Source organism: uncultured Pseudacidovorax sp. (assembly GCF_913773995.1).
Classification (GTDB): domain Bacteria; phylum Pseudomonadota; class Gammaproteobacteria; order Burkholderiales; family Burkholderiaceae_C; genus Xenophilus.
In genome coordinates, this window is sequence record NZ_CAJYES010000250.1 from 1 (window position 1) to 56,511 (window position 56,511).

At 67.6% G+C, this 56,511-nt stretch carries 52 protein-coding genes, 1 tRNA gene and 1 riboswitch (1 of these 54 only partly in view); of the genes, 24 read left to right on the forward strand and 29 right to left on the reverse strand.

The window, feature by feature from the left end; all coding sequences use genetic code 11:
• The 12 genes from QZ772_RS24235 to QZ772_RS24290 form a co-directional block, all read right to left on the reverse strand.
• Positions 1-527 (reverse strand): undecaprenyl-diphosphate phosphatase (locus QZ772_RS24235; RefSeq protein WP_295532245.1); only part of this gene is annotated, 527 nt, incomplete at its 3' end.
• Between the two features lie 115 nt (positions 528-642).
• Positions 643-719, reverse strand: a tRNA-Pro gene (locus QZ772_RS24240).
• 63 nt (positions 720-782) lie between these two features.
• Complete coding sequence (locus QZ772_RS24245; RefSeq protein ID WP_295532247.1) at positions 783-1,310, reverse strand: MerR family transcriptional regulator; 528 nt, start codon at positions 1,308-1,310, stop codon at positions 783-785.
• Between the two features lie 111 nt (positions 1,311-1,421).
• Positions 1,422-1,802, reverse strand: a complete 381-nt coding sequence (locus QZ772_RS24250; protein WP_295532249.1) for an integration host factor subunit alpha — start codon at positions 1,800-1,802, stop codon at positions 1,422-1,424.
• Positions 1,803-1,818: 16 nt separating this feature from the next.
• A complete protein-coding gene (gene pheT / locus QZ772_RS24255) occupies positions 1,819-4,248 on the reverse strand; it encodes a phenylalanine--tRNA ligase subunit beta (protein ID WP_295532251.1) in 2,430 nt (809 codons plus the stop codon).
• Positions 4,249-4,263: 15 nt separating this feature from the next.
• Positions 4,264-5,307 carry a phenylalanine--tRNA ligase subunit alpha gene (pheS, locus tag QZ772_RS24260; protein ID WP_295532253.1) on the reverse strand — a complete coding sequence of 348 codons (1,044 nt, stop codon included), beginning with the start codon at positions 5,305-5,307 and terminating at the stop codon, positions 4,264-4,266.
• 176 nt (positions 5,308-5,483) lie between these two features.
• Positions 5,484-5,843 (reverse strand): 50S ribosomal protein L20, encoded by a 360-nt coding sequence (rplT, locus tag QZ772_RS24265; RefSeq protein WP_295532255.1) that lies wholly within the window; start codon positions 5,841-5,843, stop codon positions 5,484-5,486.
• A gap of 28 nt (positions 5,844-5,871) precedes the next feature.
• On the reverse strand, positions 5,872-6,075 hold the full coding sequence (rpmI, locus tag QZ772_RS24270; RefSeq protein ID WP_058642377.1) for a 50S ribosomal protein L35: 204 nt from the start codon (positions 6,073-6,075) through the stop codon (positions 5,872-5,874).
• Positions 6,076-6,217: 142 nt separating this feature from the next.
• A complete protein-coding gene (gene infC, locus QZ772_RS24275) occupies positions 6,218-6,814 on the reverse strand; it encodes a translation initiation factor IF-3 (RefSeq protein WP_081682094.1) in 597 nt (198 codons plus the stop codon).
• 106 nt (positions 6,815-6,920) lie between these two features.
• A complete protein-coding gene (thrS, locus tag QZ772_RS24280) occupies positions 6,921-8,828 on the reverse strand; it encodes a threonine--tRNA ligase (RefSeq protein WP_295532258.1) in 1,908 nt (635 codons plus the stop codon).
• Positions 8,829-9,226: 398 nt separating this feature from the next.
• Entirely contained in the window at positions 9,227-10,558 is a 1,332-nt protein-coding gene (gene aceA / locus QZ772_RS24285; protein ID WP_043113209.1) for an isocitrate lyase, read from the reverse strand.
• A gap of 343 nt (positions 10,559-10,901) precedes the next feature.
• On the reverse strand, positions 10,902-11,339 hold the full coding sequence (locus QZ772_RS24290) for a gamma-glutamylcyclotransferase (RefSeq protein WP_295532260.1): 438 nt from the start codon (positions 11,337-11,339) through the stop codon (positions 10,902-10,904).
• A gap of 44 nt (positions 11,340-11,383) precedes the next feature.
• Here QZ772_RS24290 and QZ772_RS24295 point away from each other — a divergent pair, with 44 nt between their 5' ends.
• Both QZ772_RS24295 and QZ772_RS24300 read left to right on the forward strand, forming a co-directional pair.
• Complete coding sequence (locus QZ772_RS24295) at positions 11,384-12,361, forward strand: DMT family transporter (RefSeq protein WP_295532262.1); 978 nt, start codon at positions 11,384-11,386, stop codon at positions 12,359-12,361.
• A 161-nt stretch (positions 12,362-12,522) separates the two neighbouring features.
• Complete coding sequence (locus QZ772_RS24300; RefSeq protein ID WP_295532264.1) at positions 12,523-12,909, forward strand: SWIB/MDM2 domain-containing protein; 387 nt, start codon at positions 12,523-12,525, stop codon at positions 12,907-12,909.
• A gap of 109 nt (positions 12,910-13,018) precedes the next feature.
• On the opposite strand, the gene QZ772_RS24305 is transcribed toward QZ772_RS24300, so the two are convergent.
• Positions 13,019-14,725 carry a thiamine pyrophosphate-binding protein gene (locus tag QZ772_RS24305; RefSeq protein WP_295532266.1) on the reverse strand — a complete coding sequence of 569 codons (1,707 nt, stop codon included), beginning with the start codon at positions 14,723-14,725 and terminating at the stop codon, positions 13,019-13,021.
• Between the two features lie 102 nt (positions 14,726-14,827).
• Here QZ772_RS24305 and QZ772_RS24310 point away from each other — a divergent pair, with 102 nt between their 5' ends.
• From QZ772_RS24310 to QZ772_RS24360, 11 genes are all read left to right on the forward strand, one after another.
• Positions 14,828-15,472: a TetR/AcrR family transcriptional regulator gene (locus tag QZ772_RS24310; RefSeq protein WP_295532268.1), complete on the forward strand. Its 645-nt coding sequence runs from the start codon at positions 14,828-14,830 to the stop codon at positions 15,470-15,472.
• A 100-nt stretch (positions 15,473-15,572) separates the two neighbouring features.
• Positions 15,573-16,550: a tripartite tricarboxylate transporter substrate binding protein gene (locus QZ772_RS24315; RefSeq protein ID WP_295532270.1), complete on the forward strand. Its 978-nt coding sequence runs from the start codon at positions 15,573-15,575 to the stop codon at positions 16,548-16,550.
• 62 nt (positions 16,551-16,612) lie between these two features.
• Complete coding sequence (locus tag QZ772_RS24320) at positions 16,613-17,401, forward strand: ABC transporter permease (protein ID WP_295532355.1); 789 nt, start codon at positions 16,613-16,615, stop codon at positions 17,399-17,401.
• A gap of 100 nt (positions 17,402-17,501) precedes the next feature.
• On the forward strand, positions 17,502-18,500 hold the full coding sequence (locus QZ772_RS24325; protein WP_295532272.1) for an ABC transporter substrate-binding protein: 999 nt from the start codon (positions 17,502-17,504) through the stop codon (positions 18,498-18,500).
• Positions 18,501-18,531: 31 nt separating this feature from the next.
• Complete coding sequence (locus tag QZ772_RS24330) at positions 18,532-19,359, forward strand: ABC transporter ATP-binding protein (RefSeq protein ID WP_295532274.1); 828 nt, start codon at positions 18,532-18,534, stop codon at positions 19,357-19,359.
• Positions 19,349-20,806, forward strand: coding sequence for a hypothetical protein (locus QZ772_RS24335; protein ID WP_295532276.1), 1,458 nt, complete (start codon positions 19,349-19,351; stop codon positions 20,804-20,806). Before QZ772_RS24330 ends, QZ772_RS24335 begins: the two co-directional genes overlap by 11 nt.
• A gap of 40 nt (positions 20,807-20,846) precedes the next feature.
• A complete protein-coding gene (locus tag QZ772_RS24340; RefSeq protein ID WP_295532278.1) occupies positions 20,847-22,022 on the forward strand; it encodes a Gfo/Idh/MocA family oxidoreductase in 1,176 nt (391 codons plus the stop codon).
• Between the two features lie 25 nt (positions 22,023-22,047).
• Positions 22,048-23,235 carry a dihydrodipicolinate synthase family protein gene (locus tag QZ772_RS24345; protein WP_295532280.1) on the forward strand — a complete coding sequence of 396 codons (1,188 nt, stop codon included), beginning with the start codon at positions 22,048-22,050 and terminating at the stop codon, positions 23,233-23,235.
• Positions 23,235-24,113 (forward strand): sugar phosphate isomerase/epimerase, encoded by an 879-nt coding sequence (locus tag QZ772_RS24350; protein ID WP_295532282.1) that lies wholly within the window; start codon positions 23,235-23,237, stop codon positions 24,111-24,113. The genes QZ772_RS24345 and QZ772_RS24350 overlap by 1 nt, the downstream gene beginning before the upstream one ends.
• Positions 24,114-24,278: 165 nt before the next feature.
• The gene (locus tag QZ772_RS24355; RefSeq protein WP_295532284.1) at positions 24,279-25,193 is read left to right on the forward strand and encodes a DMT family transporter; all 915 of its coding nucleotides are present in this window, start codon (positions 24,279-24,281) and stop codon (positions 25,191-25,193) included.
• Positions 25,194-25,257: 64 nt separating this feature from the next.
• Positions 25,258-25,431, forward strand: a riboswitch (FMN riboswitch).
• 124 nt (positions 25,432-25,555) lie between these two features.
• Positions 25,556-26,059 (forward strand): 6,7-dimethyl-8-ribityllumazine synthase, encoded by a 504-nt coding sequence (locus tag QZ772_RS24360; protein WP_043112514.1) that lies wholly within the window; start codon positions 25,556-25,558, stop codon positions 26,057-26,059.
• 51 nt (positions 26,060-26,110) lie between these two features.
• On the opposite strand, the gene QZ772_RS24365 is transcribed toward QZ772_RS24360, so the two are convergent.
• The 3 genes from QZ772_RS24365 to QZ772_RS24375 form a co-directional block, all read right to left on the reverse strand.
• Entirely contained in the window at positions 26,111-26,587 is a 477-nt protein-coding gene (locus QZ772_RS24365; RefSeq protein WP_295532286.1) for an EVE domain-containing protein, read from the reverse strand.
• Between the two features lie 80 nt (positions 26,588-26,667).
• On the reverse strand, positions 26,668-27,471 hold the full coding sequence (locus QZ772_RS24370) for a cyclopropane-fatty-acyl-phospholipid synthase family protein (RefSeq protein ID WP_295532288.1): 804 nt from the start codon (positions 27,469-27,471) through the stop codon (positions 26,668-26,670).
• A gap of 232 nt (positions 27,472-27,703) precedes the next feature.
• The gene (locus QZ772_RS24375) at positions 27,704-28,951 is read right to left on the reverse strand and encodes an MFS transporter (protein ID WP_295532290.1); all 1,248 of its coding nucleotides are present in this window, start codon (positions 28,949-28,951) and stop codon (positions 27,704-27,706) included.
• Between the two features lie 155 nt (positions 28,952-29,106).
• Between QZ772_RS24375 and QZ772_RS24380 the strand changes: the two genes are divergently transcribed.
• On the forward strand, positions 29,107-30,015 hold the full coding sequence (locus QZ772_RS24380) for a helix-turn-helix transcriptional regulator (RefSeq protein WP_295532292.1): 909 nt from the start codon (positions 29,107-29,109) through the stop codon (positions 30,013-30,015).
• Here QZ772_RS24380 and QZ772_RS24385 read toward each other — a convergent pair.
• Positions 29,963-30,907 (reverse strand): LysR substrate-binding domain-containing protein, encoded by a 945-nt coding sequence (locus QZ772_RS24385; RefSeq protein WP_295532294.1) that lies wholly within the window; start codon positions 30,905-30,907, stop codon positions 29,963-29,965. The two genes, QZ772_RS24380 and QZ772_RS24385, sit on opposite strands and share 53 nt — an antisense overlap.
• A gap of 195 nt (positions 30,908-31,102) precedes the next feature.
• Here QZ772_RS24385 and QZ772_RS24390 point away from each other — a divergent pair, with 195 nt between their 5' ends.
• The 4 genes from QZ772_RS24390 (at position 31,103) to QZ772_RS24405 (ending at position 37,571) form a co-directional block, all read left to right on the forward strand.
• Positions 31,103-32,203: a tartrate dehydrogenase gene (locus QZ772_RS24390; protein WP_295532296.1), complete on the forward strand. Its 1,101-nt coding sequence runs from the start codon at positions 31,103-31,105 to the stop codon at positions 32,201-32,203.
• A gap of 112 nt (positions 32,204-32,315) precedes the next feature.
• Entirely contained in the window at positions 32,316-33,407 is a 1,092-nt protein-coding gene (locus tag QZ772_RS24395) for a patatin-like phospholipase family protein (protein ID WP_295532297.1), read from the forward strand.
• A gap of 107 nt (positions 33,408-33,514) precedes the next feature.
• The gene (locus tag QZ772_RS24400; protein WP_295532300.1) at positions 33,515-35,242 is read left to right on the forward strand and encodes a SulP family inorganic anion transporter; all 1,728 of its coding nucleotides are present in this window, start codon (positions 33,515-33,517) and stop codon (positions 35,240-35,242) included.
• A gap of 124 nt (positions 35,243-35,366) precedes the next feature.
• Entirely contained in the window at positions 35,367-37,571 is a 2,205-nt protein-coding gene (locus tag QZ772_RS24405) for a histidine-type phosphatase (protein ID WP_295532301.1), read from the forward strand.
• Positions 37,572-37,628: 57 nt separating this feature from the next.
• Here QZ772_RS24405 and QZ772_RS24410 read toward each other — a convergent pair whose 3' ends face one another.
• Positions 37,629-38,561, reverse strand: a complete 933-nt coding sequence (locus tag QZ772_RS24410; RefSeq protein WP_295532303.1) for an SDR family oxidoreductase — start codon at positions 38,559-38,561, stop codon at positions 37,629-37,631.
• 83 nt (positions 38,562-38,644) lie between these two features.
• On the opposite strand from QZ772_RS24410, the gene QZ772_RS24415 reads away from it, so the two are divergent.
• Together QZ772_RS24415 and QZ772_RS24420 are read left to right on the forward strand one after the other, a co-directional pair.
• Positions 38,645-39,694, forward strand: coding sequence for a CDP-6-deoxy-delta-3,4-glucoseen reductase (locus QZ772_RS24415; RefSeq protein ID WP_295532306.1), 1,050 nt, complete (start codon positions 38,645-38,647; stop codon positions 39,692-39,694).
• Positions 39,695-39,820: 126 nt separating this feature from the next.
• Positions 39,821-40,801 carry a tripartite tricarboxylate transporter substrate binding protein gene (locus QZ772_RS24420; protein ID WP_295532309.1) on the forward strand — a complete coding sequence of 327 codons (981 nt, stop codon included), beginning with the start codon at positions 39,821-39,823 and terminating at the stop codon, positions 40,799-40,801.
• 146 nt (positions 40,802-40,947) lie between these two features.
• Here the strand turns inward: QZ772_RS24420 and QZ772_RS24425 are convergent, their stop codons facing one another.
• From QZ772_RS24425 to QZ772_RS24460, 8 genes are all read right to left on the reverse strand, one after another.
• Positions 40,948-41,664, reverse strand: a complete 717-nt coding sequence (locus QZ772_RS24425) for an ABC transporter ATP-binding protein (protein ID WP_017757259.1) — start codon at positions 41,662-41,664, stop codon at positions 40,948-40,950.
• A gap of 10 nt (positions 41,665-41,674) precedes the next feature.
• On the reverse strand, positions 41,675-42,445 hold the full coding sequence (locus QZ772_RS24430; RefSeq protein WP_017757258.1) for an ABC transporter ATP-binding protein: 771 nt from the start codon (positions 42,443-42,445) through the stop codon (positions 41,675-41,677).
• Positions 42,446-42,466: 21 nt separating this feature from the next.
• A complete protein-coding gene (locus QZ772_RS24435) occupies positions 42,467-43,657 on the reverse strand; it encodes an ABC transporter ATP-binding protein (protein WP_295532311.1) in 1,191 nt (396 codons plus the stop codon).
• Between the two features lie 16 nt (positions 43,658-43,673).
• Positions 43,674-44,603 (reverse strand): branched-chain amino acid ABC transporter permease, encoded by a 930-nt coding sequence (locus tag QZ772_RS24440; protein WP_295532313.1) that lies wholly within the window; start codon positions 44,601-44,603, stop codon positions 43,674-43,676.
• Between the two features lie 226 nt (positions 44,604-44,829).
• The gene (locus QZ772_RS24445) at positions 44,830-46,137 is read right to left on the reverse strand and encodes a replication-associated recombination protein A (RefSeq protein ID WP_295532315.1); all 1,308 of its coding nucleotides are present in this window, start codon (positions 46,135-46,137) and stop codon (positions 44,830-44,832) included.
• Between the two features lie 29 nt (positions 46,138-46,166).
• Positions 46,167-46,799, reverse strand: coding sequence for an outer membrane lipoprotein chaperone LolA (gene lolA, locus QZ772_RS24450; RefSeq protein WP_295532317.1), 633 nt, complete (start codon positions 46,797-46,799; stop codon positions 46,167-46,169).
• A 10-nt stretch (positions 46,800-46,809) separates the two neighbouring features.
• The gene (locus tag QZ772_RS24455) at positions 46,810-49,200 is read right to left on the reverse strand and encodes a DNA translocase FtsK (RefSeq protein WP_295532319.1); all 2,391 of its coding nucleotides are present in this window, start codon (positions 49,198-49,200) and stop codon (positions 46,810-46,812) included.
• A gap of 128 nt (positions 49,201-49,328) precedes the next feature.
• Complete coding sequence (locus QZ772_RS24460; RefSeq protein WP_295532321.1) at positions 49,329-50,003, reverse strand: Crp/Fnr family transcriptional regulator; 675 nt, start codon at positions 50,001-50,003, stop codon at positions 49,329-49,331.
• A gap of 166 nt (positions 50,004-50,169) precedes the next feature.
• Here QZ772_RS24460 and trxB point away from each other — a divergent pair, with 166 nt between their 5' ends.
• The 3 genes from trxB to rpmG all read left to right on the forward strand — a co-directional run bounded on the left by trxB (position 50,170) and on the right by rpmG (position 51,858).
• A complete protein-coding gene (trxB, locus tag QZ772_RS24465; protein ID WP_295532323.1) occupies positions 50,170-51,132 on the forward strand; it encodes a thioredoxin-disulfide reductase in 963 nt (320 codons plus the stop codon).
• Between the two features lie 301 nt (positions 51,133-51,433).
• On the forward strand, positions 51,434-51,667 hold the full coding sequence (rpmB, locus tag QZ772_RS24470) for a 50S ribosomal protein L28 (RefSeq protein ID WP_043118471.1): 234 nt from the start codon (positions 51,434-51,436) through the stop codon (positions 51,665-51,667).
• Between the two features lie 17 nt (positions 51,668-51,684).
• A complete protein-coding gene (gene rpmG / locus QZ772_RS24475; RefSeq protein ID WP_017757249.1) occupies positions 51,685-51,858 on the forward strand; it encodes a 50S ribosomal protein L33 in 174 nt (57 codons plus the stop codon).
• 215 nt (positions 51,859-52,073) lie between these two features.
• Here rpmG and QZ772_RS24480 read toward each other — a convergent pair whose 3' ends face one another.
• The 3 genes from QZ772_RS24480 to purN form a co-directional block, all read right to left on the reverse strand.
• Complete coding sequence (locus tag QZ772_RS24480) at positions 52,074-53,288, reverse strand: fatty acid desaturase (protein WP_295532325.1); 1,215 nt, start codon at positions 53,286-53,288, stop codon at positions 52,074-52,076.
• A gap of 130 nt (positions 53,289-53,418) precedes the next feature.
• Positions 53,419-54,693 (reverse strand): RsmB/NOP family class I SAM-dependent RNA methyltransferase, encoded by a 1,275-nt coding sequence (locus tag QZ772_RS24485; RefSeq protein ID WP_295532327.1) that lies wholly within the window; start codon positions 54,691-54,693, stop codon positions 53,419-53,421.
• A 36-nt stretch (positions 54,694-54,729) separates the two neighbouring features.
• The gene (gene purN, locus QZ772_RS24490; protein WP_295532357.1) at positions 54,730-55,311 is read right to left on the reverse strand and encodes a phosphoribosylglycinamide formyltransferase; all 582 of its coding nucleotides are present in this window, start codon (positions 55,309-55,311) and stop codon (positions 54,730-54,732) included.
• A gap of 204 nt (positions 55,312-55,515) precedes the next feature.
• Between purN and QZ772_RS24495 the strand changes: the two genes are divergently transcribed.
• Positions 55,516-56,511 carry the 5' portion of an acyl-CoA dehydrogenase family protein gene (locus QZ772_RS24495; RefSeq protein WP_295532329.1) on the forward strand. The gene runs 186 nt beyond the window's last position, so 996 of the gene's 1,182 nt are visible here — the first part of the coding sequence; the start codon lies at positions 55,516-55,518; its stop codon lies off the right edge, out of view.

Below are 56,511 nucleotides of genomic sequence, written 5' to 3' on the forward strand. Positions count from 1 at the left end.
ATGCCGCCGATGATGGTGGAGCCGCTGCGGCTCGTGCCCGGGATCATGGCGAAGCATTGCACCAGACCCACCTTGAGCGCGTCCCACGGCGTCATGTCGTCCACATGCTCCACGCGCACCGCCCCCGGCGGCCGCTTCTCGGCCCAGAGAATGATGAAGCCGCCGATGATGAAGGTGCTGGCCACCACGGTCGGGATGAACAGATGGGCCTTGATGGCCTTGCCGAACAACAGGCCCAGCACCACGGCCGGCAGGAATCCGATCAGCACGTTGAGCGCTAGACGCTGCGCCTTGCGCTGACGTGGCAAGGCCACGACGGTGGACTTGATCTTCTGCCAGTACACAAGGATCACGGCGAAGATGGCGCCTGTCTGGATGGCAATGTCGAATACCTTGGCCTTGCTGTCGTCGAAACCCAGCAGCGAGCCGGCCAGGATGAGGTGGCCGGTCGAGGAAATCGGCAGGAACTCGGTGAGCCCTTCCACGATTCCCATGATGGCGGCCTTGATCAGCAGAACGACGTCCAAGCGACACTCCTTGTTCGATAAATCGGGCCGTTCAGCCCAGGGGACAACGACAGCACAGACAACAAAAAGCCGCTGCGGATTTGACCCCACAGCGGCTTTCAGCTTCTTTAATAAGTGGTCGGTGTGAAAGGATTCGAACCTTCGACCCCTTGCACCCCATGCAAGTGCGCTACCAGGCTGCGCCACACACCGAAGCCATAAAGTATATACCGAAAACAAGCACTCCTGCGAACACCTCGCAGCGAAATTCTGCTTTCAGTAGAAGCTGAGCAGTTCCCGGATCTCCAGGAGCTCGCGGCGCAGCAATGCGACCGGGTAAGCGTCCGAGACGACGGGCAGCGGCGAGCCAACGACCAGTTCCGCATCGACGGCGACGCGATGCGCAGAGTGCCGTGCCCCGTCGGCCATCAGCGCAGGGGCCTCCTCGAGCAAGGGATCGTCGTCGAAGGGCTGTTCGGCAAAGGTGCCGGCAGATTCGGCCTCGTCGACAGACAAGTCCCCACGGCGGCGGCGTTCGCGCTCGGCCTGGGCCAACTCCTGCAGCCGGTTGCGTGCACCACTGATGGTGAAGCCCTGCTCGTAGAGCAGATCCCGGATGCGGCGGATCATCAGCACCTCGTGGTGCTGGTAGTAGCGACGATTGCCCCGCCGCTTCATGGGCCGCAGCTGCGTGAATTCCTGCTCCCAGTAGCGCAGCACATGCGGCTTGACCCCGCACAGCTCGGCCACCTCACCGATGGTGAAGTAGCGCTTGACGGGAATCGGAGGGAGGCTGTTCTCCATCGAAATCAACACGGTGCGAGGCAAACCTGCGAGGTTACTCCAGCCCCGCAAGGCAGAACAGCCACCGAAGGTTCAAAGTGCACAAAGATGTGACGGCGACACGCGCCAGGGTCAATCGACTTCGGCGCTTCGTGCGTCGACGGGAGCCACCAGAGCCGGCGCTTCGCTATCGGCGGCCACAGCTTCATGCAGTTGCTCCTTGAGCTTGGCGCTCGCATGGAAGACGGCCACACGCCGCGGGCCGATCGGGATCGACTCGCCTGTGCGCGGATTGCGCCCCGGCCGCGCGGCCTTGGTGCGGATCTGGAAGTTGCCGAAGCCGGAGATCTTGACTTCGTCCCCCTCGATCAGGCGCTGGGCAATGACCTCGAAGAAGGCCTCGACCATGTCCTTGGCTTCACGCTTGTTGAGGCCGATCTGCTCGAACAGAAGCTCCGACAGCTGCGCCTTGGTGAGCGCGGGCGTCTCGATGGCGTCGATCTTGAATTCCATGTCGTCGTCCTCGGGGTCAGCCGCGCAGGCGGGCGCCCACCTGTTGCTGGGCCTTGGCGATGATGGCCCCGACGGCGGTATCGACCTGCTCGTCGGTCAGCGTGGACTCGGCCAGGAAAGCCAGGCGCACGGCCATGCTCTTCTCGCCCGCAGCGAGCGCGCCGGGGGTTGCGGCCGTGGCATCGGGCGCCGGCCGGTAGATGTCGAACAGCGCCGCATCGCGCAGCAGGCCGCCGGTGTCGGCGGCGCGCACGGCATCCAGCAGTGCATCGTGGCTCACCGATTCGGCCACCACCACGGCAATGTCGCGCTCCACGGCCTGGTGACGCGGCACCGGCCGCAGGGCCGGCATGGCGCGCGCCGTCACGGCATCGAGCGACAGCTCGAACAGCATGGGCGCGAAGGGCAGTTCCCATTGCTGGCGCCAGCGCGGGTGCAGCTCGCCGACGAAACCCACCGGCTGGCCATCCACCAGCACAGCGGCGCAGCGGCCGGGGTGCAGCGCCGGATGCTCGGCCTTCTCGAAACGCACGGCGCGCGGTGCGAGCAGCGCCTCGACATCGCCCTTGGCGTCGTAGAAGTCCACGCGCTGCGGCTTGCCGTCCCAACGCGAGGCCTCGTCGTCGCCCCAGGCCAGGCCTGCCACATGCACCGGCTGGCGCACGCCCTTGACGCTGGTGTCGCTCGTCGCGACGGCATCGTCGCGCGCGAATACGCGGCCCACCTCGAACACGCGCACGCGCGGCGCCTTGCGGTCCAGGTTGAACTTGAGCACGGCCAGCAGCGAGCCCATCAGCGAAGAGCGCATCACGCTCATCTGGCTGGCGATAGGGTTGAGCAGTTGCACCGGATTGGCGTTACCGGCCAGATCGCGCTCCCACGCGGCTTCGACGAAGCTGAAGTTGATCGTCTCCTGGTAGCCCAGATCGGCCAGCCGGTGGCGCACGGCGAAGCGGCTGCGCTGCGACTCAGACAGCACGCGGGCGCGAATGGGCGCGAGCGGCGGCGTCGACGGCAGGTTGTTGTAGCCGATGAGGCGCGCGACTTCCTCGATCAGGTCTTCCTCGATGGCGATGTCGAAGCGGTGCGGCGGCGGCGTGACGGTGAGCGTGTCCTCGCCTTCGGTGAAGTCGAGGTGCAGCTTGCGCAGCACGTCGGCGCACTGGGCCTGGGTGATCGGCATGCCGATCACGCGCTCGGCACGCGCCACGCGCAGCGTGACGGGCGTGGCCTCGGGCAGCTTGAGGACCTGGTCGTCGATGGGGCCAGCCTGGCCGCCGCAGATCTCCTGCACCAGGCGGGTGATGCGCTCGATCATGGCGACGGTGCGGCTTGGGTCCACGCCGCGCTCGAAGCGGTGACCGGCGTCGGTCGAGAAGTTGAAGCGGCGCGAACGGCCCTGGATGGCCGCGGGCCACCAGAAGGCCGCCTCTATGTAGATGCTGCGCGTGTCGTCGGACACGGCCGTGGCGTCGCCGCCCATGATGCCGGCCAGGGACTCGACCTCACGCTCGTCGACGATCACCCCCACCTGCTCATCGACCGTGACGGTGTTGCCGTTGAGCAGCTTGAGCTGCTCGCCCGCGCGTCCCCAGCGCACCGTCAGGCCGCCGTGGATCTTGTCCAGGTCGAAGATGTGCGAGGGCGAGCCGTACTCGAACATCACGTAATTGGAGATGTCCACCAGCGGCGAGACGCTGCGCTGGCCGCAGCGCGCCAGGCGGTCGACCATCCAGGCCGGCGTGGCGGCGCGCGTGTTCACCCCGCGCACGATGCGGCCAGAGAAGCGACCGCACAAGTCGGCGGCTTCGACGCGCACCGGCAGCTTATCGTCCAGCTGCGGCTGCACTGCCTCAATGGCCGGCGTCTGCAGCGGCGCACCGGTGAGCGCCGACAGCTCGCGTGCGATGCCGTAGACCGACAGGCCGTGCGCCAGGTTGGGCGTGAGCTTGATGGTGATCAGCACGTCGTCGAGCTGCAGCAGATCGCGCACGTCGACACCCACGGGCGCGTCGCCGGCCAGCTCCAGCAGGCCGCCGTGGTCCTCGCTCAGGCCCAGCTCGCGGGCAGAGCACAGCATGCCCTGGCTTTCCACGCCGCGCAGCTTGCCCAGCTTGATCTTGAAGGGCTTGCCGTCCTCGCCCGGAGGCAGCTCGGCACCGACGAGCGCGCAAGGCACCTTGATGCCGACGCGGGCGTTCGGTGCACCGCAGACGATGTTAAGCAGCCCACCCTGGCCAGCGTCCACCTGGCACACGCGCAGGCGGTCGGCATTCGGATGCTGCACGGCCTCCTTGATCTCGCCGACGACGATCTTGGTGAAGGGTGGCGCGGCGGGGCGGCGCTCCTCGACTTCGAAGCCGCCCATGGTCAGCGTGTCGGCCAGGGCTTCGGAGGACAGGGGCGGATTGCAGAAGGCGCGCAGCCAGGATTCGGGGAATTGCATCGAGTCGCCCTCGTCTTATTGGAATTGGTTCAGGAAACGCAGGTCGCCGTCGAAGAAGAGGCGCAGGTCGCTCACGCCGTAGCGCAGCATGGCCAAGCGGTCGATGCCTGAACCGAAGGCGAAGCCGATGTACTTCTCCGGGTCCAGGCCCATGTTGCGCACCACCTGCGGATGCACTTGGCCGGAGCCCGACACTTCCAGCCAGCGTCCGGCCAGCGGACCCTTCTCGAACATGATGTCGATTTCGGCGCTGGGCTCGGTGAAGGGGAAGTAGCTGGGCCGGAAGCGCAGCTTGAGCGCACTTGTCTCGAAGAAGGCCTGGATGAAGTCCAGGTACATCACCTTCAAGTCCTTGAAGCTGACGTTCTGGCCGATCCACAGGCCTTCGACCTGGTGGAACATGGGTGAGTGCGTGGCGTCGCTGTCCACGCGGTAGGTACGGCCCGGCGCGATCACGCGGATGTCGGGCATGCTCTCCTCGCCCGCATACCTGCGCGCATGAGCCTGCGCATAGCGCACCTGCATCGGCGAGGTGTGGGGCCGCAGGTTGAACAGCTGGCCGTCGTCGTCCTTCATGTCGACGTAGAAGGTGTCCTGCATCGAGCGCGCCGGATGGTTGGGCGGGTTGTTCAGCGAGGTGAAGCTGAACCAGTCGGTCTCGACCTCGGGGCCGTCGGCCACGTCGAAGCCCATGCTGGCGAAGATGGCCTCGATGCGTTCCTGCGCGCGGGCCACCGGGTGCAGGCCGCCCCCGACACGACGACGGCCGGGCAGCGTGACGTCCAGCGCCTCAGCCTGCAGCTGGGCGTTGAGTTCGGCATCGGCCAGCGCCTGGCGGCGGGCATTGAGCGCGGCCTCGATCGCCTGCTTGGCCATGTTGATGGCCGCCCCGCGGGTCTTCTTCTCGTCGACGGGGAGCTGGGCCATGCCCTTCATCAGTTCCGTGACGCGGCCGGACTTGCCGAGGAACTGCGCCTTCGCGTTCTCTAGCTCAGCGGGCGCCCGGGCGCCAGCGAAGGCGGCACGGGCTTGGTCGACCAGGGTGTCCAGTTCGTTCATGGAATGCGTGCGATACGAAAGAATGGAGAGGGCCGTTGCCGCGGAACGTGAGGAACCGACCGGGAGTCGATGCGCGCGCGGTAGGCCCATGAAAAAGGGCCGGAGCTTTTTCAAGCGCCAGCCCTGGAATCGTGGGCGTGCGCGGGTCCGCCGGAGCGGTCGCGCACTGTGCAGAATCAAGCAGCCAGCTTGGCCTTGACCCGCTCCACGATGCCGGCAAAAGCCGCCTTGTCGTGCACGGCGATGTCGGCAAGGACCTTGCGGTCGATCTCGATGCCAGCCTTGCGGATGCCGTTGGCGAACTGGCTGTAGGTCAGGCCCAGGTCACGGGAGGCGGCGTTGATACGCGCAATCCACAGCTGGCGGAAGACGCGCTTCTTGGTGCGGCGATCGCGGTAGGCGTACTGGCCTGCCTTCATCACCGCCTGCTTGGCGATGCGGAAGACATTGCCGCGACGGCCGCGGAAGCCCTTGGCAAGGGCGAGAACCTTCTTATGGCGGGCGCGAGCGGTTACACCACGTTTGACGCGAGGCATATTGAATCCTTCCTAGTTCGTCGGTTGATCAAATGCCTTGGCCGGGCAGCATGGCGGCCATCGAAACCATGTTGGTTTCGTGAACCGACACCGCACCGCGCAGGTGGCGCTTGTTCTTGGTGGTCTTCTTGGTCAGGATGTGACGCTTGAAGGCTTGACCGCGCTTGACGGTGCCACCGGGACGAACGCGAAAACGCTTCTTCGCGCTGCTCTTGGTCTTCATCTTGGGCATGTGAATGCTCCTTTTACTTGTGCTCGCAAGGCGCCGGAAATCCTTCCCGAACTTGTTGGCCTCCGAGGCACTTCTTCATCCCGCCACCCGCGCCTTGCAGTGCCAGTGGCGAAATCCTTCGCAGGCAGCCGAAGCTCGCGCTTCAGGCCTGGCCGGACGTTGCCGGCTCGGCAGCCTTGGGAGCCGCCCCCCCCTTCTTGCGGCCCGGCGCGATCATCATGATCATCTGCCGGCCTTCCAGCTTGGGGAACTGCTCGACCACGATGGCGTCGCCCAGTTCGTCCCGGATACGCTGCAACAGGGCCAGGCCCAGCTCCTGGTGCGTGATCTCGCGACCGCGGAAGCGCAGCGTGATCTTGCACTTGTCGCCGTCGTCCAAAAAACGACGGATGTTGCGCATCTTGATGTTGTAGTCGCCATCGTCGGTACCGGGCCGGAACTTGACTTCCTTGACCTCGATGACCTTCTGCTTCGACTTCGCCTCGGCGGCCTTCTTCTGTTCGAGGAACTTGAACTTGCCGTACTCGATCAACCGGCAGACCGGCGGATTGGCGGCAGCAACCACCTCGACCAGGTCCACGTCGTGCTCGCCGGCCAGACGCAATGCCTCGGAAAGGCTCACAACGCCCAGGGCCTCGTTTTCGGGTCCGAACAGGCGAACTTCCGGGGCCATGATTTCCCGGTTCAGGCGGTGTTGGCGTTCCTCGCGTTGGCGACGGTCGCGAAATGCAGTAGCGATGGCTTCAGTCCTTCATCAGATGCTACAGAGTTTGTAGCTAAAACCGCTTTGGCGCACGTCCAAGCGAAGCGCAGGACCGGACGGTGAAGCCCGATCCTGAGGGTTGTCAACGCTTGTTGGAGATGTCTTCGGCGATCTTTTGGGAGAACGCCTCTACCGACATGACCCCGAGATCGACATTGCCTCGGGCGCGCACCGCGACGGCACCAGCTTCCTTTTCCTTGTCGCCGACGACAAGGATGTAAGGAAGCTTTTGCAGCGAATGCTTTCGTATTTTATACGTGATCTTCTCGTTCTGCAGATCCAGCTGCACTCTAAACCCTTGATGCCGCAGCGTTTTCGCAACTTCGGCGGCGTAGTCGGCCTGAGCGTCCGTGATATTGAGCACCGAAATCTGCACCGGCGCGAGCCAAACGGGCATGGCGCCGGCGTGGTGCTCGATCAGCATCCCGATGAAACGCTCGAGGCTGCCCACGATGGCGCGGTGCAGCATGACTGGGTGCGCCCGCCCGCTCGACTCAGTCACGTACTCGGCGCCGAGGCGCTCGGCCATGTTGAAGTCGACCTGCATCGTGCCGCATTGCCACTGCCGGCCGATGGCGTCCCGCAGCGTGTACTCGATCTTGGGCCCATAGAACGCGCCATCGCCTGGGGCAATGACGAAGTCGACGCCGGAGCGGCGAAGCGCCTCCATCAGCGCGCCCTCGGCCTTGTCCCAGAGTTCGTCCGAACCGATGCGGTGCTCGGGCCGCGTGGCGACCTTGTAGAGGATGTCCGTAAAGCCGAAGTCCGCATACACCTTGAGCAGCTGCGACGTGTAGGCCACGCATTCCTCGAGGATGTGGTCTTCCGTGCAGAAGATGTGCCCGTCGTCCTGCGTGAAGCCGCGCACGCGCATGATGCCGTGCAGGCCGCCGGAGGGTTCGTTGCGGTGGCACTGGCCGAACTCGCCGTAGCGCAGCGGCAGCTCGCGGTAGCTGCGCAGGTCGCTCTTGAAGATGAGCACGTGGCCCGGGCAGTTCATCGGCTTGAGCGCGTAGTCGCGCTTCTCCGATTCCGTGACGAACATGTTCTCGCGGTAGTTCTGCCAGTGGCCCGTCTTCTCCCACAGGCTCTTGTCGAGGATCTGCGGGCCCTTCACTTCCTGGTAGCCCGTGTCCTTGTAGACCTGGCGCATGTACTGCTCCACGGCCTGCCACAGCGCCCAGCCCTTGGGATGCCAGAAGACCACGCCGGGCGCGACGTCGTCGATGTGGAACAGGTCGAGTTCCTTGCCCAGCTTGCGGTGGTCGCGCTTCTCGGCTTCCTCGATGCGCTGGATGTACTGGTCCAGCTGCTTCTTGTCGGCCCAGGCCGTGCCGTAGATGCGCTGCAGCTGCTCGTTCTTGGCATCGCCGCGCCAGTAGGCGCCAGCCAGCTTCGTGAGCTTGAAGACCTTCAGGAAGCGCGTGTTGGGCACGTGTGGGCCACGGCACATGTCCACGTATTCCTGGTGGTAGTACAGACCCATGGCCTGCTCGTCGGGCATATCCTCGACCAGGCGCAGCTTGTAGTCCTCGCCGCGAGACTTGAACACCTCGATGACCTCGGCGCGGGGCGTCATCTTCTTGATGACGTCGTAGTCCTGCGCGATCAGCTCCTTCATGCGCTGCTCGATGGCAGCCATGTCGTCGGGCGTGAAGGGGCGCTCGTAGGAGATGTCGTAGTAGAAGCCCTCGTCGATCACCGGGCCGATCACCATCTTTGCCGTCGCATAGAGCTGCTTGACCGCATGGCCGACCAAGTGAGCGCAGGAGTGGCGGATGATCTCCAGCCCCTCGTCGTCCTTCGGCGTGATGATCTGCAGTCGGGCATCGTGGTCGATGAGATCGCTGGCATCCACCAGCTTGCCGTCCACCTTGCCGGCCACCGTGTTCTTGGCGAGACCGGGGCCGATGGACTGAGCCACTTCGGCGACCGTCACGGGGCCAGGGTATTCGCGGCGGGAGTTGTCGGGGAGCGTGATCTGGATCATGGGAAACCTTGGAGCGGAAAACAAAAAAGCGCGGGGGTGAGCCGCGCTTCGTGCTGGATGAGCGAGCCGGACCTGCCGGCGCTGCGCGGGCCTACCGGCCGCTTCCTTCAGAAAGCGGACCGAACGATTCGGTGCCTGTAGTTCGCGGTGTCATAACCAGATTGCCTTTCTCGCCCTTGTTGGTGGACAGACGGTGAGCCGGCGATTGTAGCGGGCGCCTCGCCTCGCGGCGTTGCTGCCGGTGTCGATGCACAACGCACTGCCAAAAAGGATGAAGGCGCTTTCGCAGGCCACAAGAGGCCGCGCCAATCCAGCGCGCGCCCAAACCCGCAGGCCAGAAGCAAAAAGGGCCCGGCCAGTGGCCGAGCCCCGCTCCCTGAGCGAACCCGCTGAACCGATCAGTGGAACTGCTCTTCTTCCGTCGAACCCGTCAGCGCCTTCACGCTCGACGAACCGCCCTGGATGACGGTGGTTACATCGTCGAAGTAGCCGGCGCCGACTTCCTGCTGGTGCGACACGAAGGTGTAGCCCTTTTCGCGGGCAGCGAACTCGGGCTCCTGCACCATCTCGGTGTAGTGCTTCATGCCTTCGCCGCGGGCATAGGCATGGGCGAACTGGAAGGTCTGGAACCAGTTGATGTGGATGCCGGCCAGCGTGATGAACTGGAACTTGTAGCCGAGGGCAGACAGGTCTTCCTGGAACGAGGCAATTTGCTTTTCGTTCAGGTTCTTCTTCCAGTTGAACGACGGCGAGCAGTTGTAGCTCAGCAGCTTGCCCGGACAGGCGGCGTGGACGGCCTGCGCGAACTCGCGGGCGAAGCCGATGTCGGGCACGCCGGTCTCGCACCACACCAGGTCGGCATAGGGCGCGTAGGCGACACCACGGCTGATGGACTGCTCCAGACCGTTCTTGACGCGGAAGAAGCCTTCCTGCGTGCGCTCGCCCGTCAGGAAGGGCTTGTCATTCGCGTCGTGGTCGCTGGTGATCAGGTTGGCAGCCTCGGCGTCCGTGCGGGCCAGCACGATGGAGGGCACGCCCATCACGTCGGCGGCGAAGCGCGCGGCGATCAGCTTCTCGACGGCCTCCTGCGTGGGCACCAGAACCTTGCCCCCCATGTGACCGCACTTCTTGACGGCAGCCAGCTGGTCCTCGAAGTGCACGCCCGCGGCACCGGCCGCGATCATGTTCTTCATGAGTTCGAAGGCGTTCAGCACGCCGCCGAAGCCGGCTTCTGCATCAGCCACGATGGGCAGGAAGTAGTCGACGAACTCCGCATCGCCGGGGTTGATGCCACGTCCCCACTGGATCTCGTCGGCACGCTTGAAGGTGTTGTTGATGCGGCGAACCATCGTCGGCACCGAGTCGTAGGCATACAGCGACTGGTCGGGATACATGGTTTCGGAGGTGTTGCCGTCAGCGGCGACCTGCCAGCCCGACAGGTACACGGCCTCCAGGCCCGCCTTGGCCTGCTGCATGGCCTGGCCGGCGGTGATGGCGCCGAAGGCATTGACGTAACCCTTCTTCGCGCCGCCGTTGATCTTCTCCCACAGCTTTTCGGCACCGCGTTGGGCCAGCGTGTACTCGATCGGCACCGAGCCGCGCAGACGGACCACGTCGGCGGCGCTGTAGCCACGCTTGACGCCCTTCCAGCGCGGGTTGGTGGCCCAGTCCTTCTCGAGGGCGCTGATCTGCTGGTCGCGGCTGAGTTGTTCAGTGATGGCTTGAGGCATGGTGCTGGACTCCAAGGTTGCAAATGAGGTTAGGAAGGCTCGGCGGCGTCGTCGCTGCTTGGCCTCTACTGTACGAGCACCTCTTGTGTCTTATGTCTTATATAAGACTTTATTTACTCCAATAAATTCAAGGGCTTAGACTCCATATTTCGCATCAAGAAATCAATTCTTTTGTAATGAAAGCTTGGAGCGACCCTTCACCCTCCCGTATCTCATGATGAGAAATGGCTTTTCCGTGTGTGGAAGTCCTCGTATCCAGCCATCCGCCTGCGCCTGCCCGAACACGATGGGCACCCGGCGGGCGACAGAGCGCCCATCGCGCCGCGCCACCCATCGCCATTGCTCATCCCGGCAGCTGCCGCGCCCGCCAGTGCGCGATCCAATCGCCCGATGCGATCACCGGCCGCTCCCGAGCACGCCGCGGATGAATCTCATAGACCAGGCAGGCCACCTGCCGACCGTCGTCGAGAACGGCCAAGGCTTGGCGCCGGCGGTACTCGCCCTCGTCGTCGTCGCGCACCTCTTCCAGCGCATCGAGTGCGCGCTCGACCTCCGGCACGACCTCGTAGACCTCGCCCACGACCCTGCCTTCGCCCCCGAGCAACACGCCCGGATAGGGCCCCAGGTCGTAAAGCACACCCGCGATGTGGCCTGTACCGCGGAAGCGCGGGGCCGGCAGCCCGAAGCGATGGATGTCGTTGCTGCCGCCGCGCCGCAAGGTGCCATAGACGAACACCGTGCGTGGTTGCGCCGGGGAGTGATCCGGAGGAAAGGCGTTCAACGGCTCAGGCATGATCGACCGCCCTGCACGCGCAAGCGCAGGGCATGAAGGAAAGAAAGAACAGTCTAGTGACGCCCTCCGCCGCGCCGACCTCGCCCCATCGCCTGATCTCCTATGGTTGCCTTGCGCTCAGCATGACGCTCGTCGGCAGCTATGTGGCCCTCTCCAAGCCGCTGGCGACGACCTTTCCGGTGCTGCTGCTGGCCTGGCTGCGCTTCGGCATCGCCGCGATCGCCATGCCGCACTGGCTGCGCAAGCCGGTCGATGAGCCGCCGATGACCGGCCGCACGCGGATGCTGGTGTTCCTCGAATCCTTCCTCGGCAACTTTCTCTTCTCCATCTTCATGCTCTTCGGCGTGCGCATGACGAGCGCGGTCTCCGCGGGCGTGATCATGGCGGCCATTCCTGCGATGGTGGCCATCGGCAGTTGGCTGTTCTTGCGCGAGCGCATCGGCACGCGGGTGGTGGCGGCCATCGGCTGCGCCGCCGCGGGTATCGGCCTGCTGGCGCTGGCACCCCATCCGTCCCATGCGGATGCCACGGGTGGTGAGCCTGGCATGCCGTGGCTCGGCAACCTGCTGGTTTTCTGCGCGGTGCTGTGCGAGGCGGCCTATGCCGTCATCGGCAAGTCGCTCACGGGTCGACTGGGGCCTCGCCGCATCTCCGCGCTGATCAACCTGTGGGGCTTTGCGCTAAGCACCCCATTTGGCGTCGCGCTGGCCTGGCACTTCGACTTCACCGCAGTTCCTGCGGGCATGTGGATGCTGCTGGTGGCCTACGCACTCGCGGCCAGCATCTGGACCGTGTGGCTCTGGATGACGGGCCTGAAAGGAGGCGTTCCGGCCTCGCAGGCCGGCGTCTTCACCGTGATGCTGCCAGTGGCGGCGGCGCTCGTGGGTGTGTTCGTGCTGGGCGAGTCGCTGTCCGCATTGCAACTGCTGGCCTTCGCGGCCGCGCTCGCCGGCGTCGTGCTGGCCACATGGCCTTCGCGCAGCAATCGCGCAACGCAAACGCCGCTTTGAGCGACGCGGGCCCATTTCCCTCGGAAAAAAAGCAACGCCCCCCTTGGAAAAGCCTTGTTCTCCCTTGGAAAGGCGTTTCTTCTCCATTAGCATCAGGGACACCCAGGAAGACACTGTTTTCATTGGGAAGACTGCATCTCTCCAACGACAAGGACTCAACCATGGCAACTGCAAAGAAAGCTCCGGCGAAGAAGGCCGCCGCGCCCGCCAAGAAGGCGGCTCCGGCGAAGAAGGCGGCTCCGGCCAAGACGGCCGCCGCACCGGCAAAGAAGGCACCCGCCAAGAAGGTCGCTGCCAAGCGCACGCCCAACGCCGCCTTCATGAAGGCCCTCACCCCCAGCCCCGCGCTGGCCGCCGTGGTCGGCAGCACCCCGCTGCCCCGCACCGCCATCGTCAGCAAGCTGTGGGACTACATCAAGAAGAACAACCTGCAGGACAAGGCCAACAAGCGGATGATCAACGCCGACGCCAAGCTGAAGGAGATCTTCGGCAAGGCTCAGGTCTCGATGTTCGAACTGGCCTCGCTGATCGGTTCGCACGTCAAGTAAGACGCGCCTTCCGGCCAATGCGAAAGGGACGTGCAGTGCACGTCCCTTTTTTCATGCGCGGCCGCATGGATGCAGCAGGCCGGCGCTCGGCCCTGCCACGGGCGTCGAGTCAGCCCTGCGCCGCGCCCTTGGCAATGGCCGCCTGGCGGATCGCCCCGAGCGTCATGCGGGTGGTGATCACTTCGGGGTCGAGCGGAATCTCGATCAGCGTGCCCGTCGGCGCCTCCAGCGCACGCAGCAACGCTGCTTCGAAGTCCTCGGTGCGCGTCACGCGCTCGGCCGCATAGCCGTAAGCGCGCGCGAGCGCGCAGAAATCCGGATTCCCCAGTGCCGTGCCGCTGATCCGGGTGGGGTATTCGCGCTCCTGGTGCATGCGGATGGTGCCGAACATGCCGTTGTTCAGCAGCACGATGATGCTGCGCCCACCATGCTGCATGGCCGTGGCGAGTTCCTGGCCGTTCATCAGGAAGTCTCCGTCCCCCGCCACGGTGAAGGCCACACGGCCCGACACGATGCTGGCCGCGATGGCGGCCGGCACGCCGTAGCCCATGGCGCCGCTGGTCGGCGCGAGTTGCGTCTTGAAGCCCTTGGCCAGGCCATGGTGGCGGAAGAAGCGGTGCATCCAGCTGGCGAAGTTGCCCGCGCCGTTGGTCACGACCGCGTCAGCCGGCAAGTGCTTCTGCACGACGCCGACGATGGCCGCCATGTCGACGGACCCGGGCAGCGGCTGCGGCACCAGATTGGCTTCGTAGCTGGCATGGACCTGCTGCGCCCACCCGGCCCAGGGCACATCCGGCGGGGCGGTCAACACTTCCAGCGCCCGGGCCGCGGCATTCATCGTCGTGTTGAAGGCGAGGTCCGCCTGGTAGACGCGGTGAAGCTCTTCCGCACTCGCATGAAAGTGCACCAGCTTCTGCCGACTGCGCGGCGCCTCGAGCAGCGTATAGCCGCCGGTGGTCATCTCTCCCAACCGCGGGCCGATGGCAATGACGAGGTCGCTCTCGCGCACATGTGCCGCGAGGCGCGGATTGATGGCGATGCCCACGTCGCCAGCGTAGAGCGGATGGTGGTTGTCGAAGGTGTCCTGGAAGCGGAAGGCATTGGCCACCGGCAGTTGCCAGTTCTCGGCGAAGCGCTGCAGCGCCTGCGCGGCCTGCGGCGTCCATCCACCGCCACCGACGATGACCAGCGGTCGCTGGGCAGCCAGCAGCATCGTGCGCAGGGTGCGAAGGCCACCCGGATCGGCCCAGGCCTGCGGCGGCTCGACGCGCGGCAGCGGCTGGCTCGCGGTCGGTGCGCGCAGCATGTCCTCGGGCAGCACCAGCACCACCGGCCCCGGCCGGCCGCTCATCGCCGTCGCGAAGGCACGGGCCACGTATTCGGGCAGGCGATCGGCATCGTCGACCCGTTCGACCCGCTTGGCAAAGCCCTTGGTACTGGGGCCGAAGAAGCTCGCGAAGTCCACCTCCTGAAAGGCCTCGCGGTCGCGGAAATCGCTGCCTACGTCCCCCACCAGCAGCACCATCGGCGTCGAATCCTGGAAGGCCGTGTGCACGCCGATGGAGGCATTGGTGGCACCGGGACCGCGGGTGACGAAGCACACGCCCGGACGCCCGCTGAGCTTGCCATGGGCCTCGGCCATGAAAGCCGCGCCACCCTCCTGCCGACAGGCCACGAACCGGATCCGCGCCGCGTGGTCGTGGAAGCCGTCGAGCGCCGCCAGAAAGCTCTCGCCCGGCACACCGAACACATGAGAGACGCCTTGGGCGACGAGGCATTCGACCAGCAGATGGCCGGCGGGACGGGAAGCGGTCATGGGGTGAACTGCGGCGCGTGCGCCGGAAGCTGCAGAAAGTTGGGCGATTATCAGCAGCCCGCGTTGCCGACGGGCGCAGTTAACCATATAGTGAATTAGAAGATGAGCGACGACCCCACCCTCACCGAGACGCGCCTGCGCGATGCCGACCGCTCCCAGGCTGCCATCCTGCTGGCGGCACGCGAGGAGTTCGCCGGCCACGGCCTGGCCGGCGCGCGCATGGACCGCATCGCCGAACGTGCCGACGTCAACAAGCGCCTCATCTACTACTACTTCGGCAGCAAGGACGACCTGTTCCTGGCCGTGCTCGAACGCGTGTACGCCGACATCCGCGCCGCCGAGCAGCAGCTGCACCTGGACGAGGTCGATCCGGTGGAAGCGGTGCGCCGCCTGGTCTCCTTCACCTGGCACTACTACCTGGAACACCCGGAGTTCATCACACTGCTCAACAGCGAGAACCTGCACCGCGCCGAGCACTTGCGACGCTCCGACCGCATCCAGGAGATGAATTCGCCGCTGGTGCAACTGCTGGATGGCGTACTCGAGCGGGGACGGCGCGCGGGCGTCTTCCGCGCCGGCGTCGATCCGATCCAGCTCTACATCTCGATCGCCTCGCTGTGCTACTTCTACCTCTCGAACAACCACACGCTCTCGGCCATCTTCGGCCGTGACCTGCGCGCACCCAAGGCAATGGCGCAGCGGCTGTCGCACATGACCGAGCTGGTGCTGGGCTACCTGCTGCACTGACTCGGGTATTTACCGAGCGACGCGCGTTGACGGCGCGGGTGCGGCGGACACAGAATCTCCTGAATTCACCAATTAGTGAATAAAACAGGAGACAAGACCGATGCGCTTTGTTGCCGGCGCCGCCATGGCGGCTGCTTTCACCCTGTCCATCACCTCGATGCCCGCGCAGGCCGAGGCCGCCTACCCCAGCAAGCCGATCCGCGTGATCGTGCCCTTCGCGGCCGGCAGCACCACCGACATCATTGCCCGCGCCATCACCGACAAGATGAGCCAGAGCATGGGCCAGCAGCTGGTGATCGACAACCGCGGCGGTGCCAGCGGCACCATCGGCCAGGCGGCCGTGGCCTCGGCCGCACCGGACGGCTACACGGTGATGATCCATTCGTCTTCACACACTGTCAGCCCGTCCACCTTCGCCAAGCTGCCCTTCGACACGGTCCGCGACTTTGCAGGCGTGACGCCGATTTCCTCGCTGTCGAATGCGCTGGTGGTCTCGCCGCAGAAAGGCTATCGCAGTCTGAACGACCTGCTGGCTGCCGCCCGCGCCCAGCCGGGCAAGCTCAACTTCGCCTCGGCGGGCCAAGGCAGTGCCACGCACCTGAATGCCGAGAAGTTCAAGCTGGCGGCGCGTATCGACGCGACCAACATTCCCTTCAAGGGCTCGGCCGAGGCGGTGACCGAAGTGCTGGCGGGCCGTGTGGACTACTACTTCTCGCCCATCGCGCCGGTGATCGGCCAGATCCGGGAGGGCCAGTTGCTGGCCCTGGCCGTGGGCTCGCCGCAGCGCGCCAGCGCCCTGCCCAACGTCCCGACGACGGCCGAAGCCGGCGTGCCCGGCTCCGAGTTCAACTTCTGGATTGGCATGATGGCCCCGGCCAAGACGCCGCGGCCCGTGATCGAGCGGCTGCATGCCGAAGTGCTCAAGGCCCTGGCCACGCCCGAGGTCAAGGAGCGCTTCGCCAAGCTGGGCGCCGACACCTGGACGCTCAAGCCCGAGCAGTTCGACGCCTACATCAAGGACGAGATCGCCAGCAACGCGGCGGTGGTCAAGGCCGCCGGCTTGGCGACCCAGCAGTGAGACCCAGGCACACCATGAACACGACCGTCTCGGGCGAACAGACCCGCCCTGCCCGCTCGCGCATGGAACTGCAGCGCTGGATCACCCACCCCGCCGTCCGCCCCGTGTGGCTGCTCGTGCTGCTGCTCGTGCTGTGGGACCTGGCCGTGCGCGTCTTCTCCATCCCCCCCTACCTGATCCCGCCGCCTGCTGCGGTGGTCAAGCAGCTGGCGACCGACTGGCCCATGCTGCTGCAGCAGAGCCTGCCCACGCTCTATGCCACGCTGGGTGGCTTCATCGCCTCGGCGGTGGTCGGCGTGCCGATCGCCATGTGGATCGCCTACTCGCGCACGGTCGAGAGCTTCGTCTACCCGCTGCTGGTGTTCTCACAGTCCGTGCCCAAGGTGGCGGTGGCGCCGCTGTTCGTCGTGTGGTTCGGCTTCGGCATCGTGCCCAAGGTCATCGCCGCCTTCCTGCTCGGCTTCTTTCCGGTGGTCGTGTCCACCGTGCAGGGCTTCAAGTCGGTGGAGCCGGACGTGATCGACCTGGCCCGCTCGATGGGCGCGAATCCGCTCAAGATCTTCCTCAAGTTCCGCCTGCCGCATGCCTTGCCGGCCATCTTCAGCGGCCTGAAGGTGTCGGTCACGCTGGCGGTCGTCGGCGCGGTGGTGGGCGAATTCGTCGGCGCCAACTCCGGCATCGGCTTCGTGCTGCAGCGCGCCACGGGCACCTTCGACCTGCCCCTCATGTTCGCGGCCCTGGTGGTGCTTTCCATGATGGGCGTGCTGCTGTTCCTGGCGGTGGAGCTGGTCGAACGCTGGCTCATGCCCTGGCACGCCTCGCAACGCCACGAACTGCAGGCCACGGCCTGAGAAGAGAAGGTGTGAACGAATCCGTCCTGCCCGCTCGTTCCGCCATCCGCACCTTACGCGAACGCGCACTCTTTGCGCATCACCCTAGGAGACCCAACACATGAAGCGTCGACATCTTCTGCGCGCGGCGGCGACCGCCGCCCTGGCCGCCAGCCTGGCTGCCCCCGCCCTCGCGCAGCAGCGCGACAAGGTCACGCTGCTCTTGAACTGGTACGTCTACAGCGAGCACGCGCCCTTCTTCATCGGCAAGGCGCGCGGCTTCTATGCCGACGAAGGCATCGACCTGGACATCCAGGAAGGCCGCGGCTCGGCCGTCTCCATCCAGGCCGTGGCGGCCAACTCCGCCACCTTCGGCTACGTGGACGTGCCGACCATGATCAAGGCCGCCACCAAGGGCGCGCCTGTGAAGGCGGTGGGCGTGGCGCTGCAGGTCAGTCCCATGTCGGTGATGGGTTTCGCCGACAAGAACATCAAGGTGCCCAAGGACATCGTCGGCAAGACGGTCGCCATGACGCCCGGCGACTCGATGAGCCAGATCTGGCCGCTGTTCCTGAAGAAGACCGGCCTGCAGGAAGGCCAGTTCAAGGTCGTCTCGGGCGATGCCCAGACCAAGCTCAATGCCGTGATCCACGGGCAGGCCGACGTGCTGCTGGGCTACCTGATGGACCAGAACATGAAGCTGCAGGACGCGACGAAGAAGCCGGTGCAGGTGATCCGCTTCGCCGACTACGGCGTCAACCTGATCAGCTCGGGCATCGTGGCCAACAAGGACACGCTGACCAACAAGGCGGACCTGGTGCGGCGCTTCATGCGCGCCAGCACCCGCGCATTCGAGGCCACGGAGAAGGAACCCGAAGCCGCCATCGACGCGATGCTGCAGGCCAACAGCAAGGCCGGCCAGCGCGACACGCTGATCACCGGCATCAAGCTGACGACCGCGCTCTACCACACGGCCGACACGCAGAAGCTGCGGCCGCTGCGCGCCTCGATGAAGGACATCGACGAGTCGCTCGATCTGCTGGTGCAGTATGGCGGCCTCGACGCTGCGCAGCGTGGCAAGGCCCAGGACTGGGTCACCAACGACTTCCTGCCGCAATGAGAGCGGCATTGGCCACCCCGAAGGCGAATCCATGAGTGCCGTGCCGTCCAACGTCGTTCCGCTGGCCGCCGGCGCCCGCACCGGCCAGGTGCTGATCGAAGGCCGAGGCGTTCGCAAGGTCTACCGCACCCGCGAAGGCGAGGTCGAGACGCTGCGCCCGCTGGACTTCCAGATCCGCGCCGGGGAGTTCGTCTCGGTGGTGGGGCCTTCGGGCTGTGGCAAGAGCACGCTGATGAAGATGGTGGCGGGCCTGCTGCCCATCTCCGGCGGCGAGCTGCGGCTTGCGGGCAAGCCGGTGACCGGACCGCAGACCGACGTCGGCATCGTCTTCCAGAGCGCGTTGCTGCTGCCGTGGCGCCGGGTGATCGACAACATCCTGCTGCAGGCCGAGATCCGCGGCATGCCCATGGCCGCGGCCCGCCAGCGCGCGGAGTCGCTGATCGCCATGGCCGGCCTGCAAGGCTTCGAGCACAAGTACCCGTGGCAGCTTTCGGGCGGCATGCAGCAGCGCGTGGCCATCCTGCGCGCCCTGCTGCACGACCCGCCCGTGCTGCTGATGGACGAGCCCTTCGGCGCGCTGGACGCCATGACCCGCGAGCGCATGAACCTGGAGCTGCAGCGCATCTGGCAGGCCTCGGGCAAGACGGTGCTGCTGATCACCCACAGCATCCCGGAGGCGGTGTTCCTGTCCGACCGGGTGCTGGTGATGAGCGAGCGGCCCGGCCGCATCGCCGCCACCTACGACATCGACCTGCCCCGCCCGCGCCCGCTGGACGTGATGGGCGCCGAGGCCTTCGCCGCCTACGCGCGCCAGCTGCGCGCGCACTTCTACGCGCAGGGCCACCTGGATGCGCACTGAGGCGGGTTCTTCGTCGGCCGGCGTCGGGCTGCCGCTGCGCGTGCGGCGGGTGGAGGCCGGCGTGCGCGACATGCGACTGCGCCTTCCCTTCCGCTTCGGCCAGGTCACGCTCACCCGCTGCCCGCAGCTCTTCGTGCGGGCCGAGGTCGAGGTGGCCGGCCACGGCAGCGCCTTCGGCCATGCCGCCGAGATGATGGTGCCGCGGTGGTTCGACAAGCACCCGGAGCGCGATGCCAGCCGCAACATCGCCGACCTGGCCACGGCCTTCACCCGTGCCGCGCAAGCCTACGAGAACGACAAGGCGGCCAGCGCCTTCGGCCTCTTCGAGCGGCACTGCGGCGCGCTGGCCGCTGCAGGCCGATCGGCGGGCGAGACCGCCCTGAGCACCACCTTCGGCCAGGCCGTTCTGGACCGCGCCGTGCTGGACGGCCTGTGCCGCGCCGCCGGGTTGCCGGTGCACGAGGCCCTGGCGCGCAACCTGCCGGGCCTGGCCGACACGCCCCTGCTGCCCGATCTGGCCGGCTGGGACTGGAACGGCTGGCTGCGCACGCGGCGCCCGTCCGCCTCGCTGCAGGCACGCCACACCATCGGCATGCTCGATGCGCTCGGCGACGAGCCGGCCGAGCCGGACGCCGGGGCACTGCCCATCACCCTGCCCGCGGTGATCCGCCGCTATGGCCACCGCTTCTTCAAGATCAAGCTGGGAGGCGACCCGCAGGCCGACATCGAGCGCCTGGACGCCGTGCTCGCCGTGCTGGACCGCCTCTGCCCGCAGCACCGCTACACGCTCGACGGCAACGAGCAATACGCCGACATCGACCGCCTGGCGCAACTGGCCGACGGCCTGCGCACGCTGCCGCGCGTGGCGCAGCGGCCGCAGGCGCTGCTCTACCTGGAGCAGCCGCTGCCGCGCGACGGCAGCTTCGTCGACAGCTTGGCGGCGCTGCATCTCCCTGCGCCGCTGCTGCTGGACGAGGGCGATGCCGCGCTGGACAGCTTCGTGCAGGCGCGCGCGGCCGGCTGGGGCGGCATCTCCAGCAAGGGCTGCAAGGGCATCTGGAAGGCGCTGGCCAATCGCGCGCGCTGCGAGCTTCAGGCGAGCGACCAGGGCACGCCGCCGTTTCTGTCCGCCGAAGACCTGACCTGTCAGGCGGGCCTGTCCGTGCAGCAGGACCTGGCCTGGGCCGCCCTGCTCGGCCTCACGCATGCGGAGCGCAACGGCCACCACTATGTGGATGGTTTCGGCACCGCACCGGCTGCCGAAGCCCAGGCCTTTGCCACGGCCCATCCCGATTTGTACGAATGCAGCGCCGGCCGCCCCCGGCTGGCGATCCGCAAGGGCGCCATCGCGCTGGACTCGCTGTTCGCCCAGCCTGGCTTTGCCACCGGCGCGCTGCCCCACTTCGATCACCTGGCACCGCTCGATCACGCCCCGTCGATGGTCTGAGCCGCACCTTCCCACTGCCATTTCTAGAGAGGAGCCTTCCATGGCCACACAACGACTCGGACTGATCATGCACGGCGTCACCGGACGCATGGGCATGAACCAGCACCTGATCCGCTCCATCTGCGCCATCCGCGCGCAGGGCGGCGTCCAACTCGCCAACGGCGACCGCGTGATGCCCGACCCCATCCTCATCGGCCGCAACGCCGACAAGATCGCGGCGCTGGCCCGCGCCCATGGGATCGAGCGCTGGGGCACCGACCTGGATGCGGCGCTCGCCAACGCGGACGACACCGTCTTCTTCGACGCAGGCACCACGCAGATGCGCCCCCAGCTGCTGGCCAAGGCCATCCGCGGCGGCAAGCACGTGTACTGCGAGAAGCCCATCGCCACCAACCTCAACGAGGCGGTGGAGATCGCGCGCCTGGCCGACGAGGCCGGTCGCACCAAAGGCATCAAGCACGGCGCCGTGCAGGACAAGCTCTTCCTGCCCGGCCTGCGCAAGCTGGACATGCTGCGCCGCGCCGGCTTCTTCGGCCGCATGCTGTCGGTGCGGCTGGAGTTCGGCTACTGGGTGTTCGAAGGCGACCTGCAGCCGATCCAGCGCCCCAGCTGGAACTACCGCAAGGAAGACGGCGGCGGAATGATCCTGGACATGATGTGCCACTGGCGCTATGTGCTCGACAACCTCTTCGGCGAGGTGAAGTCGGTCAGCTGCCTGGGCACCACGCACATCCCGAAGCGCTGGGACGAGGCCGGCAAACCCTACGAGGCCACCGCCGACGACGCCGCCTACGCCACCTGCCAGCTCACCGGCCACAACGGCGAGCCGGTGATCGCGCAGATCAACATGAGCTGGGTCACGCGCGTGCGCCGCGACGACCTGGTGACCTTCCATGTCGATGGCACCGAGGGCTCGGCCGTCGCCGGTCTGCAGAGCTGCCGCGCCCAGTCGCGCGTGGCCACGCCGCGGCCGGTGTGGAACCCCGACATCAAGCAGACGATGAACTTCTTCGACCAGTGGCAAGAGATCCCGGACGTCGAGACCTATGACAACGGCTTCAAGATCCAGTGGGAACACTTCATCCGCCACGTGGTCGAGGACGCGCCCTACAAGTGGACGCTGCCCGAAGGCGCCAAGGGCGTGCAGCTGGTGGAGGCCGCGCTCGACTCCTGGAAGGAGCGGCGCTGGATCGACGTGCCGCCGCTCAAGGTCTGATGGCCGCTGAACCGAGGAACACGCCATGGCCCTGACCCTTCGCCTGCCCGACGCCGCCGGCCACCTGGCCCCCTACACGCTCAGCGGCGCCACGCCGGTGCAGCCGCAGCCCGGCGCGCCCTTCGACCGCATCGCCTACTCGGCCGCCCACGTGGTGGCCGACCCGCTGGCGGCCATCGACCCCTGGCTGCAATGCGCCGTGGACTGGGACGCCACGCTGGCCTACCGCCGCCACCTGTGGTCGCTGGGGCTGGGCGTGGCGGAAGCCATGGACACGGCCCAGCGCGGCATGGGCCTGGACTGGCCCACTTCGCTGGAACTCATCCGCCGCTCCATCGACGCCGCGCGCGACGTGCCGGGCGCCTTCCTCGCCTCGGGCTGCGGCACCGATCACCTGGACCTCGCCGAGGTGCGCAGCGTGGACGACGTGATCCGCGGCTACGAGACGCAGATGGCCGCCATCGAGGCCCTGGGCGGCAAGCTGATCGTGATGGCCAGCCGCGCCCTGGCCCGCGTGGCGCAGAGCCCGGCCGACTACGAGCGCGTGTACGACCGAGTGCTCAGTCAGGCAAGGCAGCCCGTGGTGCTGCACTGGCTGGGCGACATGTTCGACCCGGCGCTGGCCGGCTACTGGGGCACCACCGACGTGGACGCCGCCATGGACACGGCCCTGGGCATCATCGCCGCGCATCCGCACAAGGTGGACGGCATCAAGATCTCGCTGCTCGACAAGGACAAGGAGATCGCCATGCGCCGCCAGCTGCCGCCGGGCGTGCGCATGTACACCGGCGACGACTTCAACTATGCCGAGCTGATCGCCGGTGACGGCGCCGGCACGGAACCGACGCACGGCAAGAGCGATGCGCTGCTGGGCATCTTCGACGCCATCGCTCCGGCAGCGAGCGCGGCGCTGGCGGCGCTGGCGCAGGGCGACACGGCGCGCTTCCACGAGATCCTGACGCCGACGGTGCCGCTGTCGCGCCACATCTTCCGGGCGCCCACGCGCTTCTACAAGACGGGCGTGGTCTTCATGGCCTGGCTCAATGGACATCAGTCGCACTTCACCATGGTGGGCGGGCAGCAGAGCACGCGCTCGCTGCCGCACCTGGCCGAGCTGTTCCGCCTGGCCGACGCCGCGCACCTGCTGGCCGACCCGGACCTGGCGGTGCGGCGCATGAAGGCGCTGCTGGCCACGCACGGGGTGGAGGGCTGATGCGCGACCTGTCGCAGGACAGCCGCTGGCTGTCGATCAACACCGCCACGATCCGCCGCCAGCGCGGCGCCGAAGTGCCGCTGGCGCGCATCATCGACCAGTGCGCCGAGCACGGCATCCGCGCCATCAGCCCCTGGCGCGACCAGGTGGCCGCTGCCGGTCTGGACGCGGTGGCGCGCCAATTGCGCGCGCTGGACATGCAGCTGTCCGGCTACTGCCGCGGCGGCTTCTATCCTGCCGCCGACGCGGCCGGCCTGCGCGCCGCACTGGACGACAACCGCCGCGCCATCGACGAGGCCAAGGCGCTGGATGCGCCCTGCCTGGTGCTGGTGGTCGGCGCGTTGCCCGGTGCCCTGGAAGGCAAGCCGATCCACAAGAACATTGCCCGCGCCCGCAGCGAGGTGCGCGATGGCATCGCGGCCTCGCTGGAGTACGCCCGCAGCGTCGGCATGCCGCTGGCCATCGAGCCGCTGCATCCCATGCAGGCCGCGGAACGGGCCTGCGTCAACACGCTGGAGCAGGCGCTGGACCTGTGCGACGCGCTCGACCCGGACCGCACGGGCATGCTGGGTGTCGCCCTCGATGCCTACCACTGCTGGTGGGACCCGAAGCTCGAAGCCCAGACCGCCCGCGCCGGCCGCGAGCGCCTGCTGGCCTACCACGTGTGCGACTGGCTCACGCCCACGCGCGACCTGCTCAACGACCGCGGGATGATGGGCGACGGGGTCATCGAGCTGCGCCAACTGCGCGGCTGGGTCGAGGCGGCAGGCTATGCGGGGCACTGCGAGGTGGAGATCTTCTCCACGCAGGACTGGTGGCAGCGCGACGGGGAAGAGACGCTGCGCACCTGCATCGAGCGGCATCGCAGCGTGGTGTGAGGTTGCGCGCCGTCTGCCCTTCGACGGGGCTCAGGGCGAACGGATTCGAGGCCCCGGCAGAACGGGGGTCGCAGCTTACGCGCGGGCAAGGCTGGACGAGCTCGGCGCGCCAGCGCACTGCGGCTCTCGTGGTCCGGTGCGGTGACCGCGTTACCCTCGACCTCCGTGCCTCCCCTCCTCTCCTCCGATCCGGCCCGCCGCGGCCGACGCGCCATCGGCTGCATGCTTGGCGCCATGGCCTGTTTCGTCGTCAACGACGCTCTCAGCAAGTTCGTGAGCCAAGGGCTGCCGGCCGGGCAGCTCATCTTCCTGCGCGGGCTGATGGCCAGCTTGCTGGTGCTGGCCGTGGCGGTGGTGCTGGGCGAGCACCGACGCCTGGGCGCGCTGCGCCATCCGCGCGTGCTGCTGCGCGCCAGCGTGGATGCCTGCGCGACCGTGATGTACCTGCTGTCGCTGTTTCGATTGCCACTGGGCAATGCCACCGCCATCAACCTCGCGGCACCGCTCTTCATGACGGTGTTCGCCGCCCTCTTCCTTCGCGAGCGGCCCGGCGCGGCGCGCTGGTGGGCCGTGGGGATCGGCTTCCTCGGCGTGCTGCTGGTGGTGCAGCCGCGCGGCGACGGCTTCAATGCCTGGGCGCTGCTGTGCCTGGCCGCCACGCTGTTCCATGCCACGCGCGACCTGCTCACGCGGGGGTTGGATCCGGCCATTCCCTCCATCGTGGTCACGCTTTCCACCGCATTGGCCGTTACGCTGCTGGCGGGCGCGATGTCGGTGGCCGAGGGCTGGCAGCCGGCCACGGCCGGGCAACTCGGGCTGCTGGCGCTGTCCTCCGCCTTCCTGGCCACCGCCTACTTCCTGCTGATCCAGTGCATGCGCCAGGGCGAGGTGTCGCTCACCGCGCCCTTTCGCTATTCGGCCCTGCTCTTCGCCGTGGGACTGGGCTATGCCGTCTGGGGCGACGTGCCCAATGCCTGGGGCTGGGCCGGCATCGCGCTGCTGGTGGGCTCGGGCCTGCAGGTGATCCGCAGCGAGCGCAATCGCCAGCCGGTGCGCACGCTGGAGGCGCAGGCGGAATGAAGGCGACAGCAAGGGCTTTGACCCGCTCCTAGAATCCGCCCGCGGCCGCCTCCGGGTGGCCGCCAAGCGTTCTCAGGGCAGGGTGAAATTCCCTACCGGCGGTCATGGTGGAAGGCGACTTCCGCACGAGCCCGCGAGCGCCCGCCGCTGCAGCCTTGACGGGCCGTGGTGGCGGGGTCAGCAGATTTCGGTGCGATTCCGAAGCCGACGGTCACAGTCCGGATGAAAGAGAGCGCGAGATGCGGCCAGGCTCCTGGTCGCGTGCGGCGTCATGCCGCGCGCGGCTTGCGGGTCGGGCGCGGCTTTTCGTGCGTGTTCTCGATGCCCTGATTCAGGCCCACCCTTTGTTCAAAGGCAACACCATGAGTCAGCTCAACGACCTTCCCCTCCAGATCCTGCCCGCCCTGGGCGACCGGCGCATCGCGCTGGTCGAGGCCCAGTGGCATGCGGACATCGTCCACCAGGCGCGCGACGCCTTCCTCGCCGAGATGGAACGCCTGGGCGTGCCCGCCTCGCAGATCGACATCTTCGACGTGCCCGGCGCCTTCGAGATCCCGTTGCATGCCAAGCGGCTCGCCCGCAGCGGCCGCTATGCGGCCGTGGTGTGCTGCGCGTTGGTGGTCGACGGCGGCATCTACCGCCACGAGTTCGTCGCCAGCACGGTGGTCGAGTCGCTGATGCAGGTGCAGCTGGAGACCGAGGTGCCGATGATCTCGGCCGTGCTCACGCCGCACCACTTCCATGAGCACATCGAGCACCGCAAGTACTTCCATCGCCATTTCGCGGTCAAGGGCACCGAGGCCGCCGAGGCCTGTGTGAAGACCATCGCCGGCCTGTCCCGGCTGGACGCCTTGCTCGCCGCGTGAGGACGCCGCATCGAGGACCGGCCTCGACGAAGGGCCGGACCTGCCGTCGATTCAGCGGTCCGCCAGGGCCAGCACGGCGGCCCACTCGGGCGGCGTCACTGGCGTGATCGACAGCCGGTTTCCCTTTCGCAGCAGCAGCATGTCGGCAAGTGCCGGCTCGGCGCGCAGCTCGGGCAGGCCCAGCAGCCGCGTCTTGCGCAGGGCCTGTACGTCCAGCAGCAGCCAGCGCGGCGCCTCGGGCTTGGAGGCCCCGTCGTAATACGGCGAGGCCGCATCGAACTGCGTCGGGTCGGGCCGCACGCCCGAGGCCACGCGGGCGATGCCGGCCACACCCGGCTGCGGACAGCTGGAGTGGTAGAAGAGCACGCCATCGCCCACCTGCATCGCATCGCGCATGAAGTTGCGCGCCTGGTAGTTGCGCACGCCCGTCCAGGGCACGGTCTGCGAAGGCGCGGCCAGGGCGTCATCGATGGAGCATTCGTCGGGCTCCGACTTCATCAACCAGTAGCGGGAACTCATGGGCCGCATTGTCCGGGCTGGTGCTGCGCGCAGGCTCCCGACATGCTTCTCATGTGTTTCCGAGCCGGGTCAAGCCGGCCTGGACCGGGTCAGGACGGGCAACCGGCGGCGGGCCGGCGAACGAGGCGGATGCCGTCCGGCAGCTCCGGGATGCCGCGCCGCACCTGCAGCTCGCCCTCGATCCAGATCAGCCAGGGCCGAAGCGCACCACCGACCGGTGGCGGCAGGCTGGCACCTTCGATGCGGCCGCGCCACTGCAACTGAGTGCCGGCACTGCGGGACAACGTGGCCTGGTAGTCCAGCATCGACTGACGAAAGCTCAGCTGGATGCCGCCCGGCGCGCACCATTCGCCATCGACCGGTGCCGGTACGCGCCAGAGATAGATGCGCTGCGTCCGCAGCCGGCCAGGACTGCGGTCGGGCAGCTCCACGGTCTGCGCCTGCTCGGCCGGCCAGCCGGGCAGCCCGTCGGTGTCGGAGATGACCCGCGTGCCCGGCGTCAGGCGCAGCAGGGCGGGACGCAACTGCTGCTGCGACTCGGGCGGAAGGTGCATCACGATGACGCTGGCGCCGCTGAGGGGCGTGCGCAGGAGGTCGTCCTCCCGGAACGCGACCCGGTCCGCCACGCCCGCCTGGGCGGCGCGCTGGCGGGCGCGGTTCAGCAGCTCGGGCTCGGTCTCGACGCCGGTGGCACGCGCCCCGGCCTGTGCCGCCGCCACGACCACGCGGCCCTCCGCCGTGCCGAGGTCGAGCAGATGGTCGTCGGTGCGCAGGGCAGCCAGCCGCACCATGGCCTGCGCGAGCCGTTCGGCAGCGACCATCGAGCCCGCCGCGGCAGCCGCATCGCCGCGCGCCTGTGCCCACGCGGACGGCACCGCAAGCATCGCGGCCATCGCCACAGGCCCAAGCAGCAGAAGCAGGACAGATCGGCCGCGCATCCGGCCAGTATGGTGGGAATAGTTCCCGCATGCCAAGCCAAGACACCACGATCTGTTCCAACCCCACCTGCGGCACCTTGCGCAACACGCGGGCGATGCTGCGTGGATGAGGCAGCCGCTGATCGCCGGGCCGGACTCGCTGCGCGCCCCTTGGAAGGCACCGCTGCGGCTGGCCGGCGCGCTTCGCTCAGGCCGAAGCCGGCGTCAGCAGCTCGCGCCGCGCCCGGCGCACATTGAAGGCACTGGCGATCAGCACCGCCTGAACCAGCGCCAGACCCAGGATCACGCTCGTGTACTGGCCGGCGTCCATCAGGCGCCCGAAGATCAGCGGCGCCACGGCCTGGCCGATGTCCAGGCCGGCATACACCACGCCATAGACACGCCCGCTGGCATTGGCCGGCGTGGAGCGCTTGACGATCAGGTCGCGCGAGGGGCCGGCAATGCCCGAGGCGAAGCCCATGGCGCCGAACAGCACCGGCACCACCGCGGGCGGAAAGCTCGCCAGGCCCAGCACCAGAGCCAGCACCGCGGCGATGCCGAAGCCTGCCCCCACGATGCGCTCGCAGCGCGTCGGGTCCGAGGCCAGGAAGCCGCCCAGCACCATGCCCACCGAACTGGCCACCATGTAGACCGTCACGCAGATGGCCACCAGCGCCACCGGCACCTCGTGCAGCCGGCCGGCGGCCTGCGGCGCGAAGGTCTGCACCACGCTGATGACCATGGCGTAGAAAAAGAAGAAGCCGAAGCACATCCAGACCGCCGGGATGCGCAGGAAGGCGAACGCGCCCTCGGTACCCGGGCCCTGGCCCGTGGCCTTCTGCACCGTCTTGACGTCCAGCGCCAGCGCGGCGCGGCCGAACCACAGCACCACCAGCACCGTCAGGGCCAGGGCACCGGCGCTGGCCAGCGCCACGCGCCAGGAGAAGGCGATGGCCAGCGGCACCACGAAGGCCGGCGCCAGCGCCCAGCCCAGGCTGCCGGTGATGCCGTGCACGCTGTAGGCATGGCCCAGGCGGGTGGGCGCCACCTTGCGGTTGAACAGGGTGTAGTCGACGGGGTGGAAGACGCCATTGCCCACGCCCGCCACAACGGCGCTCCCGACCAGGCCCCAGTAATTGGGCGCCATGGCGTACCCGAAGGCCGCCAGCCCCAAGCAGCCGAGCCCCACGAAGAGCACCGGCCGCGGCCCCAGCTTGTCGACGATGAAGCCAGAGCCCGCCTGTACCGCGCAGGAAGTGACGAAGAACACGGTCAGCACCGCACCCAGCTCGGTGTAGCTGACGCCGAAGGCGTCCTTCAGCCAGGGGAAGAGCGGCGGCAGGATCAACTGGCTGAAATGGCTGATGGCATGCGCCAGGCCCACCAGGCCAATGAGGGTGGCGTCGGAGCGCAGGGACGTTGAGCCGCCGGAGGGCGACGAGGAAGCAGTGGTCATGGCAGCGGGCCGTGCGTCCCGGGGGACGCAACAGACGGATTTCTTGTCGTTGGAGGAAGCGGCTGCGTTGCCCGACCCGGACCCCGCAGCGCCCCGCCATGGTAGGCGGCGGAAAACGGCAGAATGCCGATACCCTGCCAACCTCTGTCGAGAACATGCCAGACCTTGCACCGCCTGCCGAAGCGCCCGCCGCGCGGGCCCCTTTGCTGCCGCGGCCGGCACCCGCAGCACCGCACGCGGCCCCGGCGCCATCGGCAGCCGCCCCCGCGCACAGCGTGGGCCCGCTCACGCCGCACCTCTACGCGCCCGATGCGGTGCGGCCGCTGCGGGCCAAGGAACATTTCCTTTCGGCAGACACCCAGGTCGAGCCCCACACCCATCCCTGGCCACAGCTCACCTTCTCCACCCGCGGCGTGATCCGCCTCTCGACGCGGGATGGCAGCTACATCATCCCGCCCTCGCGTGCGCTCTGGGTGCCGGCGGACGTGCCGCACAGCATCACGCTGGTTGAAGATGCCGAGCTGCGTACCGTCTACCTGCACCGCTGGCTGGGCCCGGACTGGGCGCGCTGCGAGGTGCTGGAGATCAGCCCGCTGCTGCGCGCCCTGATGCTGGCGCTGGACACCACGCCCGACGGCCTGCCGCCCGCCGACCCCGCGTCGCCGCAACGCGAGCGCTGGATCGCCCCGTTGCTGGTGGACGAGCTGGAGCGCGCCCAGCAGATCCGCATCGACGTGCCGCTTCCGCAGGACAAGCGCCTGCGCCAGCTGTGCGAGGCGGTGCTGCGCGCGCCCGACGACCGCGCCACGCTGGCCGAGCGCGCCCGCGGCATCGGCGCCAGCGAGCGCACCGTCGCGCGCCTGTTCCGCGACCAGCTGGGCATGAGCTGGCAGGCCTGGCGCCAGCAGGCGGTGCTGGCCCATGCACTGCCGCTGCTGGCCCGCGGCATGGCCGTGAGCCAGGTGGCCGACGCCTGCGGCTATGCCACAGACAGCGCCTTCTGCGCCATGTTCAAGCAGGCGACCGGGAAGTCGCCGACGGCCTTCCAGCATCGGCGGCGCTGACCTCAGCGAAAGCCTCGATCAGGTACTCGACGCAGACCCGCACCTTGGCCGAGCTGGCCAGGCGCTCGGGGTAGACGGCCCAGATGTTGGCCTCCTGCCGCCATTCGGGCAGCAGCTGCACCAGTTGACCGTCGGCCAGCAGCGGTGCCACATCCCACAGCGAGCGCAGCACCACGCCGTGGCCGTCCACCGCCCACTGCACCGCGACCTCGCCGTGGTTGGACGACAGCGGGCCGGTGACCTTCACCGCCTCCTCCTGGGCACCGGCACGCAGCCGCCAGACGCCGAAAGGATGGTCGCGCTCCTTGATCACCAGGCAGTCGTGGCTGGCCAGGTCCTGCAAGGTGCGCGGCGCTTCACGCCGGGCCAGGTAGGCGGGCGCGGCGCACAGCACGCGGTGGTTGGACGCCAGCCGCCGGGCGATGAGGTGCGGCGCGATCTCGTCGCCCACGCGCACGTCCACGTCATAGCCATCGGCGGCGACGTCCACCAGCCGGTCCAGCACTTCCAGCCGCACCTGCAGGCCCGGATGGCGGCACGCCATCGCCGACAGCATCGGCGCCACCACCCGTCGTCCGAAGCCGAAGCTGCTGCTGATGCGCAGCAGGCCCCGCGGCTCGCCGCGGGTGACGGCCACCTCCTGCATCAGCTGCTCCACGTCGTCGAGCACGCGCTGCGCCCAGTGGAAGACGCGCTCGCCCTGGTCGGTCACGCTCACCCGCCGCGTCGTGCGATGCAGCAAGCGCACGCCCAGCGTCTCTTCCAGCACGCGGATGCGTTTGCTGACGTAGGCCGTCGAGACGCCCAGTTGCTCGGCCGCCGCCGCAAAGCTGGACTGACGGGCCACGATGAGAAAGACGCGCAGGTCGTCGTTGGCGGGAATATTGCTCACGATTCGTGGCCAATGTCTTCACGGAAGCGGGATTGTATGGATAGCGTGTTCAACGAGAATGCGCACTCTTCCTTCGATGCCCGTCAATTGACCCGTTCGCCCTGAGCTTGTCGAAGGGCTCGTGCCCAGGCTTCGACAGCCCGAACGGTATTTCGCATTGCGCCGTTTCTTTGCTTTTCGTCCCCGGAGACCCACATGTCCGCAGCCACCCCAACCCGCCCCTTCCGCATCGCCATCCTGCCCGGCGATGGCATCGGCAAGGAAGTCATGCCCGAAGGCCTGCGCGCCCTGGACGCCGCCGCCAAGCGCTTCGGCATCGCCATCGAGTACAGCCACTTCGAATGGGCCAGCTGCGACTACTACGCGGCCCACGGAAAGATGATGCCGGACGACTGGAAGGCTCAGCTCCAGGGCATGGACGCCCTGTTCTTCGGCGCCGTGGGCTGGCCGGCCACCGTGCCGGACCATGTGTCGCTGTGGGGCTCGCTGCTGAAGTTCCGCCGCGAGTTCGACCAGTACGTCAACCTGCGCCCGGTGCGCCTGTTCGAGGGCGTGCCCTGTCCGCTGGCCGGCCGCAAGCCGGGCGACATCGACTACTTCGTGGTGCGCGAGAACACAGAGGGCGAGTACACCTCGCTGGGCGGCGTGATGTACGAGGGCACGGAGCGCGAGATGGTGATCCAGGAGTCGGTGTACTCGCGCGTCGGCGCGCAGCGGCTGCTGAAGTTCGCCTTCGAGCTGGCGCAGTCGCGGCCGCGCAAGCACGTCACGCTGGCCACAAAGAGCAACGGCATCGCCATCAGCATGCCCTGGTGGGACAAGCAGGCCGACGAGGTCAAGACGGCCTACCCGGACGTGGCGCTGGACAAGCAGCACATCGACATCCTGTCCGCGCGCTTCGTGCTGCAGCCGGGCCGCTTCGACGTAGTGGCGGCCACCAACCTGTTCGGCGACATCCTGTCCGACCTGGGCCCGGCGACCACCGGCACCATCGGCCTGGCGCCCTCGGGCAACCTGAACCCGGACCGCACCTTCCCCTCGCTGTTCGAGCCGGTGCACGGCTCGGCGCCGGACATCTACGGCAAGAACATCGCCAACCCGATCGCCATGATCTGGTCGGGCGCGATGATGCTGGACTTCCTGGGTCGGGGCGAAGGCTCCTGCCGGCAGGCCCACGACGCCATCCTGGCGGCCATCGAGGCGGTGCTGCGCGAAGGACCGCGCACGCCGGATCTGGGCGGGCAGGCCAGCACGACGGAGCTGGGCGAGGCCGTGGCGCGGCACATCGCGGGCTGACGGTGAGTCCCTCCCCCGCTATTCGGTAGGGCACAGGAAGGAATGCCCAGCGATCCGGCCACGCGCGCGCGGGCCGGGCACTTTTCGCCGCTGTCACACTCCGTCCCTTCCGATGACAGCAGGACTTCCCCCTTCCCTTCCCCGCCGCGCCGGCATCCGCGCGTGGTGGCCCATCGCCGCCCTCGGCCTCGCGGTACTCGCCGGCTGCGACAGCGCGCCCCGCACACCCGCAGCCGCGGCAAGCGCCGCGCCCAGCGCCACAGCCTCTCCCGCACCCGCCGGCAGCGGCGCTCCCGTCCCGATCCGCATCGGCATCGCCCTCGGCGGCGGCGCGGCCAAGGGCTTCGCGCACATCGGCGTGATCAAGATGCTGGAGGCCAACGGCCTCGCACCCGCCGTGGTGGCCGGCACCAGCGCAGGCAGCGTGGTCGGCGCCCTGTATGCCAGCGGCATGAACGCCTTCGAGCTGCAGCAGAAGGCCGTCGCGCTCGACGAGGCCAGCATCCGCGACCTGCAGTTCTCGTCCGGCGGCCTGGTGCTGGGCCAGAAGCTGGAGGACTACGTCAACGCCCAGGTTCACAACAAGCCCCTGGAGCAGTTGGCCAAGCCCTTCGTGGCCGTGGCCACGCGGCTGGAGGACGGCGAGCGCACCGTGTTCGCGCGCGGCAACACCGGGCAGGCGGTGCGCGCGTCCAGCAGCGTGCCGGGCGTGTTCCAGCCGTTGGCCATCGGCAAGTACCACTATGTCGACGGCGGCGTGGTCAGCCCGGTGCCCGTGGACGCGGCGCGACAGTTGGGCGCGGATGTCGTGATCGCGGTCGACATCTCCAGCAAGGCCCGCGGCCGTGCGCCGGGCGACCTGCTGGGCACCGTGGGCCAGTCCATCGCCATCATGGGCCAGAAGCTGGGCCACGCCGAGCTGGCCCGGGCGGACGTGACCATCCGGCCGGCGGTGCTGGACATTGGCGCCGCCGACTTCACCCAGCGGGCCAATGCCATCCTCGAAGGCGAGAAGGCGGCCCTGGCCGCCATGCCCCGCATCAAGGAGCGCGTGGCGCAGTTGCAGGCGCAGCGCGCACAGGCCGCCCAGCAGGCACAGGCCCAAGCGGCGCAGGCCCGGCAGAAGAGCTGCCTGGAACAGCGCTCCAGCTGGCGCAAGCTGGCCGGCGTGGCCGGACTCGACGACAGCTGCACGGCGCCCTGAGCAGCCGCGCGGCGCAGGTGGCGCGGCCGGCACCCGAATGACGCCGATCTGCAGGCCAGTGGGCGGACAATCGCGCGCCACCGTCGCCTGAGCACGGCGCCCGCTTCATGACTGCACCTGCCGATCCCGACCTCCCCGACTCCCTCTCGTCAGCTTCCCAACCCACGGTCCGGGCCCGCGTCCTGAGGCAGTGGCTGCCCTTCCTGAACTGGCCCCGCCCCACGCGCGGTCTGCTGGTCAGCGAGGCGCTGGCGGGCATCACGGTGGCCCTGATGGTGATCCCCCAGGGCGTGGCCTATGCGGCGCTGGCCGGCATGCCGCTGGTCACGGGCATCTATGCGGCCCTGCTGCCGGCGCTGATCGCGGTGCTGTTCAGCTCGTCGGCACGGCTGTCGGTGGGGCCCACCGCGCTGACCAGCCTGCTCGTGGGCGCGACCCTGGCGCCCATGGCCGTGCCGGGCAGCGCCGAATGGGTGTCGCTGGCGGTGTGGCTCACCCTGCTGTCGGGCGCGATGCAGATCCTGCTGGGCGCAGCGCGCTTCGGCTGGCTGCTGCGGCTCGTCAATTCCCCGGTGCTGATGGGCTTCACCCAGGGTGCGGCGGTGCTGATCACGCTGTCGCAACTGCCGGCTCTGCTGGGCTACACCGGCCGCACGCCGCTGCAGGTGGTGCAGGGGCCGCCACCGGACTTCATCGCCATCGGCTTCGGGCTGGGCAGCATGGCGCTGCTGTTCTTCGGCAAGCGCCTGTCGCCGCGCATGCCGACCACCATGCTGCTGGTGGCCGGCACCGCCCTGATCAGTGCGCTGCTGGGCTATGCGCTGGGCGGTGGCGCCGTGGTCGGCCAACTGCCGGGCGGCCTGCCCGACTTCTACCTGCCACAGGCGCTGGGCTGGCACGAACTGGGCACGCTGCTGCTGCCGGCCTTTCTGATCACGCTGGTGAGCTTTCTGGAGACGGCCTCCAGCGCCAAGGTGGACAACGCCCGCGCGGGCAAGCTCTGGAACGAGAACCAGGATCTGATCGGCCAGGGCCTGGCCAAGGTGGCCTCCGGTTTCACCGGCAGCTTTCCGACCAGCTCGTCCTTCTCGCGCTCGGCCATCACGCTGTACGCCGGCGCGCAGACGCAATGGGCCACGCTGTTCAACGTGGCGGTGGTGGCGGTGGCGCTGCTGTGGGCCATGCCGCTGCTCTATCACGTGCCGCAGGCCGTGCTGGCGGCCATCGTGGCGACGGCCACCATCGGGCTGCTCAAGCCGCGTTCCTTCGTGCAGCTGTGGCGCATCTCGCGCATCGAGGCCGGCATCGCCTTCGGCACTTTCGTTCTGACCATCGCGACGGCGCCGTCCATCTACTGGGGCGTGCTGGGCGGACTGCTGGCGGCGCTGTCGCACTACATGTACCGCCACCTGCATCCGCGCATCATCGAGGTGGGACTGCATCCCGACGGCAGCCTGCGCGACCGCCACCTCTGGCAGTTGCCGCCGCTGGCGCCGGACCTCTATGCCTTGCGCATGGATGCGGAGCTGGACTTCGCCTCGGCCAGCACGCTGGAACGCCACATCACCGAGGCGCTCGCCCGGCAGCCAGGTCTGCGCCGCGTGTGCCTGTTCGCGCAGCCGATCAACCGCGTGGACCTGACCGGCGCCGAGGTCTTCGGCAACATCCGTCGGCTGCTGGAAGGCCAGGGCGTGATGCTGCACCTGTCGGGACTGAAGCTGCCCGCGCAGCAGGTGCTGGACCGTGCAGGGCTGCTGACACCAGGGCCGATGTTCGTGCAGTACCGGACGGACGGCGAGGCACTGGCGGCGCTGGCCACGCTCCCACGCCACTGAGCGCCTTGCCCGCGGCTCACGTCCGGCTCGGGCTGAAGACGCCTCGGCCGGCGCACGTCACCGGCATGTCACCGACGCTGCCTAAGGTCGGCTTCCCATCCCGGACGCCACAAGGCACGACAACATGCGTCTCCATCCTCTGGCCGCGGGCGCGGCCTCGACCCTCGCCCTGCTGCTCGCCGCCTGCGGTGGCGGCCACAACGGCGCCGCCCTGCCGGGCAGCGGCAATGGGGCCGCGTCCGCTGCGGCCTCTTCTCCCGGAACCGGAACCGCTGCGGGCACCGGCAACACGGGCAATGCGGCCGCCGGCAGCGTCAGCGGCATGGTTGTCGGCAGCTACTTCCGCAATGCGCGGGTATGCATCGACAGCAACGCCAACCTGCGTTGCGACGCCGGAGAGCCTTCGGCCCGCACAGGTGACGACGGCCGCTTCACGCTGCAAGGCACGGCCGGTGCCCTGGTGGCCGAGATCGGCACCGAAGCCATCGAATTCGATCCGGCAGCGGGGACGGCGCGTCCCGTCACGCAGCGGCTGGTGCTGCGCGCACCCAAAGAAGCACCGGGCGTGGTGTCGGCCTTTTCCACGGCCGTTTCCGCCGAGATGGAAGGTGGCCTGACCTTCCAGGCCGCCGTGACGAAGGTCGCGCTGGCCGCAGGCGTGCCCGCCGCCAAACTGCTGACCGACTTCAATCGCGAGGCCGACGCCACCGACCAGGCGGCGTTGAAGGCCGGTTCCGACGAGACCCTGGCCCGCATCCGCCGCGCACTGATCGACGCGGACAGCAACGCCGACCTGCGCACCACCTTGGCCGCCGCGGCCCTCACCGATCGCTACTACCAGACCAAGGCGCCATACCGTCCCCAGCAGGACGTCAGCACCTACGAGGCGCCCCCGGCCGGCTTCAGCCCAGTCGCGGTGCAACTGGTGGCCCGCCACGGCTCCCGCGGGCTGTCCAGCCTCAAGTACGACCTGGCCGTCTACAACATGTGGGCGAAGGCGCAGGCCGACGGCGCGCTGACGCCATTGGGTCAGCAGTTGGGTGCGGATGTGCTGGCGATCATGAAGGCCAACTTCCTGCTGGGTTATGGCGTGGCCGGCATTTCCACGCCCGGCTATGGCAACGAAACACAGGTAGGCATCCAGGAACACACGCTGCTCGCCAGGCGGATGCTGCAGCGGCAGAGCGCACTCTGGAAGCAGGTGGGCGAGGCGGCCGGCAGCGCGCCGCGCCAGATCGTCACCGTGACCTCGGGCGTGGACCGCGCCGTGGACAGCGGCAATTTCTTCGTGCAGTCGCTCAAGGCCGCGCAGCCCGCGCTGGCCGGCCTGGTCAGCTATCCGCCGGCACCGGCGCCCTACCCCGACACGGGCAGCGCGGTCGCCCAGCCGGCCGGCACCGACCGCTTCCTGCTGTACTTCCACAAGTTGGTGAAGGCCACCGACCTGGTCACCAATACGGCCGACGCGCGCTACGCCACCTACCAGGACAGCCAGGCCTACCAGAAGTACAAGTCCGCCGATGCCGACCTGCTGGCCAAACAGGCGGGCCTGTTCACCAGCAGCGCCGCTCGCGCGGCCGGCCGCACCCTGCTGCTGCGCCTGTTCACACCCGCTTTCGTCGACAAGATCGACAACGGCAGCTACAGCTTCGCCAACACCGGCAGCTACACCTACACCAGCAGCGACGGCAAGTTCAGCAGCACGCTGTCGGGCGATGGCAAGACCACCATCACCACGCCGGGCGACGCCGGCGCGCTGCTGTACGAGCTGTACGTCATCGCCCCTGCCATGAAGGCCGAGGCGGGCGTGGACTTCACCCCCTACATGCCGGTGGAGCAGGCGAAGTTCTTTGCCGAGGCCAACGACACCTCCGACTTCTACGACAAGGGCCCCGGCATCACCGAGAAGGGCGCGGCGACCTACAAGATGGCGCAGATCCTGGTGGACGACCTGTTCAACGAGGTGGATGCCCTCGCACGCGGCGACCTGTCGCATGCGGCCAAGCTGCGCTTCGCGCATGCCGAGATCATGATCCCCTTCGCCTCGCGCATGGGCATGAAGAACGTGCTGCAGCAAGTGCCGGTAGCGCAGACCTACAGCTGGGCGGGCAACCCCTGGCGCGGCGACTACGTCTCGCCCATGGCCGCCAACATGCAGTGGGACGTCTACCGCAACAGCGCCGGTGCGCTGCTGGTGAAGATGCTCTACAACGAGCGCGAGACCGACTTCAAGGCGGACTGCGACGGCGCGCGTGCAGCAGGCACGCAGCACTTCTACGACTGGGAGAAGCTCAAGGCCTGTTACGGGCATGTGGCTGCGCGCGGCTGAGGCACCAGCACCCCGCGCCTCGGCCACCCGCCCGCCGTTCGAGCGCGGACGTGGCGCTCAGCTGGCGAGGCCGGTGTGAACCGTCGGCCACGCCAGCCGCATGCGCAACTCCTTCTTGAGCCGGCGGTTGTGCAGTCGCCGCGATTCGGCCATGAAGCTCATCTGCATGGGCGACAGCCGCGCGGCCGCTTCGGCGCGCGACAGCCGGGGTGGCCGCGGCAGGCCATAGAGGTCGGCCGCCAGGTCGAAATACTCGCCCATGCGCAACTGGGTGTCGTCGCTCGCGTGGTAGACGCGCTGCGGCCGGCCCCGGAAGAGCGCGGCGATGCAGGCACGCGCCAGATCCTCGGCATGGATGTGGTTGGTGTACACGTCGTCCTCCTCTCGCAGTGCCGGCGTGCCGCGCAAAAGGCGCTCGCGCGGTGTTCCGGAGGGCCGGTCGGGCGCGTAGATGCCCGGGATGCGCAGGATGCTGGCCCGCAGGCCGCGGCGTCCGGCCTCACGGACGGCGCGCTCCGCATCGACGCGCCGGCGACCGCGCGCAGTGGCAGGAGCCACCGCGCGGGTCTCGGTGATCCATTCGCCGCCGCAGTCGCCATAGACGCCGGTGGTGGAGCCGTAGACCAGCATCTCGGGGGCCGCCACGGCCCCGCGGCTTGCCAGTGCCTGCAGCAAGGCGCGGGTGCGGGTGTCGCGGTCGTCACCTGCACCCGACTCGCGCGGCGGCGGCGCCAGATGAAGCACGCGCGGGGCCAGGCCCGCCAGACGACGCAGCGTGGCGGGCCGGTCCAGGTCGCCCACCAGCGGCACGGCACCGGCCGCGCGCAGCGCTGGCACGCGAGCTGGCGAGGATGTGAGCACCATCACCCGCAGCCGCCCGCCGAGCTGGCGCAGCACCCGCTGGCCGACGTCGCCGCAGCCCACGACGAGCAGGCGCGCACGGCGGAAGCGCGCGGGCAGCGCACCGAGAGGAAGATGGTTTGAAGGCAAAATCGAAGGCTTTCCGCAGTCCTGACCCCCGGCGCCCGCCCTCTGCGGAGCCCGCGCCGACAACCCCCGAAGAATACCCACCCATGTCCGACACCGTGTTCTCCGTGAGCGTGGAGCCCAGTGGCCGCCGCTTCGCCGCCGAGGCCGGCGAATCCATCCTCTCCGCCGGCATCCGCCAGGGCATCGGCCTGCCCTACGGCTGCAAGGACGGCGCCTGCGGCTCCTGCAAGTGCAAAAAGCTCTCCGGCGAAGTGACGATGGAGGCCTACCAGTCCAAGGCCCTCAGCGCCGAGGAGGCCGCCGCCGGCTACATCCTCACCTGCCGCGCCCATGCCACCAGCGATGTGGTGCTCGAATCGCGCCAAGTGGTCGATGCCGACGCCTTCCCCATCCGCAAGATGCCCGTGCGCGTGCAGACGCTGGTGCGCCTGTCGCACGACGTGATGCAACTGCGCCTGCAGTTGCCCGCCGGCGAGCCGATGAAGTTCCATGCCGGCCAGTACGTCGAGTTCCTGCTGCGCGACGGCGCGCGCCGCAGCTACTCCATGGCCAATGCGCCGCACACGCTGGCCGAGCCGGGCACCGGCATCGAGCTGCACATCCGCCACATGCCCGGCGGCAAGTTCACCGACCACGTGTTCGGCGCGATGAAGGAGAAGGAGATCCTGCGCGTCGAAGGCCCCTACGGCAGCTTCTTCCTGCGCGAGGACAGCACCAAGCCCATCGTCCTACTGGCTTCCGGCACCGGCTTCGCGCCCATCAAGGCGCTGATCGAGCACATGAAGTTCAAGCGCATCGATCGGCCCGCCACGCTGTACTGGGGCGGTCGCCGTCCGCAGGACCTGTACATGGATGGCTGGATCCGCGAGCAGCTGGCCGAGATGCCGCAGCTGCACTATGTGCCGGTGGTGAGCAATGCCGTGCCCGAGGACAACTGGACCGGCCGCACCGGCTTCGTCCACCAGGCGGTGCTGGAAGACACGCCCGATCTGTCGGGCCATCAGGTCTATGCCTGCGGCGCGCCGGTGGTGGTGCAGTCGGCGCAGCGCGACTACGTGGCCCAGGGCGGGCTGCCCGAAGAGGAATTCTTCGCCGACGCCTTCACCTCCGAGGCCGACAAGGCGGCGCCCTGAGCGGCCCCTGGGCAGGGCGCGGCACCGCGCGCCACGGCGCCCTGAACTGAACCCAGCCTCCGCGCACGAGGCACACCGCGCCGCGCGCCCGCCTCAAACATCCACAACGAGCCAAGAGACAAGACCATGAGCCATCCCATCACCCGCCGTCCCGTGCTTTCCCTGCTGGCCGCCAGTGCCGCCCTGCCCTTCGTGGCACGCGCCGACAACCGGCCGATCCGGCTAATGGTGCCGTACGCTGCCGGCGGCCCCATCGACGTCACGGCCCGCGCCCTGGCCGAACGCGCCAAGGATGCCTTGGGCGGCCCGATCATCATCGACAACAAGCCGGGTGCCGGCGGCAACATCGGCGCCGACATGGTGGCCAAGGCGCAGCCGGATGGCCTGACCATCGGCATCGCCGCCACGGCGACCAACGCAGTCAACCCCTGGCTCTACAGCCGCATGCCGTACAACGCGGCCACCGACTTCGCGCCCATCACGCAGATGGTGCGCGTGCCCAACGTCCTGGTGATGAACGCCGACACCGCGCAGCGCCTGAAGATCAACAGCCTGAAGGACCTGATCGCCTATGCCAAGGCCAACCCCGCCAAGCTGAACTACGGCAGCGGCGGCAACGGCAGCGCCGGTCATCTGGCGGGCGAGATGTTCAAGAAGGCGGCCGGCATCTTCGCGGTGCACATCCCCTACAACGGCGGCAACCCCGCGCAGCTGGCGCTGCTGAGCGGCCAGGTCGACTTCAACTTCGACAACCTGGCCACCGCCGCGCCCAACATCCGTGGCGGCAAGCTCAAGGCCCTGGCCGTGACCACGCTGCAGCGCAGCCCCTTTCTGCCCGACGTTCCGCCGGTGGCGGACACGCTCAAGGGCTTTTCCATCGACACCTGGTGGGGACTGGTGGCACCGACCGGCACGCCGCGCGATGTGCTGGAGCGGCTGAACCGTGTCTTCGTCGATGCGCTGAACGCGCCGGAGACCAAGAGCCGCTTCGCCGCCCTCTTCGCCGAGCCGGTGCCCACCACGCCCGAACAATTCGGCGCCTTCATGAAGAGCGAACTGGCGAAGTACGAGCAGGTGGTGAAGGCCACCGGCGCGAAGGTGGACTGACAAGGTGTGAGCGCCCGCCGGCGCCGCGCGCTGCTGCGGTGCGGGCTTCGACAGCGACAACGCAGCCAACAGAAACGGGCCGGCGAAAGCACGGCCCGTTCTGTTTCAGGCTCGGCCGCATGCCCACAGGGCTGTGGCCGCCCGGCTCACTCGCCCAGGTAGGCGGCGCGCACCTTCGGATCGTTCAGCATGACCTTGGCATCGCCGTTCATGGTGATCAGGCCCGACTCCATCACGTAGCCGCGGTCGGCGATCTGCAGCGCGCGGCTGGCGTTCTGCTCCACCAGCAACACCGTCACGCCCTGGTCGTACACCTGCTTGACCACCTCGAAGATCTTGTCGCACATGATGGGCGACAGGCCCATGGTGGGCTCGTCCAGCAGCAGCACCTTGGGCCGCGCCATCAGCGCACGGCCCATCGCCAGCATCTGCTGCTCGCCGCCGGACATGGTGCCCGCCAGCTGCGTGGCGCGCTCCTTCAGCCGTGGGAATGTGGTGAAGACGCGGTCGATGTCCTGCGCGATGCCGGCCTTGTCGTTGCGCGTGTAGGCGCCGATCTGCAGGTTCTCGGTGATCGTCATGCGCGTGAACACGCCGCGGCCTTCCGGCACCATCACCAGGCCTTCCTTGACCAGGTCCCAGGCGCCACGGCCCTTGATGGACTTGCCCATGAACTCGATCTCGCCGGCCAGCGCCGGCAGCGTGCCGGTGATGGCCTTCATGGTGGTGGTCTTGCCGGCGCCGTTGGAGCCGATCAGCGACACCAGCTCGCCCTCGCGCACCTCGAAGTCCACACCCTTGACGGCCTGGATGCCGCCGTATGCGACCTTCAGGCCGCTCACTTTCAACAGAGTCTGTGCCATGCGCGGCCTTTCAGTGTCCACCGGTGCCGAGGTAGGCCTCGATCACCTTCTCGTTCTTCTGCACCTCGGCCGGCGTGCCTTCGGCGATCTGCTTGCCGTAGTCGAGCACCGTGACGCGGTCGCACAGGCCCATGATCAGCTTCACGTCGTGCTCGATGATGAGCACGGTGCGGTTGTCCTTGCGGATGCGGTCGATGAGCTCTCGCAGTTGCACCTTCTCGGTGGCGTTCATGCCGGCGGCGGGTTCGTCCAGCGCGATGAGTTGCGGATCGGTCGCCAGGGCGCGGGCGATCTCGAGCCGGCGCTGGTCGCCGTAGCTCAGCGTGCGGGCCTTGAAGTCGGCGTACTTGCCCACGCCCACATAGTCGAGCAGTTCGCGCGCGCGATCGGCGATGGCACGCTCCTCGGCCTTGAAGCCCGAGGTGCGGAAGATGGCGCCGAACACGCCCGAATGCGTGCGCACATGGCGGCCGACCATCACGTTCTCCAGCGCCGTCATCTCGGCAAAGAGGCGGATGTTCTGGAAGGTGCGTGCGATACCGGCCTTGGCCACCTCGTGCACGGCCGTCGGCTGGTAGGGCTTGCCGGCCAGCTCGAAGCTGCCGCTGTCCGGCGTGTACAGCCCGGTGATGACGTTGAAGAAGGTGGTCTTGCCCGCGCCGTTGGGGCCGATCAGTCCGTAGACCTGGCCGCGCTCGATGCGGATGCCCACGTCCGACAGGGCCTGAAGCCCGCCGAAGCGCTTGGAGATGCCCTTCACGTGAAGGATGGTGTCTGCCATGAGAGTGGTCCTTCCTTCGACTCAGGGGTTGATGGACATGGGCCGGTTGGCGCCGCCTGGCACCTCTTCGGCCGGGGTGTCGATGCCGGGCGTGACGGCCTGAGTCGAGCCGGCGATCGGATCGGGAGCACGCGGCGTGGTCTTGAGCGACTTTCCATGCTCCGGCGACGGCCACAGCCCGCGAGGACGCACGAGCATGATCACGATCATGGCCAGCGCGATGAAGAGCTGGCGCAGGATGGAGGCATCGAGGCGGCCGTCCGTCATCGCCTGCAGCGGGCCCGCCACGTAGCGCAGCACCTCGGGCAGCGCCGCCAGCAACACCGCGCCCAGGATCACGCCAGGCAGGTGGCCGATGCCGCCGAGCACCACCATCGAGACGATCATCACCGACTCCATCAGGCTGAAGGACTCGGGCGAAACGAAGCCCTGGAAGGCGGCGAACATGGCACCCGACACGCCGCCGAAGCTCGCGCCCATGCCGAAGGCCAGCAGCTTCATGTTGCGGGTGTTGATGCCCATGGCCTTGGCGGCGATCTCGTCCTCGCGGATCGCCATCCAGCCGCGGCCCACGCGCGAGTTCTGCAGGCGGTGCGACAGGATGACGGTGAAGATCACCAGGATCAGGAACAGGTAGTAGTACAGCGACACCGAAGAGATGGTGTAGTCGCCGATCTTCAGCGGCCGGCCCAGGTTCAGGCCGAAGATCCTGATCGGATCGATGCTGCTGATGCCCTTGGGCCCATTGGTGATGTTGTAGGGATGGTCCAGCGTGTTCATGAACACGCGGATGATTTCGCCGAAGCCCAGGGTCACGATGGCCAGGTAGTCGCCGCGCAGCTTGAGCGTGGGCGCACCGAGCAGCGCGCCGAAGATGCCCGCCAGCACCAGCGCCGCCGGAATCACCAGGATCAGCGAGGTGTGGAATCCGTTCGGGAACATCGCCTGCAGCGCCGGGAAGGAGTCGGTCAGCTGCGTGGAGCCGAGCAGCGCGTACAGGTATGCACCGATGGCGAAGAAGGCGACGTAGCCCAGGTCCAGCAGGCCGGCATAGCCGACCACGATGTTCAGGCCGAGCGCCAGCATCACGTAGAGCAGCGCGATGTCGACGATGCGCACCCAGGCATTGCCCTGGGTCTGCAGCAGCAGCGGCAGCGCCAGCAGCGCGACGGCGGCAATCAGGAAGACGACGAGGTTCTTGGAATTCTTCATGGAGCCTCCTTGGCCGTCAGGCCCGGTCCGCCACGCGCTCGCCGAGCAGGCCGGACGGCCGCACGGTCAGCGTGATGATGAGGATGATGAAGGCGAAGATGTCGCTGTGCTGGCTGCCCAGCACCCCGCCGGTGACGTCGGACAGGTAGCCCGCGCCCACGGCCTCGATCACGCCCAGCAGCAGGCCGCCCACCACGGCGCCCGCCAGGTTGCCGATGCCGCCGAACACGGCCGCGGTGAAGGCCTTCAGGCCGGGGATGAAGCCCATGGCGTGTTGCGCGATGCCGTAGTTGGAGGCGTACATAACGCCTGCGATGGCCGCCAGCACGGCGCCGATGATGAAGGTGGCCGAGATGACGGTGTCGGGCCGGATGCCCATGAGCGCGGCCACCCGCGGGTTCTCGGCCGTGGCGCGCATGGCGCGGCCGAGGCGCGTGTAGTTGACCAGCCAGGTCAGCACCGCCAGCGAGATGGCGGTGACCACCAGGATCATGATCTGCGTCGGCGAGATGGCCGCACCCGCGATGTGCACCGACTCGCTGGGCAGCAGCGTCGGGTAGGCCTTGTTGGTGGGGCGCCAGATGATCATGGCCAGCGTCTGCAGCAGGATCGACATGCCGATGGCCGTGATCAGCGGGGCCAGCTTGGGACTGTTGCGCAGGGGCCGGTAGGCGACCTTCTCGATCGTGAAGTTGAGCGTGGCGGCCACGACGCAGGCAATCAGCGTGGCCAGGATCAGGATGATCCAGCCGGGGGTGCCCGGCATCGCCGACTGCATCCAGCCGATGATGGTCCAGCTGGTCAGAGCGCCGACCATGAGGACCTCGCCGTGGGCGAAATTGATGAGGTTGATGATGCCGTACACCATGGTGTAGCCGAGGGCTATCAGGGCGTACATGCTGCCGAGAACCAGACCGTTGATGATCTGTTGCAGCAATATTTCCATAAAGAGAGGTCCCTTTTGTTATGCGTCCCGGTGAGGACGCCTTCTGCCAAGCCGGAGCACCGGTTTGGCGCCGTGGTTCAGGTAGCAAAAAACCCGCCAGCATGGGTGGGAGGCGGGTCGAAGTGGGCGGGATTGTAGACACGGCTCCGCGCCAATCTGGTGCGGGCGGCGTGGGGGTTTCCCGCAAGCCTGGAGCGGCTGAAAGGGTCGCGCGGTCAGTCCGGTGTCAGTCCTCGCGGGCCTGTTCGTCCAGCTCCCGCAGGCGGGCGAGCTTGTCGGCGATCTTGGATTCGAGACCGCGCGGCACGGGCTGGTACCAGCGCGGCTCGGCCATGCCTTCGGGCAAGTAGGTTTCGCCGGCCGCATAGGCCTCCGGCTCGTCGTGCGCGTAGCGATAGGCCTTGCCGTGGCCGAGCGACTTCATCAGCTTGGTGGGCGCGTTGCGCAGATGGATCGGCACCTCGCGCGACTTGTCCTGCCGCACGAATGCCCGCGCCTGGTTGTAGGCGTTGTAGCCCGCATTGCTCTTGGGCGCGATCGCCAGGTAGATCACGGCCTGCGCCAAGGCCAGATCGCCTTCCGGCGAGCCGAGTCGCTCGAAGGTGGTGGCGGCGTCGTTGGCCACCTGCATGGCACGCGGGTCGGCCAGGCCGATGTCCTCCCAGGCCATGCGGACGATCCGGCGCGAGAGATAGCGGGCGTCCGCACCGCCATCGAGCATGCGCGTGAGCCAGTAGAGGGCGGCATCGGGATGCGAGCCGCGCACGGATTTGTGCAGGGCCGAGATCTGGTCGTAGAAGTTGTCGCCGCCCTTGTCGAAGCGGCGCGCGTTGAGCGTGAGCGCACTCTGCAGGAAGTCGGGCGTCACTTCCTGCACAGTCGCTGCGCGGGCCGCCGTGTCGGTCTGCTCCAGCAGGTTGAGCATGCGTCGCGCATCACCGTCCGCATTGCCGACGAGGGTGTCGACCGCCGCGTCGCTCAGCGCCAGATGGGTCAGCACCTTCTCCTGCGCACGGCGGACCAGTTGGCGCAGCTCATCCTCGCTCAGCGATTGCAGCGTGTAGACCTGCGCCCGCGATAGCAGCGCGGAGTTGACCTCGAAAGACGGGTTCTCCGTGGTTGCGCCAACAAAGGTGACCAGGCCTGATTCGACGAAGGGCAGCAGGCCGTCCTGCTGGCTCTTGTTGAAGCGGTGGATCTCGTCGACGAACAGGATGGTCTTGCGACCCAACGCCAGGTGCTGCTCGGCCCGCTCCATGGCGGCGCGAATGTCCTTGACGCCTGAGAACACAGCCGACAGCGCAATGAACTCGTAGCCGAAGGCCTTGGCTGTGAGCCGCGCCAACGTGGTCTTGCCGACGCCCGGCGGACCCCACAGGATCATGGAATGCGGCTTGCCCGATTCGAAGGCCAGCCGCAGCGGGCGGCCTGGGCCGATCAGGTGGCTCTGGCCGATGACCTCATCGAGGCTGGCGGGGCGCAATGCCTCGGCAAGGGGCGCGGCAGGCGAAGGGGAATCAAACAGATCGGCCATGCGCCGATTGTCCCGCCGTCACTGCGGCGTCACTGCCGGACGACGTCGGCACCCGCGGGCGGCTTGAACTGGAAGCTGCCCGCAGACAGCGCAGGATTGACCTGCACGTTGGAGAAGCGAAGCACCGAGCGCTGGCCGAAGGCATCAAGGATGTCGAGGGCCGCCAGCGCATCGCCCTGAAAGCCGATCTCCACGCTCTGCAGTTGCGCGTCGCGGGACTTGGGCGTGGCCTTGACCCATTGCAGGCCGTCACGGGCCGGCGCATCGGCCAGGGTGAAGTCCGACTCCAGTGCGCGCAGGTCGGCGGCCGATGCGATCAGCGCCGCCGGCGTGGAGCCCAGCGCCTGGGCCTGCAGGCGCTGTGTCACCTGGTTGAGGTCGGCGTCGTAGAGCCAAAGCGTCTTGCCGTCGGCCACGATGGTCTGCGCAAAAGGCTTGCGGTACTCGAAGCGGAACTGGCCGGGGCGCTGGAATTCGAAGGTGCCGGTGGACGTCTTCGCGCGCATGGGCTGACCGTCCTTGGGAGGCGCGCTGACCGTCTGTGTAAAGTCGGCCTTGCCGGAACGCGCGGTCTTCAGAAAGGCGCCCAGGCTGTCGAGCCCACCCGCCCAGGCGCTGCACACCGCCGCCGCCAGCACGCATCCCACCATCAACTTCCGCATTCCGGTCCTTTCATTCGCTGCGCGCCGGCACGAGGATCTCGCGTTGCCCGGCGCCGCTCATCGCGCTCACCAAGCCGGCGTTTTCCATGTCCTCGACCAGCCGCGCCGCGCGGTTGTAGCCAATCTTGAGGTGGCGCTGCACCAGCGAAATGCTGGCCTTGCGGTGCTTGAGGACGACTTCGACCGCCTGGTCGTACATCGGATCCTTTTCGCCACCGGCGTCGCCGCCCTCACCCATCGGACCGTCCTCGCCATCCACAGTTCCGCCTTCGAGCACGCCTTCGATGTAGTCGGGCTCGCCCTGGCTCTTGAGGTAGGCCACCACGCGGTGCACCTCGTCGTCGCTGACGAAGGCCCCGTGCACACGGATGGGCAGACCCGTGCCGCTCGGCATGTAGAGCATGTCGCCCATGCCCAGCAGCGCCTCGGCGCCCATCTGGTCAAGGATGGTTCGACTGTCGATCTTGCTGCTGACCTGGAAGGCGATGCGTGTAGGAATGTTGGCCTTGATGAGGCCGGTGATCACGTCGACGCTGGGCCGCTGCGTCGCCAGGATCAGGTGGATGCCGGCGGCGCGCGCCTTCTGCGCAAGGCGAGCGATCAGCTCTTCGATCTTCTTGCCGACCACCATCATCAGGTCGGCCAGTTCGTCGATCACGACCACGATGTGCGGCTCGCGGCGCAGCGGCTCGGGATCGTCCGGCGTCAGGCTGAACGGGTTGTAGATGAACTCCTCGCGCGACTTGGCCTCGTCGATCTTGGCGTTGTAGCCCGCCAGGTTGCGCACGCCCAGCTTGGACATGAGCTTGTAGCGTCGCTCCATCTCGGCCACGCACCAGTTGAGGCCGTGAGCCGCCTGCTTCATGTCGGTGACCACCGGCGCCAGCAGGTGCGGGATGCCTTCGTAGACCGACATCTCCAGCATCTTGGGGTCGATCATGAGCACGCGCACGTCGCTCGCTTCGGCCTTGTAGAGCAGCGACAGGATCATCGCGTTGATGCCCACCGACTTGCCCGAGCCCGTGGTACCGGCCACCAGCACATGCGGCATCTTGGCCAGGTCGGCCACCACCGGATTGCCGATGATGTCCTTGCCCAGGCCGATGGTCAGCATGGACTTGGCCTCGTGATAGACCTGCGAGCCCAGGATTTCCGAGAGCCGGATCGACTGCCGCTTGGCGTTGGGCAGTTCCAGCGCCATGTAGTTCTTGCCCGGAATCGTCTCGATCACGCGGATGGACACCAGCGACAGCGAACGCGCCAGGTCCTTGGCCAGGTTGACGATCTGCGAGCCCTTCACGCCGGTAGCCGGCTCGATCTCGTAGCGCGTGATGACCGGGCCCGGCGAGGCCAGCACCACGCGCACCTCGACGCCGAAGTCCTTGAGCTTCTTCTCGATCAGCCGCGAGGTCATCTCCAGGGTTTCGGGCGACACCGTCTCCTGGCGCCCGGCGGCCGCATCGAGCAGGTCCACCTGGGGCAGCTTGCTGTCGGGCAGTTCCTTGAAGAGAGGCTTCTGGCGCTCCTTGACCACGCGCTCGCTCTTGGGCACATCGGCCACGGCCGGCTCGATCTGAACGGCTGCGGCCTTTTCCCGGCGGCGGGGCGCGGGCGGCGGCACGTCGTCGAACGCGGGCTCGAGCTCGTCGGTGGGAATGGGCGCGTCCCGGTCATGGGTCGCCACCTCTTCCCGCTCGCGGCGTGCCTTCCGCCCCATCGCCAAGTCCTGCGCCAATTCGCGCTTTTCGCGGCCACGCTCGAACAGGGAATAGATGCGCGCACCGATGACTTCGGCAACCTGCGCCCAGGAGAAGCGGAACACCAGGGCCGAACCGACCACGCCCGCAGCAATGGCGATCAACGCGGAGCCTGTGAAACCCAACCAGCGCACACCGGCCGGCCCGACCAGATACCCCAGCACGCCACCGCCGTGGCCCGGCAGCCGGAACTCCAGTCGATAGAGCCGCGACCATTCCAGCATGGCGCTGGCTGCCAGCAGCAGCACAAGCCCCAGCCAGAACAACAGCCGGCTGCGGTTCAGGCGGGGCGGTTCGGCCTCGCCCTGCGGCCGTCCGCCGCGCAGCCACTGGGCCAATGACGACAGCCAGACGCGCACGGAGGCCGCGAATGCCCACCAGATCGAATATCCCGCCAGGTAGTAGCTGGCGTCCGCCAGCCAGGCGCCCAGCGCACCGCCCCAGTTCTTGACGGCGCCGCCCGTGCCGGACGTGGACCAGGCAGCGTCGGAGGGCGTGTAGCTGAGCATGGCCAGCAGCCAGAACAGCATGAGGGCAAAGCCCACGACGAGCGAGATTTCGTGCGCAAAACGCAAGGCGCGCTGGCGCACGGGCGGCACCTCCGGTGCCCCCGTGTTATGAAGTGTGTGCAAGGAATAGGTCATGGACGCAGACGCGCACGGCGATGCCGCGCGCAATGCGCAAGCCTAAACCATCTTGAGGCCGACCCGTCGCAGTCAGGCTGCTGTTCAGGCTCGGTGGAGCCGGGCCTGCCGGCCCGCAAGCAGTGCGCTCAGCCCAGCGTGGACAGCCGGTCCTTGACCAGCATCGAGCCATCGGGTTGCGTCTGCACGAAGCCGCGCTCCTCCAGGTCCTTCATGACACGGCTGACCATCTCGCGGGACGCGCCCACCATCTTGGCCAAGTCCTGGCGCGATATGCGCTCCCGGACCACGAAGTTGCCGGCACCGTCCTCGATGACGAAATCCATCAGCGCGCGCGCCACGCGACCGTAGACATCCATCAGGGCAAGCGACTCGATCTTGCGATCCGCATGGCGCAGGCGGCGGACCAGGCCGCGCATGATGTTGTAAGACATCGAGGAACTGTCCGGCAGGCAGCGGGCGAATGCGTCGCGGCCCAGGACGAGCACATCCGTCTGCACGTCTGTACGCACCGTGGCCGAATGGGGTTCGTCGTCGATCAGACTCATCTCGCCGATGTAGTCGCCCGATTGCAGCGTCGCCAGAATCACCTCCCGGCCGCGGCTGTCCGCACTGAGTACCCGGGCCCGGCCGGCCAGGATGATGTACAGGGCATTGGTTTTCTTGCCCTGCTCCACGATGAGTTCGCCACGCTTGAAGCGCCGCTTCACGATCGCATCGGCGATGTTCGCCGCCTGCGCAGGCGTGAGCGCGGCAAACAGCGGCACCCGCCGGAGCAATTCCAGGTTCGACAGCATCGACATTTATTTCCTCCCTGCGCTGCACCATTCGAGGGGCACAGCATCAATAAATACAATCACGCACATAAGAAGAGCGCTCCGCATGCATTGAACCTGAACAGGATACTGACGTCCCACCGGTGACCCAATGTACACGCGGTCCCTCGTTCACCATTCAGGCTCGCAGTTTATGACCACTCCCCTGCATACCCAGGTACTCATTCTGGGCTCCGGCCCCGCTGGCTACACCGCCGCCATCTACGCAGCCCGCGCCAACCTCAAGCCGCTTCTGGTGACGGGCCTCGCCCAGGGCGGGCAGCTGATGACCACGACGGAAGTCGACAACTGGCCCGCGGACGTGCACGGCGTTCAAGGCCCGGAGCTGATGCAGCGCTTTCTTGAACACGCCGAGCGCTTCAACACGCAGATCGTGTTCGACCACATCAACAAGGTCGACCTGAGCAAGCGTCCGTTCACGCTGACGGGCGACAGCGGCACCTACACCTGCGATGCACTCATCATCGCGACCGGCGCCTCGGCCAAGTACCTGGGCCTGTCGTCGGAGGAGAAGTTCATGGGCCGCGGCGTCTCGGCCTGCGCCACCTGCGACGGCTTTTTCTACCGCGAGCAGGATGTGTGCGTGATCGGTGGCGGCAACACGGCCGTCGAAGAGGCCCTGTACCTGTCCAACATTGCCCGGCAGGTGACGCTGGTCCACCGCCGCGACAAGTTCCGCGCGGAACCCATCCTCATCGACAAGGTTCACGAGAAGGTCAAGGAAGGCAAGATCGTGCTCGAACTGCACAGTGAACTGGACGAGGTGCTGGGCGACGACAGCGGCGTGACCGGCATCCGGCTGCGCAACGTGCAGTCCGGCGACAAGAAGCAGCTCGACCTCAAGGGCTGCTTCATCGCCATCGGCCACCATCCCAATACCGATCTGTTCCAGGGCCAGCTGGAGCTCAAGGACAACTACATCGTCACCCGCTCAGGCCTGAATGGCTTTGCCACCATGACCAGCGTGCCGGGTGTCTTCGCCGCGGGCGACGTCCAGGATCACGTGTACAGGCAAGCCATTACCAGCGCCGGCACCGGCTGCATGGCCGCGCTGGACGCGCAGCGCTTTCTGGAACAGCAGGAAAGCACCACCTGACCGGCCGCCCGCGCTGGCGGGGCCACTGAGGCCGCCGGAGGGTCAGAAGGCCTTCTTCTTCGGCCACTCCGGCGCGCCTCGGAATTCACCTGCGAACGGGCGCCAACCCAGGCATGGACAAAACGCCGCCGCTCTTCGTATAATGGCGGGCTTTGCCGCTTGGGCGCTTATGGCGTGCGGGCGACATCCGGGCAACCGCCACCCGTTTTTTCTGGCGAGGTCAAGCCGATCCACCCCACGGACTGCGCCCTACGTGCAGTCCGCCGCGTCTGGTGACGGCTGTTCATGAAAGAGTGTCCTCATGGCACGCGTATGTGAAGTCACGGGCAAGGGCCCGATGGTCGGGAACAACGTTTCCCACGCCAACAACAAAACCAAGCGCCGGTTCATGCCGAACCTGCAATACCGTCGTTTCTGGGTCGAGAGCGAAAACCGTTGGGTGCGTCTGCGCGTCTCCAGCGCCGCCCTGCGCCTGATCGACAAGAACGGCATCGACGCCGTGCTCGCAGACATGCGCGCACGCGGCCAAGCCTGAGCTGAAAGGAGCACACCATGGCAACGAGCAAAGGCGGACGCGAAAAGATCAAGCTGGAGTCCACCGCGGGCACCGGCCACTTCTACACCACCAGCAAGAACAAGAAGACGACGCCTGAAAAGATGTTGATCATGAAGTTCGACCCCAAGGCGCGCAAGCACGTCGAATACAAGGAAGTGAAGCTGAAGTAATTCGGCCCACGCCTTCTTCAAGAAACCCGCTGTGATCCAGCGGGTTTTTTGTTGCCTGCATCGCGGCGGCGCGCGGTGGGCAGCAGCAGAATGTGGCCCCGGCCTTGCGCCTCAGCCCAGTGGCCAAGCCTCCGTCAAGACAACAAAAAACCGGCACAAAGCCGGTTTTTTGGAATGCCCGACGCAAGTGCGTCAAGCAAAGCGCGGGGTTCAGGTCACACGTGCGCCGCGCGCAGACGGATCGAGAAATCCTGCAGCGCCTTGATGCCGCTCGCCTCGGCGCGATGGCACCAGGCGGCCAGGTCAGCAGCCAGCTGTTCGCGCGACTGGGAAGTGTTCATCCACATCTGGCGCAACTCCTCGCGCATGGTGACCATCTTGTCCAACACCGGGTGGGCGGCGCGGGCTTCGGCAAGCTTGGGCCGGGCAGCGGCCGGCACCTTGTCGTCGTCGCGGTGCAGCCAGCGGCGGGCAGCCTTGAGCACCGACAGGTCAGCACCACGGGACTGAAGTTGCGACAGCTCCTGCTTGCAGGTGCGGCGCATCTCGCGGGCGTAGCCGGCCATCACTTCGTAGCGGTTGGCGATGACGGCCTCGAGCGTCTTCTCGTCGGCCACCGGGCGAACCTCGCCCATGCGCAGCTTCGGCGGCACCTTCTTGACCTTTGCCCAGCCCAGCTTCTGCATCAGCATGATGTAGCCCCAGGCGATGTCGAACTCGTACTTCTTGACCGAGAACTTGGCGGCGGTGGGATAGGTGTGGTGGTTGTTGTGCAGCTCTTCGCCGCCGATCACGATGCCCCAGGGCACCAGGTTGGTGCTGGCGTCCTGCGCCTCGAAGTTGCGATAGCCCCAATAGTGGCCCAGGCCATTGACGACGCCAGCGGCCCAGAAAGGAATCCACAGCATCTGGATGGCCCAGATGGTGGCGCCGATGCCGCCGAACAGCGCCAGATTGAGGATCAGCATCAGGCCCACGCCCTGCCAACCGAAGCGGCTGTACAGATTGCGCTCGATCCAGTCGTCAGGGGTGCCGTGGCCGAACTTGGTGATGGTCTCGCTGTTCTTCGCCTCGGCGCGATACAGCTCGGCACCGCGCCACATGACGGTGTCGATGCCACGGGTCTGCGGGCTGTGCGGATCTTCCTCGGTCTCGCACTTGGCGTGGTGCTTGCGGTGGATGGCGACCCATTCCTTGGTCACCATGCCCGTGCCGATCCACAGCCAGAAGCGGAAGAAGTGGGAAGGAATGGCCCCCAGGTCCATCGAGCGGTGAGCCTGCGTGCGGTGCAGGAAGATGGTCACCGCGAGGATGGTGATGTGCGTCGTGGCGAGCGTATACAGCACGATCTGCCACCAGGACAGATCCCACAGGCCATGGGCAAGCCAGTCGAGGGCCGAGCTCAGAACGGCGGAATCAGGAATCATCAAGTTGGGTACTCCACACGGGCAGGACAGGTCGCCCTGTCAGAACAGTCCGACAATTTTAGTGTGCCGGGCTTGAAATCCACCCCGTTTTTCGTGTAACGGCGGTGAATCCCTGGGTTTTGGACGCCGCGCCCTAGCGTCGGTTCCACGCGGCGGCGAAAAAGCCGTCGGTGGCGTGGCGATGAGGCCACAGCCGAAGGTAGCGGGTGCCGCCTTCTCCGCCAGCGCACAGCGCGGCAGCACCCTCCACCTTTTGGGCAGCCAGCAGGTCGGCGGCCTCCAAAGGCAGGAAATCGGGGTTGGCGGCGCCGAAGGCCTCGGCGATCGCCTCGTTCTCCTCCGGCAGGATGCTGCAAGTGGCGTAGACGAGGCGCCCGCCCGGCTTCACCAGCCGCGCGGCGCTGGCGAGGATGGCGGTCTGCTTGGCCACCAACTCCTGCACCGCCTCGGGCGACTGACGCCACTTGAGGTCGGGATTGCGGCGCAGCGTGCCCAGGCCCGAGCAGGGCGCATCGACCAAGACGCGGTCGATCTTGCCGGCCAGGCGCTTGATGCGGTCGTCCCGCTCATGGGCGATGGCGGCCGGATGCACGTTCGACAGGCCGCTGCGTGCCAGCCGCGGCTTGAGCGCGTCCAGTCGGTGGGCGGAAGTGTCGAAGGCATAGAGCCGGCCCGTGCTCCGCATGGCCGCACCCAGCGCCAGGGTCTTGCCACCGGCGCCGGCGCAGAAATCGACCACCATCTCGCCTCGCCGCGCCTCGACCAAGAGCGTCAGCAGTTGGGAACCCTCGTCCTGCACCTCGATGGCGCCGCGCTCGAAGGCGGGCAGGCGATTGACGGCCGGCTTGCCATCGATGCGCAGGCCCCACGGTGAAAACGGTGTCGCCTTGGCCGCGATGCCGGCGGCCTTGAGTTCGCGCTGCACCTCCTCGCGCTTGGCGCTCAGGGTGTTGACCCGAAGATCCAGCGGCGCCGGTTGCTGCAACGCATCGGCCAGGACCATGAAATCGGTGTCGCCCAGTTGGGCGCGTAGCGGCTGGACCAGCCAGTCAGGCAGGTTGTGGCGGTGCTGCGCCATCAGCTCGGAAGGCGTGACAGCATCGCAGGTGTCCAGCCAGCGCTTTTCGGCATCGCTGAGTACGGTCTTGAGGAAGTCGCGCGAGCCATGGAAGCCGAGGATGGCCAGGCGCCGCTCGCGCGCGCCGCTGCCGGAACGCGCCAGATGCTCGAACAGCAGCTTCTTGCGCAGGATGGTGTAGACGGTCTCGGCGAGCGTCGCACGCTCTCGGGGGCCGAGCGAGCGGTGCTCACGGAAGTAGCGCGAGACGATGGCGTCGGCCGGATGGTCGAATCGGAGCACGCGGCCGGTGAGTTCGGCGCAGGCGTCCAACAAGGCTTGGGGATGCATAGGGCGGCGATTGTCGCTGCCCACCACGACGGCGAGTCAGCGCGCTGCGAGCCAGCCCTCGATGGCCTGGGGATAGAGCCGGTGCTCCTGACTCAGCACACGGGCCGCCAGCAGTTCGGGGGTGTCGCCGGCCAGCACCGGCACGACGGCCTGGGCCAGAACGGGGCCATGGTCGAGCTCGGCCGTGACCAGATGCACCGTGGCACCGGCGACCCGGCAGCCGGCCTCGATGGCGCGGCGATGGGTGTGCAGCCCCGGAAAGGCCGGCAGCAGCGAAGGATGGATGTTGACCAGCCTTCCCTCGTAGCGCGCCACGAACCCGGGCGTGAGGATGCGCATGAAGCCGGCCAATACCACCAGCACCGGCTGCCAACGGTCGACGGTGTCGGCGAGCGCGGCGTCGAAGGCCTCACGGCTGTCGAAACCGCGGTGGTCGACGACGGCGGTCTCCAGGCCCAGTTCGCGCCCGAGCGCCAGCCCCCCCGCCTCGGGCTTGTTGCTGACGACGGCTGCCACGCGCACGCCGAAGCGCTCGGCCCAGCGCCGCGCCTGCGCGGCGCGAGCGATGGCCGCCATGTTGGAGCCGCCGCCGGAGACGAGGATGACGATGTTGCCGATCACCGGCGGCCTTTCGCGCCGGCACCGGCGGCTGGCCGGCGTCGATGGCGGGACGCTGCGGCGGAGACTGGCACCCGGTTGAAAACCCCGGCGCCGTGGAGAAGGGAACTCTGCATACTGGCGCGGGATTATCCGTGTGTCGCACGGCGGACTCGGCCTTGCGAACGAGCGTGCTAAAAATCCCGCTTCTCTGGAGACAACCCCATGGATCTGGCATTCACCCCTGAAGAACAGGCGTTCCGCGAAGAGGTCCGCGCCTGGGTGGCGGACAACCTGCCCCAAGACATCGCCCACAAGGTCAACGAAGGCCTGGAGCTTTCCAAGGAAGACCACCAGCGCTGGGCAAGGATCCTTGGCAAGAAGGGCTGGCTGGGATACGGCTGGCCCAAGCAGTTCGGCGGCCCCGGCTGGACGGCCGTGCAGAAGCACCTGTTCGAGGAAGAGACCGCACGCGCCGGTGCGCCGCGCGTGATCCCCTTCGGCCCGGTGATGGTGGCCCCGGTCATCATGGCCTTCGGCTCGCGCGAGCAGCAGGAACGCTTCCTGCCCGGCATCGCCAGCGGCGAAGTCTGGTGGAGCCAGGGCTACAGCGAACCCGGCTCAGGCTCCGATTTGGCCTCGCTGCGCACCCGCGCCGAGCGCCGCGGCGACAAGTACATCATCAACGGCCAGAAGACCTGGACCACCCTGGGCCAGCATGGCGACTGGATGTTCAACCTTGTGCGCACCAGCACCGAGGGCAAGCCGCAGACCGGCATCAGCTTCATCGTGCTCGACATGAAGTCGCCCGGCGTGAGCGTGCGGCCGATCCGCTTGCTGGACGGCAGCTACGAGGTCAACGACGTGTTCTTCGACAACGTCGAAGTGCCGGCCGACCAGCTCATCGGCGAGGAGAACAAGGGTTGGACCTATGCCAAGCACCTGCTGAGCCACGAGCGCACCAACATCGCCGACGTCAACCGCGCCAAGCGCGAACTTGAGCGCGTCAAGCGCATCGCCAAGGCTGAAGGCGTGTACGACGACCTGCGCTTCCGCGACGAGATCGCCAAGCTGGAAGTGGACATCGTGGCGCTGGAGATGCTGGTGCTGCGCGTGCTCTCGGCCGAGAAGTCTGGCAAGAACTCGCTGGACATCGCCGGCTTGCTCAAGATCAAGGGCAGCGAGATCCAGCAGCGCTATTCCGAGCTGATGATGCTGGCG

What these genes read in the sequence shown, in the direction of transcription:
- QZ772_RS24245 (WP_295532247.1), bottom strand. Translation starts at nt 1,310, where the DNA reads ATGGAGAACAGCCTCCCTCCGATTCCCGTCAAGCGCTACTTCACCATC.
- QZ772_RS24250 (WP_295532249.1), bottom strand. Translation starts at nt 1,802, where the DNA reads ATGGAATTCAAGATCGACGCCATCGAGACGCCCGCGCTCACCAAGGCG.
- pheT (WP_295532251.1), bottom strand. Translation starts at nt 4,248, where the DNA reads ATGCAATTCCCCGAATCCTGGCTGCGCGCCTTCTGCAATCCGCCCCTG.
- pheS (WP_295532253.1), bottom strand. Translation starts at nt 5,307, where the DNA reads ATGAACGAACTGGACACCCTGGTCGACCAAGCCCGTGCCGCCTTCGCT.
- rplT (WP_295532255.1), bottom strand. Translation starts at nt 5,843, where the DNA reads ATGCCTCGCGTCAAACGTGGTGTAACCGCTCGCGCCCGCCATAAGAAG.
- rpmI (WP_058642377.1), bottom strand. Translation starts at nt 6,075, where the DNA reads ATGCCCAAGATGAAGACCAAGAGCAGCGCGAAGAAGCGTTTTCGCGTT.
- thrS (WP_295532258.1), bottom strand. Translation starts at nt 8,828, where the DNA reads ATGATCCAGATCACGCTCCCCGACAACTCCCGCCGCGAATACCCTGGC.
- aceA (WP_043113209.1), bottom strand. Translation starts at nt 10,558, where the DNA reads ATGCCTCAAGCCATCACTGAACAACTCAGCCGCGACCAGCAGATCAGC.
- QZ772_RS24295 (WP_295532262.1), top strand. Translation starts at nt 11,384, where the DNA reads ATGAAGGAAAGAAAGAACAGTCTAGTGACGCCCTCCGCCGCGCCGACC.
- QZ772_RS24300 (WP_295532264.1), top strand. Translation starts at nt 12,523, where the DNA reads ATGGCAACTGCAAAGAAAGCTCCGGCGAAGAAGGCCGCCGCGCCCGCC.
- QZ772_RS24305 (WP_295532266.1), bottom strand. Translation starts at nt 14,725, where the DNA reads ATGACCGCTTCCCGTCCCGCCGGCCATCTGCTGGTCGAATGCCTCGTC.
- QZ772_RS24310 (WP_295532268.1), top strand. Translation starts at nt 14,828, where the DNA reads ATGAGCGACGACCCCACCCTCACCGAGACGCGCCTGCGCGATGCCGAC.
- QZ772_RS24315 (WP_295532270.1), top strand. Translation starts at nt 15,573, where the DNA reads ATGCGCTTTGTTGCCGGCGCCGCCATGGCGGCTGCTTTCACCCTGTCC.
- QZ772_RS24320 (WP_295532355.1), top strand. Translation starts at nt 16,613, where the DNA reads ATGGAACTGCAGCGCTGGATCACCCACCCCGCCGTCCGCCCCGTGTGG.
- QZ772_RS24325 (WP_295532272.1), top strand. Translation starts at nt 17,502, where the DNA reads ATGAAGCGTCGACATCTTCTGCGCGCGGCGGCGACCGCCGCCCTGGCC.
- QZ772_RS24330 (WP_295532274.1), top strand. Translation starts at nt 18,532, where the DNA reads ATGAGTGCCGTGCCGTCCAACGTCGTTCCGCTGGCCGCCGGCGCCCGC.
- QZ772_RS24335 (WP_295532276.1), top strand. Translation starts at nt 19,349, where the DNA reads ATGCGCACTGAGGCGGGTTCTTCGTCGGCCGGCGTCGGGCTGCCGCTG.
- QZ772_RS24340 (WP_295532278.1), top strand. Translation starts at nt 20,847, where the DNA reads ATGGCCACACAACGACTCGGACTGATCATGCACGGCGTCACCGGACGC.
- QZ772_RS24345 (WP_295532280.1), top strand. Translation starts at nt 22,048, where the DNA reads ATGGCCCTGACCCTTCGCCTGCCCGACGCCGCCGGCCACCTGGCCCCC.
- QZ772_RS24350 (WP_295532282.1), top strand. Translation starts at nt 23,235, where the DNA reads ATGCGCGACCTGTCGCAGGACAGCCGCTGGCTGTCGATCAACACCGCC.
- QZ772_RS24360 (WP_043112514.1), top strand. Translation starts at nt 25,556, where the DNA reads ATGAGTCAGCTCAACGACCTTCCCCTCCAGATCCTGCCCGCCCTGGGC.
- QZ772_RS24365 (WP_295532286.1), bottom strand. Translation starts at nt 26,587, where the DNA reads ATGCGGCCCATGAGTTCCCGCTACTGGTTGATGAAGTCGGAGCCCGAC.
- QZ772_RS24370 (WP_295532288.1), bottom strand. Translation starts at nt 27,471, where the DNA reads ATGGCCGCGATGCTTGCGGTGCCGTCCGCGTGGGCACAGGCGCGCGGC.
- QZ772_RS24375 (WP_295532290.1), bottom strand. Translation starts at nt 28,951, where the DNA reads ATGACCACTGCTTCCTCGTCGCCCTCCGGCGGCTCAACGTCCCTGCGC.
- QZ772_RS24380 (WP_295532292.1), top strand. Translation starts at nt 29,107, where the DNA reads ATGCCAGACCTTGCACCGCCTGCCGAAGCGCCCGCCGCGCGGGCCCCT.
- QZ772_RS24390 (WP_295532296.1), top strand. Translation starts at nt 31,103, where the DNA reads ATGTCCGCAGCCACCCCAACCCGCCCCTTCCGCATCGCCATCCTGCCC.
- QZ772_RS24395 (WP_295532297.1), top strand. Translation starts at nt 32,316, where the DNA reads ATGACAGCAGGACTTCCCCCTTCCCTTCCCCGCCGCGCCGGCATCCGC.
- QZ772_RS24400 (WP_295532300.1), top strand. Translation starts at nt 33,515, where the DNA reads ATGACTGCACCTGCCGATCCCGACCTCCCCGACTCCCTCTCGTCAGCT.
- QZ772_RS24405 (WP_295532301.1), top strand. Translation starts at nt 35,367, where the DNA reads ATGCGTCTCCATCCTCTGGCCGCGGGCGCGGCCTCGACCCTCGCCCTG.
- QZ772_RS24415 (WP_295532306.1), top strand. Translation starts at nt 38,645, where the DNA reads ATGTCCGACACCGTGTTCTCCGTGAGCGTGGAGCCCAGTGGCCGCCGC.
- QZ772_RS24420 (WP_295532309.1), top strand. Translation starts at nt 39,821, where the DNA reads ATGAGCCATCCCATCACCCGCCGTCCCGTGCTTTCCCTGCTGGCCGCC.
- QZ772_RS24425 (WP_017757259.1), bottom strand. Translation starts at nt 41,664, where the DNA reads ATGGCACAGACTCTGTTGAAAGTGAGCGGCCTGAAGGTCGCATACGGC.
- QZ772_RS24430 (WP_017757258.1), bottom strand. Translation starts at nt 42,445, where the DNA reads ATGGCAGACACCATCCTTCACGTGAAGGGCATCTCCAAGCGCTTCGGC.
- QZ772_RS24435 (WP_295532311.1), bottom strand. Translation starts at nt 43,657, where the DNA reads ATGAAGAATTCCAAGAACCTCGTCGTCTTCCTGATTGCCGCCGTCGCG.
- QZ772_RS24440 (WP_295532313.1), bottom strand. Translation starts at nt 44,603, where the DNA reads ATGGAAATATTGCTGCAACAGATCATCAACGGTCTGGTTCTCGGCAGC.
- QZ772_RS24445 (WP_295532315.1), bottom strand. Translation starts at nt 46,137, where the DNA reads ATGGCCGATCTGTTTGATTCCCCTTCGCCTGCCGCGCCCCTTGCCGAG.
- lolA (WP_295532317.1), bottom strand. Translation starts at nt 46,799, where the DNA reads ATGCGGAAGTTGATGGTGGGATGCGTGCTGGCGGCGGCGGTGTGCAGC.
- QZ772_RS24455 (WP_295532319.1), bottom strand. Translation starts at nt 49,200, where the DNA reads ATGACCTATTCCTTGCACACACTTCATAACACGGGGGCACCGGAGGTG.
- QZ772_RS24460 (WP_295532321.1), bottom strand. Translation starts at nt 50,003, where the DNA reads ATGTCGATGCTGTCGAACCTGGAATTGCTCCGGCGGGTGCCGCTGTTT.
- trxB (WP_295532323.1), top strand. Translation starts at nt 50,170, where the DNA reads ATGACCACTCCCCTGCATACCCAGGTACTCATTCTGGGCTCCGGCCCC.
- rpmB (WP_043118471.1), top strand. Translation starts at nt 51,434, where the DNA reads ATGGCACGCGTATGTGAAGTCACGGGCAAGGGCCCGATGGTCGGGAAC.
- rpmG (WP_017757249.1), top strand. Translation starts at nt 51,685, where the DNA reads ATGGCAACGAGCAAAGGCGGACGCGAAAAGATCAAGCTGGAGTCCACC.
- QZ772_RS24485 (WP_295532327.1), bottom strand. Translation starts at nt 54,693, where the DNA reads ATGCATCCCCAAGCCTTGTTGGACGCCTGCGCCGAACTCACCGGCCGC.